The organism is Methanobrevibacter sp. AbM4, from assembly GCF_000404165.1.
GTDB lineage: Archaea > Methanobacteriota > Methanobacteria > Methanobacteriales > Methanobacteriaceae > Methanarmilla > Methanarmilla boviskoreani.
In genome coordinates, this window is the sequence record NC_021355.1 from 713,186 (window position 1) to 765,000 (window position 51,815).

Consider the following 51,815-nt stretch of genomic DNA (forward strand, 5'->3'; position numbering starts at 1 on the left):
CCAGTGATCTTACAGTAGTTTGCACTACATAGTTTTTTTCAAGAAGTTTACGGATTGTCCATCCAGCCAAAAATCCAGTTCCACCTGTAACTAATACATTGTCATAATATTTATCCTCTATTTTTATTATATTTTAATTATTTTCAAAAAATTAGGTAATTTAAAAAATAGTTTTAAAAATTTAATTAATAATTTAAAGTTTATTTTATTTAAAATTTATACTTGAAGGATTTTGACTTTATTGTTGTTTGTATTTGAATAGTAGATTATGAAATTTAAATGCTAATAAAAGATAAAAATATGTAATGATATTGTTATTAGTTTTCGAAATATTAACTCTCTAAATTAAAAATGGTAGATATTTTATCAGTTGGATTTTAATAGATTCATTTTTTTTAAAATTTTTAATTTAATTTCTAATTTTTGAATAATCTGATACTTTTTTTTAATATTTCTGTATATTTTATGTTTTGTTCGTAATCATAAGTATATTTATATTATATAAAAATCATAATATTCTATACTAAAAATTATTTTTTCTTTATATATTGGGGGGTTTATCAGAATTTGGTTCTATAATTGAGCTAATACTTAAATTATAAAAATATATTAATGTCTTTAATGATATTTTATATGGTTTTGGTATATTTCCTTGATTTTTCTGTTGAAAACATGGTTTAATTAAACTTTAATTTTTCAAATCCATTATTTTTTAGATTTTAAAAATTTTTTATATTAAATTTGATTAGTTTCAACATGGTGATTTTTAATGAAATTATATTTTTTAGTAGATTGTTAAAAATTTATAAATTTTTAATTTGTTGATATAAATTAAGTATGATTTTTTTATAATTTTATTTATTTTTTAAATAATTTTAATAAAATAAGTTATTTACTTATATTATATTATATTATATTTTAGTGATAAATATGAAAAGTTCAAAGAAGATATTTATATTCTTTATGATATTTGTTCTGATTTTCATATTTTGTGGAAATGTGTATGGAGCAGAGCTTACAAACGATTCTTCATCTTTATCTAACGGAGATTCAATTGGCATAAATTGTGAAACTAGTGTTACCAGTCATGATGCTAATTTAGTTAATTCAACAAGTAATTCTAGCAATCACTCTAATTATTTGTCTGATGACTCTTCAAAGGATTCAAATGTTAACTCTTCTTTTGTAGGTTCTGCTGGTGAAAATGAAACATTAAGTAGAAATTTTAGTGCTAATCCTTCATTAACTTTTATTAATACAATCAATGGTTGTTATTATCCTTTTGTTAATGAAACTTTAAATTTTGCACTTTTATTTAATAATACCGGTTCTAAAACCGGATTTCAACCTGTTATTCAAATGATATTACCGCAGGGTTGTAGTGAGATTTTAAGTGCAAAATATTTGAATTTTCCTTTAGAAACTGTTAAAGTAGGCGTATTCTCATCCAAGAATAATTATACTTTAAAAGATCCTTATTCACGTTTGGATGTTGTTGGTCCTGAGAATTCAACATTTTATGTATTTAAATTACCTTTTGGTAGTTATACTAATAATCAGCCTCCAATACTATTGAATTTCACCGCTTCATTAAATGGAACTAATGCATTTGATACATTAAAGATTTATGCTACTCCAGAATTTATCTATGGTAATGATCCATTGGATAATCCTGATGTGGATCCGCAGATTATAGGTAATACTGTCAGTGCTGATGTTAAACCTTCAATTGTTAAATTGTATAAGGATTCTTCATTATATGAGGACGAGACTGTTACAGGTCCTAATTTTCCATTTAAATATTATGTTTCTATTGACGTTGCAGATAATGTTACGATTGAGAATCTAACTATTGATGATAGCATTCCATCCGAGTTAATGTTTATTAATAACAGTAGGTATCCTATTATTTTATATTATAATAATGGGACTTTGATGGATCCTAGTTTATATACTATTGAGGTAATTCCTGATGGTATGACTACTGGCGGTAGGATTGTTGTAAAATTATCTAATTTAACCGGTGCAAAATATAGGGATTTGCTATTGTCTTATTGGGTCTATGCTCCAAAATATGATAACTCTACTGGAGATTTAAAAGAGATTCTTACTAAAGATAGAACTTCCCTATTGGTAACTAACAATGTTAACATAACCTATGTTTATGGTAATAATACCTTTAATCAGTCTGATTATGATAATGTCGTTTTGAAGATTATCGCTATTCAGAAACTTTCAAATTCATATGTGGTAAAACCTAATGAAAACATTACCTATACTGTTAACTTCCAAGTTTCAGATTATTTTGCATTAAATGATTTTGATATCTATGATACTGTTGGATTTGAATGGGGTAATGCTCAAGTCATTGATCTTAGCAGTATCAGATTTATGGTGGGAAACCAAACTTATCGTTTAAATAGTTCTTATTATGACTTTATTCCACGTAATGAGACCCATGATATCATTATTATTCATATTTCAAAATTTTTAAAGGATAATAATCTTATCTCAGGATGTGCTGGTGGTTATTACAATGAAAGTTCCAATGGAACTCCTTTAGACGGTTCTATTTCAATGACATTTAAGGTTAATAACCGTTATTCTAATAATGGAACTGTAGTTGCTAATGATTATATGAGAAATTCCGTATTGGTAAATGGTACTCTCTTGGATACTAATATAACCATTAATGATTCAAGTTATAAAGAGGTTAGAATTATTCCTATGGAATTTTCTAAAGGTATTTATGCAGTTGATGGTGTTGTTATAGATAACAATAATACTATTAATGTTCGTCCAGGTCAAAATGTAACATTTGTATTAACCTTGGATGTTCCTTTTGGTAATGTAGATAATTTGACTGTTGTTGATTATTTCCCAATGCCTTTATTTAATCTAGAAAATTTCAATACTACTATGGTTGATATTGGAACTATTCCTGCTGCTAATCATTGGACTTTTACTAATGATAGTTATTTCTGCAGGTATGTCAACGGTTCACTTGCTTATCCAATAGTTTCAATCAATACTGTTGAAAATACTTTTACAGCACGTGCTCCAGGTACTATTTACAATCCTGTATCTTCAAAGAATATAGCAAGAATCTTAATTACAGTTACAGCAACCGATGAACCAATGGCTGATTTACTTAATTTAGTAAACTTTGCCCAATTATCCTATGATAACACTTTAAATATGGTTTATTCAAATGAGGTATTTACTAACCTAATAACCAATGAACCTGATTTAGTTATTAATAAAACTGTTGATAATATAACTGTTGAAAATAACACTGTCTTATGTTATAACATCACTGTAAGGAACATCGGACATTCTACAGCTTATAATATAACCGTGAAAGATGATTTCATTGATTTGTACAAGGATTTAATTAGAAACGGTAATGTTGTTAATATTACTGCATATTGCGGTAATGGAACTGAGTTGGATATAAACGCTGATGATTTATTTGGTGATGGTTTTAAATTATCTAAATTAGGTTATACTAGTTTATATGGTGAATCTAATAATTTTACCATAAAATATTATGTTAAATTTAATGAGAATCCAAATTTAGGACAGGATATTAATAATACTGCAAATATCACTTCATTTTATGCAAGGGATAATGCTACAAACTTTATTAATTCCGGTAATCAGTTCAAATATTCATCTAATGCATCAGTTAAAGCAAAGGATTTAAACTTCTCCAAGGTTTATGTTGGATCTAATATTACAGGTAATAATGGAGTAACAATTGGGGAAAACTGTACCTTTAATTTAACAATTAGTCTACCTGATTTAATTGCTAAGAATTTAACAATTAATGATACTGTCTATGGATTAAAATATTTGGGTTATAATATTGTCAATGATAATGGTATGGACTATGATATGTTTATTAATGGTAGTTATACAGGTGTTCAATCCAATATTATTGTTGATATTCATAGGATAATTCCTACCTCTGGTGGTAATAATATAACTATCCAATTATATTTCACTCCATTTGATAGCGAGTCATCAGTTCCTTTAAATAACGTGAATAAAACTATTGTTAACACTGCAGTCTTGTCATATCGTGTTAATAATAAAACTGTTAACATTTCTAAATCTGATAAAGTTAATGTTTATCAGCCAAAAGATTTAATTAATAAATCTTTCAATATTACTGAGGTTGAAGGTGGGGATGCAGTAGAATGTATCATTACTGTAGTCAATAATGGTACCTCCATATCCTATAATACAACTCTAGTCGACGATTTAGATGAGTTAATAAATAGGTTTATTAAGGATAACTCAAAGGATAACATTGAATTTTACTTAAATGGCATTCCAGTAACCGAGAATATGACTTGGAATGGAAATATTGCTGTATTTAATCTTGGTAATTTAGAGATAGGTCAGAAGGTTAATATAAGCTTTAAATTTAATATTAAAGATGATGTAATCATTAATGATACTAAATATGTCAATTTTGCTAACTTGACTTATTATTCTATGCCAAATAATGATACTAATGAAACCAGGATTTATTCATCTGATAAGGGTTCAAGCTTTTATTCTAATGCAACTATTAGTTTAATTGATCCTACTATTGAAAAAATATTAATGGATTCATTAATCAACGGTACTTCCTATAATAAGTATGATGAAGCTGCTATTGGTGAAAATGTTTTATATAGCATTAACATTCATTTATCCAAGGGTACCTATAATTCTATTGTAATAGTGGACAATCTTCCTGATGGATTTGAGTATGTTGATGGAAGTGCTATTTTTGCTAATGGTACTCCAATAACTGATTATGGTAATATTTCTGTTAATTATGATGAAAATAATTTAAAAAGGTATATAACTTTAAATTTTGATAATGCACTTGCTCAAGAGGTTATTCGTAATAATCATGGTAATTTCACAATTAACATGACCGTTTTAGTATTAAATAGTTCTTCTAATACTATGGGTGTATCTAAAATTAATAATGCAAGTTTAAATTGGAATAATAATGGTTCAGCCTTAGCTAAATCTGGTCCAGTTACTATTGTAGAACCGATATTGAAAGTTAATAAGAAATTTAATGACACTAATATTGAAGGTAATGACAATGTTAGTTTCAATATCACTATTGGAAATAATGGTAATACTCCATTATTTAATGTTACTGCAATAGACAATATAACTAAATTAACTTCCGACATTGCTTCACAAGGTTCTATTGGTTATGATGTTCTTGTTGGAGATTTGGATAATGTTGATGTTTCTATTGATTATAATGCTGGATTGACTACAATTAAAGTTAAACAATTAGATCAAAATCAGAATGTTGTAGTCAGATTCTATTTCAAAGTAAAGGATGATGTTCTAATAGGTAATTCTTATTTAAACATTGTTGATGTAAGCGGTACTTCTGTACCTAGTGGTGAGGAATATAGGATTTATTCTAACTCTGCTAATGATACAATCTATACTAAGAATCCAACTATTAATAAAACAGTAATTAATTCCACAATTTCTAATGGTAAGGATAATATTACAATTGGTGAAAACATAACCTATTGTATTGGTGCCAACTTAGCAGTTGGGGAATACAATACTATCATTATAAATGATACTCTTCCAGATGGTCTTAGATATGTTAATGGTTCTGTAGTTATCTATAAGGGTGAAACTGGTGATGTTTTACTTAATAGTGATGATTATGAGATTATTGTAGAGAACAATAGTGTAATAATCAAATTTACAAATCCTAGTACAACTACTAAAGATTTAATAGATTATTATAATTCAAGGTTTAGAGTTTACCTAAATGCTACATTATTAAATGTAAGTTCAAATAGTGCAAATCAATCTAAAATAAATAAAGCTGAACTTATCTGGAATAATTTAACTGCAAATGCAAATTGCACTGTTAAAGTGGTTGAACCTAATATTACAATCAGTAAGAATTTCAATAAAACTGATAACGTTCAAGGTAATGACAGCATTAAGATTATTAGTGTGGTTAAAAATAACGGATATTCTCCATTGTTCAATGTTACGGTGGTTGATAATTTAACCGAGTTGTTAAATAGATTCATTGAGAACAACAATAGAAGTGCTATTGTTATTAAAATCAATAATCGGGAGATTAGTAATTCTGTGATTTGGAATGATGGTGTGGTTAATGTTCTTATTAATCAATTAGATGTTGGTGAATCTGTAGACATCACTTATGAATTTACACTTAAAGATTCAACATTAATTAACAATACTCCATACATTAATAATATTAATGTAACTGCCTATTCCGTACCTGTTGAAAACCAGGAAGCAAGGGCTTACTTTGCAAATAGTAGTGCTAGTTTTAATCTAGCAAAACCTTCAATTAATAAAACAGTTATTAACTCCTCAATTGATAATGGCATAAATAATGTTACTATCGGTGAAATTATCACCTATGGTTTAAACATTACTTTACCTATTGGTAACTATACAAATATGGTTATTAATGATGTTCTTCCTGAAGGATTTAAATTCATAAATTCTTCAAGTATTGATGGGGTAACTGTTAACGTAAATGATGGTAGGTTTATTAATATAGTTATAGATCCATTTAATTCAAACATTTACGGTAATGGTCTGTTAATTAAAGTCAATGCACTTGTATTGAATAATAGTAACATGGAGAGTATGGTTAAAGTTAATACTGCAAATCTTACTTTAGATGGTGATTTAATAGGTAACAGCAGTGCTAGTGTATGTATTGTAGAGCCAAATATGAGTATTAATAAAACAATATTTAACCATAATGATGATACTAACTATGATGTTAATGAAACTGTGGAATATTCAATTATTATTAAGAATAATGGAAATTCCCCAGGGTTTAATATTAAAATAGATGATGTTCTACCTGATGATTTGGTCTATAAATCTGCTCATGTAAACAATGATTCCTGGTCTGTAAACTATGATACGTCTAAAAAAGAACTTATAATCACTGGTCCTTATTTAGAAAAGAATCAGACCATTCAGGTTATTGTTTCATGTGATGTAAATCAAAACATGAGTGATATATTAGGTAAAAACATTACAAACATTGCTAATCTAACCTATACTTCAGCTAATAATGATGTGAATAGGACTTATATGGACTCAGATAATGTTACAATCTCTGTAATCTTTGTTGATTTAGCTATTAATAAAACTGTTATTTCACAAGGACCTTATGGTGGGGATGTTATATATAATGTTACAATAAAGAATAATGGTCCTTATATTGCACATAACGTTATTGTTATAGATAATCTTCCTAAGGACTTAATATTTAGGTCAATTAATACAGATTATTCTATTGATGGAAACATTATTAAATGGCAAGTCAATTCATTAAATCCAGGTCAATCTTTAAATTTCATTATTACTGCTAAAATTAATGGAACTGGAAACATAACAAATGTTGTTAATGTTTCTGCAGATGAAAACGAAACCAATTTGACAAACAATGTTAATAATGCAACAATAGAGGTTCCTAATGCTGTAGACTTGTCTGTTGTTAAGTTTGCTAATGTAAGTATTGTAAATTATGGGGATTATATTAGTTATGATATAGTTGTATCTAATAATGGTCCTGATCTTGCTACTGGTGTTAATGTAACCGATATTTTACCTAAGGGTTTTGTATTTGTTTCATCTAATGCTAGTGATGGTATCTATGATCCGGTTACTGGCTTATGGTTTGTTGATAATCTATCCTCAGGTAATAGTCTTGCTTTAACCATTGTTGTTAAAGTTAATTGTACTGGTAATGTTACTAATTTTGTTAATGTTACTTCTAACGAGTTTGATTGGAATTTATCTAACAATAAGGATAATGTGACAGTTGAAATTCCAGAATCTGTCGATTTAATTGTTAATAAAACTATTATTGATTCATTTAACAGTACAATTATTTACCAGATAACTGTTAAGAATGATGGACCTATTAATGCTACTGGCGTTAATGTGGCTGATATGGTATTATCTAAAAATCTTATCTACATATCATCTAATGTTACCAAAGGTTATTATGATGATGATACAGGTATCTGGAATATTGGTGACTTGGAATCTGGAGAGACTGAAAATATTATTATTGTTTTCAATATGACTTCAAGCGAAACTGTCATAAACTTTGTCAATGTAAGTGGTAATGAATTTGATAGGAATATTTCCAATAATAGGGATAATGTAAGTTATCTTCCTGTTGCGGATTTAGAGGTTAAAAAATCCTCTAATGTAAAAGTCATTAATATTGGGGATAAAGTGGTTTATAGGATTATTGTTATTAACCATGGTCCTAACACTGCAATAAATGTACGTGCAATTGATAATTTATCTAATAAACTTAAATTTATTAATTTCACATCAACTAAAGGTGTATACGATTCTAATACTGGTTATTGGTATATTGGTAATCTAAGTTCTAATGATACTGTAACTTTAAACATTACATGTATTGCAGAGAAATCTGGAATTATTAATAATATAGTTGTTGTTAGTTCCAGTACTACAGATAATGATACTGGTAATAATATTGCAAGTACTAATATCACCGTTAAGGACAAAGTATATCCTGATGGAAATCATTCTAAAAACATATCACATATTAGCAATTATTCTAAAAACATTTCACAAATTGGTCAGAATTCAAATTTAACCTTTTTACCGAAAACAGGAAATCCTTTAATTGTATTGATTTTATCAATAATTTGTTTATTCGGTTTAAAATTTAATTTTAAACGTAAAAAATAGTCAATATTATTTTATATATTATTTTTTTTATAACAATACAATTAAATTTTCTTTTTCTTTTTTTTTAAATATATAATAGTTTAGAATATGGAATTTTTACATTTGGGAAAACTTTTGTAGGCCTTTTTGATATATTCCATTGTTGTATGAGCAGGGTTCTTGATAATACATAAAAAAATATTGTTTTTTCTACTGATTTTGGTGTAAATTTGTATATTTTTCTCATTCTAATGAATTTTTAAGTATTTTGAAGTAATCTTCTTTTTTTTCATGTGTTGGCTTGTAATATTTCCAGTAGACGAGTTTTATTTAATAATTCTTTTTTCATCTTTTGAATAGTCTTTTAGCTTTTTTTATATCTTCTATTGTTAATATGTCTAATATTGGCTTATTTTGTTGTCGAATTTTTGTTTTGTATAAAATCTTTTGGAAAAAAAAATGAAAGAAAGAATTTTGTTTTTGTTAATTCCAATTCGGTAGTTTTTAAACTGTAATATCATTTATTGATGATTAAAGTATCTTCTTTTCATATTAATCTTTTTAGAATAATGTAAATCTAATAAAATTATTTAAATAATAATAAAGTACTCTAAAGTATAATATAAAAATTTAAAAACTTTTAAAGATAAAAATAGACAAATAGATTAGATTTAATTATTTAAATAATATTTATTAATTAAATAATTTATTATTATACAAATTACAATATATTTATATTTTTTAATATAATTTATAATAAAATTTAATAATTTTATGAAATGACTTTATATCTCAATAATAAAAATATATGAAAGATATATAACTTATTAGGTTAATAATAGAAATTGGGAAATAGAACGACAAATGAAAAGTTTATTAATGGATGATTTAAATAGTATTGGGATATATTGGATTAGCATCTGCAACTAACCACATTTAATGGTTGATTTTAGTATAATTTCACTTGTTTTTATCTACTTTAATGGGATTTGTGCCTGTGTATTGATTCAAATACAAACCTGTTAAAATCTAAATTAGATAAAAGACTACTATTTTTGATAAAAAGATAAAATGATGAAAGAAGAATTTAAAAAGAAAATAAGATTAATAATAATATTAACTGGATTTTTAGGAAGTTTTGGTCTAATATTTGGGGTTAAAAATCTTCCGATATCTTTTGTGATATTATTTGTATCTATATTCACTATTAAATCCAATTTAAGTCTTAAACCGGGGCTTTCTTTTATTAAAATTCTATTTACCTTAGAATTACTTGGGATTATTGCATTTTATACATCTAGTCAAACTACGATGATTACAATAATAATTAATTTCATATTGGTATTTGGAATAAGTTTTACATCATTCCATATATTTAATAATAATTCCTATATTGGATATTTAACTGCATACTTTCTAATGTTTTCAAGACAAATACCTATAAATGAATTGCCTATGAGGTTATTTCTGCTTTTAATAGGTGCTATTTTTATAGTTGGACTTAATCTAATTGTAAATAGAAAGAAACAATACAAAACAATAGAAACAACAATTAATAGTTTAATATGTGAAATTAATGAGATTATTGATTTAAAACTTAAAAATAAGAAAATAAATAAAAATGATATTAAGATAAACAATGATTTCTATTTGAATATATACAACAGTTTAGATTATAATTTTATCTTAAGAAAAAACCAGGAAAATTTTTTAAATATAGCTAAATCATTAGAGTACATAAATATATTAATTGTAAACACTGAATTAAGTAAAAAAGATTTGAATTATATAAAAGATAGTTTAGATAAATTGACTAAAAAAGAGAAGATTAACTATCCAGAAACTAAGACTAAAGAAATGTATTTGATTTTATTAAATATTAAAATTATAGAAAATAGTTTAAAACCTGAAAAGAAAAAGCTTGAAGATAAACAAATAGGAAAAAATAATACACTAAAAATATATAAACAAGTTATAAGATTAGAGTTTTCAAAACACTCCATAAAATTTAGTTTTGCTCTTAAAATGGGATTAATAATGAGTTTATGGCAAACTATAGGATTCTTATTTAATCTTCCATATATTAAATGGTTATATTTTACATCTATCACTGCAATCCTTCCATATACAAATGATTTGTTTAATAGATATAAGACACGTATAAAAGCTACAATTTTAGGGATAATAATTTTTTTAAGTTCAATAATAATCTTTGATTTAATGAAATATAAACCTTCAAATTTGGTATTTGGTATTATAATCATAATAACAATCTACTTAATAATTTTAAATAGTGATAACAGATTTTATAGATCTACATTTACATCAATACTTTCTATAATAATTTCGTTGATGTATATTCCACTTAAATTAGCACTTCCATTAAAACTTATCTGGACTTCTGTAGCTCTTATTACTTGCGGAATTTTTAGCTTTATAATAATGCCATATTCAATAGGAAAAGAATCAATAATTAATATGGGATTATATCAAAAATTAAATAATAAATTAATTAGTTTAATTAAAGAAAAATGTTTGGGAAATAATATAGAAAAATCTAGATTAATTATATTAAGTAATCTCATAAGTGAAAATATTGAAGATAATAAACTACATAAAATCCAAAGAGAAGTAAATGAATTAGCTAACATAATACTAAATTATATGGAGATTAATAATATAAAAAAAGACATTAAAGAAGATATTATTAAAATATTAAATAATAAAGAGGTAGATTTTACTAAAACCAATATTAATAATCAAATACTTTTAAATTCCATTAAATATCTAATAAATTTAAATAAAAAAACTAAAAAAACTTTAAAATCCATTAATTAATAAAATCCAAAAACTAAAAATTTAATAAATGTATAATGAAGGTTTATTGTTATACTTATAATTAATCTCCATATATTTCGCCTATTTGGAAAAAAATTTAGTTATCATTATAAAAAAAGATATTTTTAAGAAATATAATCAAAGATTTTTATAAATATTTTTGTTCTAAATTTATCAGTTTTTAAAAATTTCTAATTTTTAATAATTAAATAAAACTATTGAATCTCATCACCAAATATTAGCTTATCAATATAGTCCATATTAACATTATCTTCTATAAGTTTTGCAAGTTGTTCTATAGATTGATCTAGACTATCTTCATATGGATCAATACCTTTGGTATCTAATTTAAGACCTTTTTTAGAACGTATATAATTTAAGAAATTACGTCTTATAATGTAGTTATGGAAAATTCCGTGGATATAAGTTCCCCATACTAAACCTTTATAGCATGCACCATCATATTTACCACCAAATTCGTTTCCAACACCTTCTTTGACTGTAAATAATGGATGGGTTTCAATATTGTTTATAATCTCTGATGTGCCCTCATGTTGTTCATAGCCTGTAATTTCACATCCTTCTAAATCTTTAAATAAAATTTTGGAAAGCCCTAATAATTTATCATTAGAAGGTATAATGGCCTTTGTTTGGCATGCTGCTTTTTTCTTGCTTTTAAATTCTGTTTTAATATCTAAAAGTCCCAAACCTTTAACATGTTTAAGATGTGATTCTTGCATACTTTCATCGATTAATTCTTGACCTAATATTTGATAGCCACCACAAATTCCAATTACAGGTATTTTTTCTGCAAGTTCTATGATTTTGTCATATAATCCATTATCATATAACGCTTTTGCATCTTCTGTAGATGTACGTGTACCTGGAATAATGATTGCATCTACATTATCAAGTACATCTGGTGAGTCATATACAGATATCATTCTTAAACTAGTATCCTCTTCAACCTCAAAAGGATCTATATCTGTAAAGTTAGCTATTTTTGGAAGCTTTATAACTCCAATAACAATATCTTTTTCACCTTCTTCTTTAAAGTAATCATGGTCTTGTAAGGATTGCGAATCTTCCTCAGGTAATTTAAGACTTTTATCATATGGAACAACTCCTAAAACAGGTGCATTTATGATTTTCTCAATTTTATCAATTCCGGGTTTTAAAATATCTAAGTTACCACTAAATTTATTAATAATTACAGCCTTAAGACGTGAAAGATCCCTATCATCAAGTAATGCAAATGTACCTGCAATAGATGCAAATACACCACCACGATCAATATCTGCAACAAGTATTACATTTGCATCAGCCATATGTGCAACATCCATATTGGCAATATCTTCATTACGCATATTAATCTCTGCAGGGGAACCTGCACCTTCAATAAAGATTATGTCATTTTTGCTTGCAAGTCTCTTGTATGATTCATGGTATGCTTTAATTGCTTCCTCTTTAAATTGATGTTGGTAATCATAGAAATTCATATCTCCAATAACTTTACCTTGTATAATAACCTGTGATGTAAAGTTACCTTTTGGTTTTAAAAGTATTGGGTTCATATCTACTTCTGGTTCAACTTTTGCAGCTATTGACTGTAAATACTGTGCTATAGCCATTTCACCATTTTCGGATGTTGTATAAGAATTAAGTGACATATTCTGTGATTTGAATGGAGCCACTTTATATCCTCTTTTCATATATATTCTACATAGTGCAGTGACAAATAGACTTTTACCTGCATTTGAAGATGTTCCTTGAATCATTAATGCTTTAACCATAAGAATTACCTTAAATTGACAAATATTAAAAATATAAAATCTAGCTAATTTATTTTTTGTATATAAAATAAGTAATTATTTTTATCTACTTAATTAAATTTGAATTTAATACAATTTATATATAGTTTATTTTATTTCTATAATTATTATATATTATTATATTTCAATTTTTAAGGGTTCTATATATTTACTATAGATTTTGTCTCTAAGATTTTCTAAATATACTACCAATGTTATTGATGTTTTAAATTTTTTGGTTATGTTGGAGTCTTTAATAGATTCCCTTATATAATATATATTATATATAATATTGAGTTACAATATTGGATTTTTCTATATTAAAAAATATTTTATTAAAATTTTTATTTTAATTTAATGGATTAAAGTGGGATCTAATCATTAAAATAGCTTATTTTTCTTTCTTTTTATGTAAATTATATAAAAATTTAATTTCACATGATTTTTAATGATAGAAATGAAAGAAAACTTTATATTGTACAAAATCTTGAATATAATAACTAGAATTTTAATTACAAAAACTTATTAAAACAATAATCTTTTTATATAGAAATTACAAAACTATAAAATGTATGTTTATATAGGTAGACTAAAAAAATTTTTTGAAATTATTTTAGTTGATGTATAAATAAATATTAAATTTAATATTTACTTAAAATGTCTATTGAAATTATTTTGATTAATTAGAAGTTATAAAACACCATAAAATTCTAGTTTAGAATTAATTTTATACAATATTAATCAATTATTTAACTTAATAATTATATGAGGTTTATTATGGAATTAGAAAATAATTCATCTAATAAAGATGATAAAAATGATGAATATAAAGGCAATGATGAAAGTCTTTCTAATGTTCAAGATAAAACCGTTAATTCAGATAACACATCTATAAATAATGAAAACCAAGACACAATTCTTGAACCTCAAAACAAAGAAGAGGCAACTGTTACTGTTGAGTCTCCTAATGAAGAGGAAGAAAAGAAAAGTTATGCGGGACAAATGGTTGATTATGAATCAATTACCAGTTCTAATGATGTAGATATCCCACCACTTTTAATCGACCAAGTTATTGGTCATGAGGAAGCTGTCGAAACAATTAAAAAAGCAGCTAAACAAAGAAGAAATGTTCTTCTAATTGGAGATCCTGGTGTAGGTAAATCAATGCTTGCAAAAGGTATGGCAGAGCTTTTACCACCAGAGGTATTACAAGATGTACTTGTATATCCAAATCTAGAAGATCAGAACAATCCACTAATTAGGACAGTTCCTGCTGGAGAAGGTATTAAAATTGTTAAAAGCAATAAATCCTCCTCAAAAATCTATGAAGAGAAAAAATCATTAATTACAATGTTTGCAGTAGCAGCTGTTTTAGCATTAGGATTCTATTATCATGCGCTTCTTGAAGCTATTATTGCAGCTGCATTTATATTCCTAATAGCTCTTCAAATAAGACCAAGGTCTCATTCATCAGGTCCTAAATTACTTGTAAATAATGGTAATAGGAGATTTGCACCATTTATGGATGCAACTGGTGCTCATGCAGGTGCACTTCTTGGGGATGTAAGACACGATCCATATCAATCCGGTGGTCTTGGAACTCCTGCACATGAACGTGTGGAAGCAGGTATGATTCATAAGGCAAATAAAGGAGTTTTATACATTGATGAGATTGGTACCATGAGTATGAAAACTCAACAAGAGTTATTATCTGCAATGCAGGAAAAACGTTACGCTATCACTGGTCAAAGTGAAAACAGTAGTGGTGCGATGGTTCGTTCACAAGCTGTACCATGTGACTTTGTTCTTGTAGCATCTGGTAACATTAAAGTACTTGAAGGAATGCACATTGCAATGCGTTCAAGAATTAGAGGTTATGGTTATGAAATCTATATGAAAGACAATATGGATGATACACCAGAAAACCGTAAGAAACTTGTAAGATTTGTAGCTCAGGAGGTTAAGAATGATGGAAGAATTCCGCCATTCAGTACTGGAGCTATGGATGAAATTATTCTTGAGGCTAAACGTAGGGCAGGTAAAAAAGATTCCTTAACCCTTAAACTAAGAGATTTAGGTGGTTTAGTAAGATCTGCTGGAGATGTTGCAAAAGAAGATGGTGCCGATTTAGTAACAGCTGATCATGTTCTTCAAGCAAAAAGATATTCAAGAACACTTGAACAACAAATGGCTGACATGTCCATTCAAATGAGAAAAGATTACAGCGTATTTAATAGTGAAGGTGGAAAAATTGGTATGGTTAATGGTTTAGCTATTATCGGTGATAGAAGTGGAATCGTTATGCCAATTGCTGCTGAAATGGCTCCTGCAAGTAGTAAGAATGAAGGTAAAATCATTGTTTCAGGAAAACTTGGGGATATTGCAGAGGCATCTGTACAGAACATCTCAGCTATTATTAAGAAATACACTCAGAAGGATATCTCAAATTATGATATTCATGTTCAATTCCTTCAGGCGTATGATGGGGTTGAAGGAGATTCAGCTAGTGTGTCAATGACTGCAGCAGTAATTTCTGCAGTTGAAGGTATTCCAATAGATCAAACTGTGGCACTTACTGGTTCCTTAAGTGTTCGTGGTGATGTAATGCCTATTGGTGGAGCTACCGGTAAAATAGAAGCTGCGGCAGAAGCAGGTATTAAGAAAGTACTTATCCCTAAGGCAAATATGGGGGATGTTATGATTGAGGATAAATACAAAGATATGGTTGAAATTATCCCAATTGAAACTATTGATGATGTACTTGAGAATATCTTAATTAACGGAAGTAGAAAAGATAAGTTAATGTCTAAAATTAAAGATATTAGGGCATCTGTATCAGATACTATTTCTGATATTTCAGTAAACACTCCTAATGCACACTAATCTTTAATTTTACTCTTTTTTTTAAATTTTATATTTATTGCAATTATCTTTATATTTATTTTAAGGAAAATATTTACCTTTGCTCTTTGATTCATTTTTTTGAATTAGACTTTTTCAAATTTTAATTTTTTATTCGGAAATAATTTTTTAATATAGAATTTTTATAATTATCTTTATAATTTTTCTTAATTTTTAAGTTTTTATTTTTCTATCTTACTCCTATTTTATTTAAATTTCTTTTCCCTTTATTAATTCATTTTTATTTAAGTTTTAATTAATTATTACTTTTTTTATTACTTTTTACATAATTTTTATCTTTATTTATTATTTTAAATAAATTTATATACATTAAAATTAAATTTATATTAATAATTTTTTATAAAAAAGTATTATTATTTTTTAGTTATCATATCTATTTTAATACTTTTAAAAAATTATTAATTTTTAAATAAGGAGGTAAAAAATTAAATGAATAACTCTATTAAAAAATCATCAATTTTTGTTATGGTTTTGTTTAGTTTATTTATAATCATATCTGGTATTTCAGCTACTGATAATAGTAGTTATAATACTGATTTTGATTCTAATGATTTATATCTGTCTTCTAATAATACTATAAATCAAGTTGATTCTAATAGTGATATATTAAAAGATGAAGATACTAATCAAGGATCATTTTCTGATTTAAATACTTTAATCTCAAATAGTAGTGTAATAAATTTAGATAAATCTTATAAATACAATCCGGATAGTGATAGTAATTATAAGAATGGTCTGATAATTAATAAAACTGTACGAATAAATGGTAATAATTACACTATAAATACTAATGGTGGAGCAAAATTATTTGATATTAAAGGAAATGGAACTTTAATTTTAATAAATGTAAATTTAATTAATAATTATTCGTCTACAAAGATTATTAATAATAATGGAAATTTATTTTTAACAAATTGTAATTTTACAAATCGAATCAATTCAGCTCCTAATATGCTTACTCCAATCTATAGTACTGGAAATTTAACTATTGAAAATTCAATTTTTAAGGATTCTGTTATAAATTCAAGTAGAATGATAACTATTGCAGGTGGACTGATTGAAAATTATAAGGGAAACCTAACTATTAGAAATACTCAATTTTTAAATAATGGATTAATAGTTCGTCAAAATACTACTGCTATAGTTACTGTTAATGGATTGTTAATTTATAATTCTGGAGGTAATGCAGTTTTCAATAATTTAACTGTTTCTAATAATTTTGCTAATTTAAATGCAACTTCTATTAGATTTTTTGGCTTTATTCTTAATTCTGGAAATAATGCTAATATGACTGTAAGAAATTGTAATCTCAATCAGAATATCCCATTACTTATTGGTAAAAGTTCAGTAGGTACAGGTGTTTTACGTAGTGCTGGAGGAAATTTATATGTTTCCAATTCTAACTTCTCTAATAATATAGGATATAATGCAGGATCCATATATAATGGTGGAAATTCAACTATTGTAAATTCTGTTTTTTATAAAAATTCAGTTTCTAATTGTGGAGGGGCGATATTTAATGAGGGTAATCTAAGCTCTATTAATAACAGTTTCATTGCAAATGCTGCTAAAAATGATGGTGGAGCAATACACAATTATGGATATTATGATACTGGTAATTATGATAAAGGTAATGTATATATAGAAAATAATATCTTTGATTTAAATAATGTTGAAACTGTGTCTAATGCTGATAAGTTAGTACTTGCACAAGGTGGAGCTATTTATTCCTATTCAGGTAATCTTACAATAATTAATAGTAATTTCACTAATAATAAAGCTATAGGGGCTAATGGTGGTGTAATTTCAAATAGGGCTAATAATTTTTTAAATATTAGTAAATCAATTTTTGTTAATAATACTGCTACTCAGTTAGATATTTGGCCTAATTCTACTGGTTTAGGTGGAGTGATTTTTATTGCTGAGACAGAAATGGTAAATGAAACCAATCCTGCAACATTTGATGTAAGTTATTCAATCTTTGATAATAACAGGGCAGAAATTGGTGATGTAATATCCTCTGTAAATGTTCCTGAATATCCAGATTATGAAGTTGGTGTAAAGGCAAATAATAATTTCTGGGGAACAAATAATCCTGATTTTAATAAATTGATTCATAACTATCAAAATACTGAGACTTTGGTTCCTAATAATTATGTAGTAATGGATATTAATTCTAATGAGCTTAATGATACTAAAATTAAGGTAAATAAACCATATATTTTTAATATAAACCTTAATAAATTAAATGATAGTTCAGATTGTTCTGATAATTTACCTGATTATTTAGTTACACTTAATAATCTTATTTCTAGTAATGTGGTAAATACTAGTGAAATATTATTAAATAAGGGTAGTGGTTCATTTGGATATGCTTCAAATGTTTATGGTAATGATACTATATTTATTTATTTAGCAAACGACATTATGGAAGATAATCCTATAGTTAATATTACATTATTGACTGTATCTCCTATGAAAGATCTTTATGTTAATTTATCTTATGTTGGTGAATCTGATGGAACTAGCGATAAACCTTACACCAATCTAAAAGATGCTCTAGATTCAATTTATTTAGATAATGATTCTGTAATACATATTGCATCTGGTGTATATACTGGAGTAAACAATATTAATCAAACTATTACTAATAATAACTTAACTATTAGAAATTGGGATGATGAGGCAAATGTTATCTTCAATGGTGAAAAAAATACTAATCTTAATGGTGGAATTTTAACTTTTACTGGTGATGGATTATTAACTTTAATCAATTTAACCTTTGTAAATGGTTCTGCTAATACTTTTGCTGGTGCTATTTATTCTAATGGCTCTGGTTCTCTAAATATTATTGATTGTAATTTCACATCTAATAATGCATATTATGGTGGGGCAATTTTATCCTATGGGGCTGTTTACATAAATAACACTGTATTTGATAGTAATAAAGCCAATAATAATGCTGGAGCTATACAGGCTAATACTGTTTATGCATTTAATTCTAATTTTACAAATAATAATGGTAGTTATAGATATGGTCGTGGTGGATCTGTTTACTCTACTTTAGGTGGAAACTTTACTTCATGTAATTTTATTGGTGGTCGAGCTAGTTTAGGTGGTGCTATTGCTTGTGCTGAAGATGGTACTGTTAATGTAAGTGGTTCTACTTTCATTGGTAATGGGGCTAATGTTGGTGGAGGAGCTATATACTCCCAAAAAGGTTTAAATATTGATAATTCCACTTTCATTAAAAATTATGCTAATATAAGTAATAGATATGCCTCTGGTGGTGCTGTCAGCACTAATTATGCTAATATTAGTAATTCTACTTTTATTGATAATTATGCAAGATATACTGGTGGTGCTATTAGTATTCAAAATGATGTAAATGTAACTAAGTCTATATTTGTAAATAATACTGCTAGTTCAGAAGGTGGCGCTATTTGGTCTTATGGTGATGTTTCTGTAGATTATTCTATCTTTGAGAGAAACAATGCTTCATATGGTAAAGCGGTTTATTATACAGATGTTTATTCTTTATCTAATAATTGGTGGGGAAATAATACTCCTAGTTTCACTAATTTAATTTATTCAAGAGGTAATGCTGCAAATATTAGTAATTGGGTAGTTATTAAAATTAATGGTCCTAATACAGTTTATGTAGGGGAGCTAACACCATTTAATATTACATTTAATACTTTAAATACTGGTGAAAAATTAGTTGAGAATTTACCTGAGTATAAGTTTAAATTATATAATAATGTTTCTGAGAATATTATTTTGGATAATATTAGTTCCATTGATGGAAATCTAACATTTAATTACCTATCTAATAGGTTAGGTAATGATACTCTCATTATCGCAAATGATTATGAAAGATTAGTATTTAAAGATCTTAATATTACTAAAAAGGATACCATGATTGACATTAATGTTGATGAAGATAATCATATTGTTATAATTGGTTTAAAGGATATTGATGGTAATGTTTTACCAGGTGCTAGTTTACATTATTCTATTAATGGGTCTGGTGAAAATAGTGTCTTAACTAACGAGGATGGTAGTGTATTAATTTCTGGTGTCTATGGTGATTATGTTTTATTTGTAAATTTTGCAGGTAATGATTCATATAATCCGTCTAGTAATTCTGCAATTATATCTTTGAAGGCTCCTATTAAAAATACTGTTATTGTATTTAGTAATATGACTCAGAAAGCTGTCGATTTTTATAAGGGTGAAAGAGGAAGATACTTTAGTATTATTCTTAAAGATACTGAAGGTAATGCTTTAGTTAATAAAACAGTACAATTAACTGTAAGTGGAGTGGTATATAACAAAACCACTGATTCAAATGGAATTGCTAAGCTTCAAATCAACCTTAATACAGCTAAAAATCATAAAATTTTAATATATTTCTCAGGAGATGACCAATATAATTCTAGTATGGCTATAGGAAATATACATGTAATTAAAAAAGATGTTAAGATAACTGAAAATAGTAATAATAAAAAATCAGTTAAAATTAATAAATATAAAACTTTACATTTCTATGTTAAGGGTCAAAATGCTATAAAGGGGACTTATATTCAAAATCCAGTAGGTAGAAAAGTTAAAGTTACTATTAAAGGTAGGACTTATAATTTGAAAGTTAACTCTAAAGGTATTGTTACTTTAAAAGTTAAAATTAATAAAGCAGGTACCTATAAAATTGTAACTAAATTTTTAGGTGATAACACTTATGGTTCAAAGACCTATACATCAAAATTAGTTGTAAAAAGATAAAAATATTTTTTTTGATATATTTTAATTAAATATATCCTTTTTTTATTTTTCTTAAAATTTCTATTAAATTTTATTTTTAATTTATTTTAAATTCAATTTTTATATAAATTTTAACTCAATAAGACTTTAAAATATCATCAACAACACTCTAGATTTAAAATTCAATTTTTATATAAATTCTGACTATGATAAATAAAATTTTATCATATATTTAAAATGTTTTGTATATTTGTATAAGTTGACTTTTTTAATATTATTAAATCTGTTTTTTATTCTAGTATTCCAATTTAAAACAAAATTTAATCAGAAAATAGTTAATAAATTCGTATTTTATAATTTAAAAATATTTAAATTTAAAATAATATTAAATGAATAAAAATTAAATATTTAGTTATATTAGTTGTAATTTATTAGAAAAAAGTATTAGCTTACCTTTTTTCTTCCCATACACTTTGTATAATAACATTCTCATCTTTATCAATAGCAATAACAATAATTAATTCCTTGTTTGAATGGGTTTCAGATGGATAAAACAGTTTAAATTCATTATTTCCTTTATCCTGATTAATATCTAAGGGATCTTCATTAAATATCATGTCTTTGATATATTTCTCATTAATTTCTCTTAATGTTTCACGTTGGAAACAATGTCTTGTGAATATTAATCTATTTTTTGTTAATCCTTGTAAGATAACATCAACATCTCCACAAGAATACTTTTTATAATTATTTGGGTAAGTCATTGATATTACTTCCATAAAGCCATATGTTATTTTCTTTGTTTTTGAATATTTTAAATTTAATTGTAAAATTATAGAACAATAATATTTTTACATTCTTATTATAAAATAATAATATTTTTACTCCTTTAAGATTTATTAAAATCTTATAAATTTAACAGTAAATTTCCTAAAAAATGAAGTATCTAAAAGATTAATCATAATCTCAAATTAAAAAGAAGCTTAAATTATAAAGTATTTATTAAAATCAAATATTTATCAAAAAAGTAAAAACAGAATAAATTAATTAATTTATTCTTTTAAAACATCTGTTTTGTATAAATTACCAAGACTTGCACTTACAAATATTGTAACAAATGGGGTTATTATTAATGCTGTAATTAATGCACCTACATATGGGATTAATGCAATTAATGATCCGATTAGAACTATAATAAAATATATTATTCCAACTAATATAATCCATCCAAGTAATGGTCCAAATCCAATAGATTTTGCATCAGCATAAGATTGTTTGAAGCTTAACCCCTCAGATAAACTGCCTGTTTTTGCAAGTCTACTTGCTCCCATGAATTCGAAGAATGCAAATATTATAAATAAGATTATTCCAATTATAATAGCTATTGCAAATCCAGTTAAAAAAGTACCTAAAAATGCAGGATTTAATAATGCAGTTTCATTTGCAGTTGAATTTAATGCTTCACCACCTAAACTAGCAATAGAAGCTCCTACTGTAATTACTGCAATGATTATGGTAATTATTGTAGGAATCAAATAGTATACAATTTCTAAAACTATAAGTTTAACTCCATCAATAAAATTATCTTTAATGTTTAAATCCGGAAGGTCACTTGCTCCTTCAACATTCTTTTTTAATACAGATAATCTGTATCCTCCAACAATTATGGAAAATATTAAAGCAATTATTCCAGTTACAGCAAATAAAGATTCATTGTTTTTTATACCAAAACCGCTTACTACTGTGGATAATGATGCTAAAACACATATAATCCCTAATATTAACAGTTTTTGATAGTCGGATGTTGCATATGAAAAACCATATTTGATAGATTCGGTTATTCCCATTTTATCATACCTCTATTTTTTTAATTCCTTTAATCTAAGATAAAAAGTTTTTGAGTTCATTAAAATATTTTTTTTACGAATTTTTATCTTAATAATTTTTTTTAAGTAATAAATATTTATATACTTTACTAATTTTTTTATTATTTTTTAATATTTCCATGGTTTTTCTAAAAATTATATATTAATTTTTAATATTGTTATAAATATTTTAATTTTTTAATTGAGGTACTTTTGAAGATTATTACAAAAATAAATTAATTTTGGATACTTTTTTCAACTTGGTTAGTCAAAATTGAACTTTTGACGTAAATGTAAAGTATTTTTTATATTTTGTACAATTATTCTTATTCTTTCTTTAAAAGCTATTTTATTCATAAAATTCTAATCAATAGATTTATTAAGGGGAATTAAATTATATTTTATTAAAAAACTTTCTATGATTAAATTTTTTATTATAGTTGTTATTTATAAATAGTTATTTATATTTTTATAACTTAATTCACATTTATTTTATTAATAAATGTTTTAATTAAAATAATTCCTTTTATTAATAGCTTACTTATTTTTTCCACTTGATTTCTATTTTTTTTAAAAAAAGTTTTATATTTTGAAAAACTAAAATAATAAATGATTATATTTTAATATTTATTTTAATAATTTAATGGTGATATTTTGATTGTAAGCGGTTCAGCATCTCAAAAATTGGCTGCTAATGTGGCTAAAGAATTAGGGGATGTTTTTCTTAGAATAGAAACTAAAAAGTTCCCTGACGGCGAAAGATATTTACGTGTACACGGAGATTTAGACGAAGAGGTGACTATTGTTCAATCTACTGGTTATCCTCAGGATGAGCACCTTGTAGAATTGCTCTTTTTAATTAAAAATCTTAAAGATTTAGGTGTTAAGAAAATTAATGTGGTAGTTCCATATATGGGTTATGCAAGACAAGAACGTAGGTTCAATGATGGGGAAGCAATATCTGCTAAAATCGTTGCTGAGTTAATTGAACTTGCAGGTGCTGATGAATTCATATCAATCAATCTTCATGAAGATTGTGTAAGGGAATTCTTTAATATACCTGCTTATAATTTATCTGCAATGCCAGCTATTGCAGAGTATGTTAAAACTATTGTGGATGATCCTATTATTATTGCTCCAGATAAAGGTGCATTAGGTTTTGCAGAGGAAATTGCAGGTATTATTGATTGTGATTGTACTTATCTTAAAAAGGTAAGATTAGGTCCAGATAAGGTTGAAACTACTATTGCTGAAATTAAAGATGGAGATAAACAAGTAGATATATCATCTGTTAAAGGGAAAGAAGCAGTCATTGTAGATGACATTATTGCAACTGGGGGTACAATTGTAAATGCAATTAATATTTTAAAAGATCATGGTGCAAAAAGTGTTAATGTTTGTTGTGTGCATCCAACACTTGTAAATGATGCAGTATCCAAGATTTTTGCTGCAGGTGCAAGGGATCTTGCCGGAACGGATACTTTAAAATCAGATGTAAGCTGTATATCTGTTGCAAAGATTATTGCAAATCAATTAAAAGAATAATTTTTATTTTATCTATTTTTAAAAATTTTTCTTTATTAAAGTTTAAAAAATTATTTAGTTTTAATTTAACTATTATAAATTGTATTATTTCATTTTTTTTAAGAAATTTTTTAGGTTATTAAAATGCATGAATTATCAATGGCTCAAGGAATACTAGATTCAGTTATAGAAAATGCTGAGAAAAACAATGCTACAGAAGTTACAAAGGTTGTAATAGAAATTGGACGTTTAGCTATGCTTAATCCAGAACAAGTAAGTTTTATGTTAGATGTTTTAAAAGAAGACACAATTGCAAAAAATGCTGAATTTGAAATCAATGAAATTCCTGCTAATATTGTCTGTAAGGACTGTGGTTTTGAAGGGGTTGCAGATTTAGATAATCTTGATCATTATGCACCAATAGTAAATTGCCCTAAATGTGAATCTTATCGTGTTGATGTAAAAAGTGGTAAGGATGTTATTGTAAAAAACATTGTTATAGAAACACCTGATGACTAATCTAATAATCCTTAATTGGGTTATTATTAGATTAATTTATATTTTTTCTATTTATTTTTAAATCTTTTAATAATAAAATTCTAATTTTAATTCATATTATATTATTAATGTTAATTGAAATTTTTTAAATATTATTTTTTTTATAAATTTCTAGTTTTTTATTACTTCTAGATGCTTTTTTTAATAAAAAATCGATTTTTATAGGTTTTTTTATTACTTTTCACCTTAATAAATAATAATTTTTCAATTTAAATTAATAACTTTAAATATTAGATTGTAAATATATTTTATATGATAAGGACATTTTTTTTATATAAATTTGTTTTTTATAATTGAACATGATTTATATAATAATTTTTTAAGGATATATTCTAAATTAATGAGGGGATATGATGCATAAAATAGCAGATGTTAAAGTTGCAGAAAATATAATGAAAGCAAATATTAGGATTGCTGATGATATTAATAAGAATTTAAATGATCATGATGTTTTTTGTGTTGATTTTGTAGGAGCTATAGGTTCTGGAAAAACTTCACTTATTGAGGAATTTATTGATGCTACTGATGATAAAGTAGGTGTACTTGCAGGAGACATTATTAGTAAATTTGATGCTGAAAGAATTGAAAAACACAATGTTCCTGTAGAGGGTTTAAACACCGGTACTGAATGCCACTTAGATGCTCACCTTGTAGAACATGGTTTAGAACATTTACCGCTAGATGATCTTGATTATGTACTTATTGAAAATGTAGGTAATTTAATCTGTCCTGTTGACTTTGTTTTAGGTTCACATATGAGGGTCTGTGTTGTAAGTGTTACTGAGGGTGATGATACTATTGAAAAACAACCTGCAATCTTCCATGATTCTGATTTAATTATTATTAATAAGGTTGATATTGCTGATGCTGTAAATGCCGATGTTGATAAAATGGTTGCAGATGCTAAAAAAATCAATCCTGATGTGCCTGTTATTACAATGAGTTTAAAGGAAGGTAAAGGATTAGATGAATTTATATCTGAAGTTGAAAAGGCTAAAGCTGCAGCTGAAGAGTAAATTATCTAATTCTTTTATTTTTCTCTATTTATTAAATGATTGGGGTTATGGTCTATTTTTATAATTTTTAATAATTTCCAAAATCTTTATTATAATTTTTTTATTAAACTCTAAAGTGATTATTAATAATTCATTGATATATTTTCTGTTTTTGTGTTTCTTTTATAATATCAATTTTTCTTCTCTTTTTTAAATATTCCATTTTCAATGAATTTTTTTTAATTTTATTTCATATCTGATCTTCTAATAATAAATTAAACTTATATTATTATTATTATTATTATTATTATTTGATTTAATAATTTATTTCATGATTTTTTATTAAAAAAATTTAGGTATACCTAAACCTTTATATACTAGTTCGGTCTAAGTATTATGTAAGAAATTTAGGTACACCTAAAAATTATATTTTTATAATTTTTCCAGATTGATTATTCTTTGTTACTTGGGATATTTATCATAGGTATCCTCCTTAGTATTATAACTTAATATATAATAATTAATGTCATATTATCTCTTAAATACAACCTAAATTTCTTATAAACACAAAAAAGGATTAAAAGTTTAAATGTTAGCCCCTTAATACCTATTTTTTCTCCATCTTTTAATCCTTTTTCTCAACCACAATGTCATTTTTTTTATATTTTAAAAATTAATATTAGCCTTTAGATTTAAATGATGGTTTTCAATATTTCCCATTTTTTCTTTAGAACTTATTTTTATGGTTAATTTAATAAAGTGTGAAAATATTGAAAATAGGTTTTAAAACTTTTCTATTTGAGCTTATTTTTAGATTATGTCTTTTGGTTTTTATTTATTTTCAAAAATTTTTTACAAAAAAAATTTAGGTATACCTAAACATTTATATACTAGTTTAATCTAAGTATTATACAAAAAGTTTAGGCATACCTAAAAATCACATTGCCTTAAAAAATTTCTCTCTTGAGATTAAAAAGAGGTTTAAGTTTTCATTACACGAAATGTTATCTGCCAAAAAATGGTATTATGCTTAAAATTTCTTATAAACACCTGGATCAAAAGTCGAAAAAAATATAGCCTTAAATCACACTCTTAAAAAAATTAGAAACTAGACTTTTGATTCAAAGGAGTTTAACTTTTTTTTACATTTTGGTTTTTTTTTAAGATAAATTAAATAAGGTTTGGATATTATTGTTTTTAGTGTATATGATTTTTTAAAAGATAATATTGTCTAATGGGCTATTTTAATAGATTTATGGTTCAGATTCAATATCAGTTTTTTCCAGTTTAAATATTACAGGTCTTAGACCATCATTACAACAGACAATAGCAACACCTGGTTCTCTTATCCAATCATTATAATAGAATTATTCCTCACCTGCACCATGTGAAAGTGCAAATACATGTTGGTATATTGTTTCCAAGCTTCATCACAGAAACCTTCTGGCTTAGCATAATCTCCGTGGAAAACATCACCCTCATTTAACATAGGGCACGTTGTAAAATTTTCAACACCATACTCATCAGCTAAATCTTTTTGTAATGTGGTTTATAGTTCACTGTTATTTTAACTTTTTTCATAATTTTCCCCTCATGATAATTAAATTATTCATTTTACTTTTTTGTTAATAAATTTTTAAAAATTTATACATTTTATTAATTAAATTTAAATCATAAATTGTTTTAATATGTTACTACAAATTATAACTCAATAATATAAGGTTGATTTTATGAAATTTTGGATTGATATTACAAATGCACCTCATGTAAGGTTCTTTAAAGATGTAATTAACTATCTTAAAAGTGAGGGTGAGGATGTAATTGTAACTACAAGGGATTTTGGAGATATCCATAAACTAATGGATATGTATAATTTGGATTATATCTCAATTGGTCATCATGGTGTTTCATTATATGAAAAACTTAAGACATCAACTGACAGGATTGATGAGATGATAGATGTTGTTGCAGGCGAAAATATTGATGTTGCAATTAGCAAGCATTCAATTGAACTTCCAAGAATTGCCTATGGTCTTGGAATTCCAAGTTTATATGTGTTAGATAATGAACATGCTACAGCAGCAAATAAATTGACACTTCCATTATGTAACAAGATTATATCACCTAAAGTTATTGACATGTGGAAATTAATGGAATATGGTGCAGATCCAAATACCATTATTCGTTACAATGGTACAAGTGAATTAATGCATTTTAAAAATTTCAAATATAACGAGAATATCTTTGAAGATTTAAACCTTGATTTGCCATTTGATAAAACCATTTTTATGCGTCCGGAACCTTCACTTGCATCTTATCTCGACGCTGATTGCAATAAGTCTGTTTTGACACCTATTGTAGAAGAACTTAATGAATATGCAAATATTCTAATTCTTCCAAGATTTGCAAAACAGGCAGATATATTTGAGGATATGGAGAATGTTACTATACTTGAACCACCTGTAGATACATCAAGTATAATCAAAAGAAGCGATCTTGTAATTGGGGCTGGTGGAACTATGAACAGGGAAGCAGCTATTCTACAAACTCCGGTAATTTCATGTTATCCGGGTAAAACTTTATCTGTAGATCAATATTATATTGATAACGGTTTAATGTATAGATCTATTGAAACAAGGGATGTAATATCTCATGCATTGAACTTCCTTAATAATCCTCATGAAAAGATACAGATCAATCATGATGATTTATTTAAAATTATCATTGACAATATCTATGAACTTGCAAAATCTAATTAATATTTTAATTAGATTTATTCAATCTAATTTTACTTGATACTTATATATTTTTTCTAATTTGAGAATTCTTATTAAATTTTTTATTAAGCAATACTTAAAATGATTTTTTAGATATTGAATTTCTTTTTTTTGAAAAATCTATAATTTCTATTAATTTTAATTGTTTCTGTGTTTCAATTTTAATATTTTATTTTTAATAGAATTTTTTAGATATTTTTATTAAAATGTTTATAATCTTTATTATAGATTTTAAAAATACTTTTCTTTTTATATTTTTTCGATTTAAAATATTTATTTTGCTCATTTTTAAGTTTTTAACTCTTATTTTTTAATTTGAAAAAATATATTAATGATTAGCTAAAAAATAATTATAATTATTAATTTTATAATAAATTTTTTTATTACATATGTTGGGGGTTTTTTTTGAATATTGTCAACAATTCTAAAAAGAGAATTTTGTATTTGGATTCGCTAAGGGCTTTTGCAATTATTTGTGTTGTTCTTATGCATGTAACCACACATTTTAATGTAAATTATTCAAGTTTCTTTTTATCTTCATCAATTAAAGCATTTATACGAGTAGGTATTCCTATTTTTTTCATGATAAGTGGTACACTTCTTATAGGTAAATCTAATGAGAATTTTTTAAGTAAACGATTTAGCCGTATTTTAAAGCCATTTATCTTTTGGGTGTTTATTTATTTTATCTGTGAAATATTATTTTTTAATGGTGACTTTACATTAGATTATTTTTTAAGTATATTATTTGTTAGACCGTTATCTACTTCACATTTTTGGTTTATTTATTGTTTATTAGGTGGATATTTATTAATTCCTATTGTTAATGGATTTTTAAATTCTGAAAAAGAAAAAGGTTTTAATTATTTATTTATTTTACTTATAATATTTACAATTATATCTTCTTTAGATCAATTTCTTAAATTAAATTTTAGTAGAATTAGTGTATTTATAACTTATTTACCTTTTGGTTTAACTCCTATGTTCTATTTCTTAGTAGGATATTATTTGGATAATAAAGATTTTAATATTTCTAGGGGTAAATTGATTTTAATAAGTTTAATTTTAATATTAATTGGATATGTTTTAGAATTACAATATATAACATCTAATAATAATGGTTTTGGTTTTCCACAGGCAAAATTCTTATTAAATTATCATTTAATAATAGAATCTATTGGAGTATTCATTTTCTTCAAATACTTTGATTTGACTTTAATAAGTAGTAAACTTAATTCATTAAGTAATAGTAGATTAATTCCAATTGTTAGAAATATAAGTGGATGTAGTTTTGGTATTTATTTTGTTCATTATGTGATAATCAAATATTTATTTGAAAAAGGACATTTGTTCTACCAATTTACTGTTGGTAAGGCATATCTTTGGATACCAATTACTTTCTTAGTAATATTCCTGATTAGTTGGTTTATTATTTATCTTATGAGTAAGATTCCAATTTTAAAAATAGGAAGTGGTTTTAAATAGAATTATTTTTTAATTTTATTTTAACTAATCTCTTTTCAATCTTAATTTTTCAAAAAATAATTATTCTTTTAAAAATAACTTTTTTTTATTGAAAAATCAATACTTTTAATAATTATTAAAACATAGATTTATTGTATAAAAATTTTATAATACTATGATAATATTTTATAAATAATTATTAAAATCAATTCTTTAATTATCTTATAAAATATTATTTTAATAAATCTTTAAAATAAAAGGATTATTGATTATTTATTCGTTTCGGGACTTTTTAATAATCTATATTTATTTAATTGATTTTATTTTTGAGTTATTAATTTTTTTATTAATAACTATATATTTAAAAAATTATTCTACTGTGATAAAATATGATGTTATTAATTGCGCAAAATCATTTACAACTTATTGTTGAGGTAGCATTGATTTTAATTGCCTCAATGATATTTATTATTAATTTAGTTCCTTTATCACTTAGTGTAGTTACATTTTTATCTTTATTCTTATCTGGAGCATTTATGTTACTTTTTGCTGCAGATTTATTTATGCTGTTTCTATCATTTGGGCAGAATGAGTTTACTCACCCATTTGGTCCAATTGCTCTTGCATGTGTAATTACAGCATTAGCATCGATGAAGGTAATGGAAGAGTCGGGCGTAAATGTTAAAGGTCTTAAAAAACTAGTCTATGCAATAATTGTTGGAATAACCTTATTTGGGGGAATGATGCACAGATCTTTCCTTATACTTTGGATTGTAGGTTTATTTATAGGTTATACTATTATATCAAAATCTTTCAGGCAAAAATCAGTATTCACCTTAAAAAGAATTCTATTGGTTATAGGTGTTATCATTGTCGCATTCGGATCACTTCAATTATTATCCATGGTTTTAAATATGCCTATTTTCTCACCTTTACTAAGGATTGCAAGGATTGAAACTTATTCTGGTAGTAGTTTACAAACTGTACTCAGTAGTACAGAATTAATAGGACATAATACTAATGCCTCATATTGGAGTAATTCAACTGCAACAGGATTTGCAGAGGGTTATATATCTTTACCAATGCAATTTATCCTCTTCTTTGGTTTACCATTCCCAATGTTCTTTGGAACACTTGTAAATCAGAAAGATACTATTGATTACATGTTAAGTGGTATTTTTGGATATGCATTTGATTTCGGATATTTAGGTTTAATTGGCCTTATAGCATTTGTATTAATAGTTACAATTTTAGGACTTAAAATATTAACAATCTATAGAGAAAAAAGGGAGAAAAGTAATAAGAAATATTTAGGAAGAGAAGTACTTTTAATTGGTTGTCTTTCCGCATTTATCTCTCAAGCTTTAGTTGGTTGTTTCATATTTAACAGGTCTATTAATGGATTAGCATTGCTGGCATTTTTAGTATTGGCGGCATTGGTTTTAGGACATACTGTAACTGTTAAAAGACATTAATCATTTAATGTCTTAATTTCAATTTTTTTATATTTTTTTAGTTTTTATCTTGTTTTGGCTTTTTTTAGGGTTTTTTGATTATTTTTAAGTTTTTAATAGATTAGTATCTGTTTTATTATAAATTTTTCATGCTTTTTTAGTTTCTGGCTTTTTTTGGGTTTTGTTTTAGGGTTTTTGATTATTTTTTAAGTTTTTAATAAATTAGTATCTGTTTTATAAAAATCTTTATACTTAATAAAAATCAAAATTTAAATAGTATAAATATATTATTAATAATAATATAATCAAATTTTAAGGGATGTTTAAATATGAAAGCATTATTATTATTAGGTTGTCCTGAGGTTCCTTCACAAACACCTATGGCAATCTATGCAATTAGCCAGTTAAATGATATGGGATATGAGGTAACTGTTTCTTCAAACCCTGCAGCTGCAAAACTTTTAAAGGTATCTGATCCTAAAAACTGTTATCCTCACAAGAATGTAAACATTGATAGGTTTTTAGAGGATGCAGGTGCTAAGGATTTTGATTTAGTATTAGGTTTTGTACATAAGGACTCTGCTGCAACTTACTTTATTACATATTGTTCTGTTATGAATTATAAAAAAGCAATTGCTCTTGTATTTCAAAGGGATGCTTCTTTGGTGGAGGATTACTCTAAAATGGTATCAGAGAATACCGATGCCGAGGTTGTATCATGTATAGCATATCATAATCCAAATCCTATTAAGGTTAACTTAAATAAAGCATTAAAAAATTTAAAACAAGATAATTAGAAAGGGGTGTTGTTAAATGTCATTCTGTCTAGATACATATCTTCAACAATCTGAAGATTATAAAATATTACTTTCACAATCCGGATTTAAGGATTGTGCTAAAGCTGTAGAAGATAACTCAAAAGAAATTGTCCATATAAATCCTGGAGATAAAGTTTTAGGTATTAGAATTATTGGAGTTCCACCAATACCAGTTGGAATTAATCCAGATAAAAAAACAGTTTGTATAACATATACAAAACCATGTAATGGAACTTCAGCTATTGAACTTCCTGTTTCAGATGAGGAAATTAACGATATTTTAATGAAGAATATTGATTACAAACATTAATTAGAATTCTATTTCCAATTAGTTTGGATAATCGTATTTTATAAAAGATTTAAAGTATAAAAGATATCAATTCATTAAGTAATAACTGTAAAACTTTATAAATGAGGTGAATTATGCTAACTACTGTTGTTGGAAGTTTTCCACATAAATTATACAGTCCATCAACATTTTCCGAGAAGATAAAAAATACTCTTGGTCAATTTGATCCTTATAAAAAAACTATTAGGGATATAGTATTTGATGAACTTAAGGCAGGGGTGGATATTGTTGCAGATGGTGGTGTAAGAGAGATGAATATGATTAACTATTTCTCTAGATATATGCCTGGAATGAAGATTGATGGTAAGACAACTGTAATTAAATCTAAAATCTTGTCTCCTCATACAGATATTACAATCAATGATATTAACACAGCCTGCGATGCGATTTGGGAGTATAAGAGATTACATAACATTCCTGATGAGGAATTTAAAAATAAGGCTGTTAAAGGAGTTGTAACTGGTCCGTCAACAATGATCTATTCATCAATGATTGAGTCCTTTTATAAGAATAAAGATGATGCAGTTTTAGATTATGCTAAGGCTTTTAATAGGGAGTTACTTGCTATTGAAAAGAAAACCCCTGCGGTTTATATCCAGATTGATGAACCAATCTTGTCCACAGGTATTGCGGATTTGGATGTTGCCAAAGAGGCTATCGATATAATGACAGAGGGAGTTAAGATTCCTATTGCAGTCCATTCCTGTGGTAGTGTTAAGGATACCTATAGATATTTGGCGAAGTTTAACGTTGATATGCTTGATTTTGAGTTTGCGGGAAATCATGATAATTTTGTAACAATAAAACATAATAAATCTAAATTTAAAGATAAGATTATTGGTTTTGGCTGTGTAGACTCTGCAATAGATCAGGTTGATGATAAATATAGGACCCGTGAATTAATGCACAAGGCTGTAGATGTTTTTGGAGAGGATAATTTAATCTTTGATCCTGATTGTGGACTTGGTAAGTTATCCCATGATAATGCATTTAGAAAATTAGAACTTATGTGTAATTTAAATAATGAATTTGATGATTAATTCATTATATTAATTTTAATTTTTAGTTTGTAATTTAATGATTTTAATTTAAATCCATTTTTGTATTGATATTAATTTTCAGGTTGTCTATTTTTTAATAATTTTAATCGTCGTCTTTTTTTTAAATTTTTCTCTATTCTATGGTTATTTTTATATTGTTTTATTTAATTTTAATTGTATTTGTTTTTTAAAGTTTATATGCTATTGTTTTTTAGTTTTTTATTTATTTTGTGGTTGTCTTTGTTTTATTTTATTTAATTTTCTTTATCTTTTCTTTTCAATATTTCCTGACCTTTTAAATATTATTTAATTAGGGAAAGTTCTTTTAAATTTTTTCTCTTTCTAACATTTATCTAATTAAATAAAAACTCTTATGAACTTTATTATTTTTTTAGATTACTACAAAAATATTATAATATCTGTTAAATATAATATTATTAGGTGTTTAAATGAGTGAGAAAAATAGTAGGGTTAATAAAAATATTGTACTGATTACAGCAACATTTGCTTCATTTTTAGTACCTTTCATGACCTCATCTGTAAATATAGCTCTTCCAACTATTGCCCAGGATTTATCAGTTGATGCAATTAATCTAAGTTGGATTACAACTAGTTTTTTATTAACTTCTGCTATGTTTGCAGTTCCATTTGCAAAGGTAGCTGATATTTATGGTATGAAAAGAATTTTTAAATATGGTATTATTATATTTGTTTTATCATCATTAGCAGCTGCATTTTCAAATTCTGTAAATTTGATATTGTTATTTAGATGTATTCAAGGATTTGGAGCATCTATGTTATTTGTCACTTCCCTTGCCATGATTGTTTCAATATTTCCTAAAAATGAAAGAGGTAAAGCAATTGGAATCAATGTTTCTGCGGTTTATTTGGGGCTTATATGTGGTCCTGTTATAGGCGGATTCTTAAACCATTTTCTTGGTTGGAGAAGTATTTTTATATTTGCGGTAATTGTAGGGTTAATCTCTCTACTATTGGTTATAACCGAACTTAGGGATTATGAATGGGCCGAGACAACAGAGGACTCTATTGATTATAAAGGCTCAATCTTATATATGTTGATGCTTGCTTTGGTCCTTTTAGGATTTTCAAATATCTCAGAGCTAATTGGAATAATACTATTGGTTTTAGGTATAGTCTTACTTTTAGTATTCATTTATCTTGAGTTAAGGGTTGATAGTCCTATTTTGGAGATGAAACTATTCTTTAATAACAGGTGTTTTGCATTTTCAAATCTAGCAACATTAATTAGTTTTGCAAGTATGTATTCCGTTACATTTCTATTAAGCTTGTATCTACAATATATTAAAGGTTATACATCATCTAATGCAGGTTTGATAATGTGTGTTCAAACGGTTTTGATGTTGATAATCTCACCAATATCCGGTAGGTTATCTGATAGATATGATCCCGGTAAAATATCCTCTTTAGGTATGTGTATTATTTCACTTTCAACTATAATGCTTGCTTTAATTGACGCTAATTCAAGTCTTATTTATATCATTGTAACCTTGGCTATCTTGGGTATTGGTATAGGTATATTTTCAGCACCAAATACAACGGCTATCATGTCTTCCGTTGAAAGAAAATTTTATGGTGTTGCCTCTGCGTCAGTTAGTACAATGAGGCTTGTCGGTCAAACATCTGGAATGGCAATATGTTTACTTGCCTTTTCATTGTTTATAGGTTCCAATCAGATATTGCCTAACAAGTATCCTGCATTGATAACAAGTCTTAGATTTGTATTTGCAATATCCTTTATATTAAGCATCTTTGCTATTTTCGCATCACTTGCAAGATCTGATGTTAAAGAATAATTTTATTTTTTTTTAAAATTTTTTTATGGCTGGAAAAATTGTTTTTTGAGAACTTTTATAAGTTGAGGTTTTTATAGCTGAAAATTTGTTTTTCAAGAACTTTTATAAATAACTATTATAATAATTTTTAGATAAGTTTAATAAATCTGTGATAATATGGATGATTATTTTAATATAGATGAATGGCAAAATTGGGTAGATAAATCATTTCACATGTTTAATGGAATTATAGAAGGTGGAAGAATCGGATTTCTATTGGAAGGGTTTGATGATTCCATGATTCTTTTAACGAAAGGTGTAAATAATGTTGATGTTTCTTTAGTTAATGGATTGACTGACGTTTCTTTAGATAAATCGCATGCAGATATTATTTTTAAAGTTTATCCCTCAGATGTTGAAGATTTACTTGAGGATTATGACTTTGAAATATTTAATGAGTTACTTGAAAAGGAGTATATCCGTTTGTATAATCTTTTAGATGTTGAAGAACTTGATTATAATGGTTATGAACATTTCCTATCAAGACTTGGATTTTATATAAATGGAGGTCCCTATTGTGGAATATAATTCATTTTAAACTATTTTTTTATAAATTTTTAAATAACAACTTATTTTTAAAAGATTTAATAAATACTATAATAATTAAGACATTTTTTTAAAATTACTATTAAAATTGGGATTAGGATATTATGGTTTATAAAGTTGACAATAAAGAGATAGCAGACTGCTGGGAAGATTTAGTTAATCTGGTTTATACTAATGGTCATTTTGTTAATGATGAACGTGGAAGTAAAACCAAAGAATTGTTAAATGTTGTAACACGTATTAGAAATCCTTTAGGTATTCAAAGTGGAGGATTTTTTGGTTTAGGTAAAGAATATACTTCAATTGAAAATATCCGGTTTCCTGAAGGTTATTTCTGGGCAGGAGATAGGATTAAAACCTATGCAAATCAATTTTTAAGTCGTGAAAATCCTGGTTTTGTATATACTTATGGTAACCGTCTTAGAAATCATGAGGAGTATCTATCTGATGAGGAGGATGATGAGGGTTTTACAGGTATAGATCAGATTCAGGTTGCCATAGACAGATTAAAAAACTGCAGGGAATCACGTAGAGCTACATCTGTTACTTGGGATCCTCATTTAGATACTGTTCATGATGAGGTGCCATGTTTAATTCTAGTGGATTTTAAAATTAGGGATGATAAATTATATACTACTGGTGTTTGGAGATCCCATGATATTTATGGTGCATGGTTTGCAAATGCTGTAGGTCTTAGCTATCTTACACAGTATGTTGCAGATGAGGTAGGAGCAGATATTGGTTCTGTTACAATTCACAGTATCAGTGCTCATATTTATGAAACTGATTTTGATGATGCGGAAAGACGTTCCAACATTAACTAAACTATTTAAAGAGGCAGTAATATGAAAATTAAATACAGTACTATAATTGTAGATGATATGGATAAATCTGTGGAATTCTATAAACTTCTTGGATTTAATGTTCATCAGGTTTTTAATCTTCCAAATGATAATAAAATAACATTAATGGAATCCAAGGGAGAAACCATGATTGAGCTTATAGATAATGGTGATGAGGCAGGACTATTTTCTGTAGGCATGGAAGTTGAGGACATCAATAAAGAAATTGAAGACTTAAAATCTAAAGGTGTTGAATTTTTCCTAGGCCCTACTAAAATTAGTGTAGGATATTTGGCTATGTGTAAAGATCCTAATGGTGCTACAATCGTTTTAATTCAACATACAGATTAAACTTATTCTTATCTTTAAAAATTAAAATTATTATTTTCTTAAATCTTAACGAATTTTAAAGATAATTTTTAAATTAATATAAACAAATATATGATTAATTAAATTAAATACTCAAAATTTAATGTGATAATTATGGATGGTAAAGTTGTTTTTATAGGAGCAGGTCCTGGTGATGTGGAACTTTTAACACTCAAGGGATATAAAATTATAAAAAAGGCAGATGTAATCATTTATGCAGGTTCACTTGTTAATCCTAAAATCTTGGACTATAATGAAAATGATGCCAAAATTTATAATAGTGCATCTATGGATTTAAATGAAACTACCGAAGCTATTAAAAATGCATGTGGTGAAGGTAAATTAGTTGCAAGAGTTCACACTGGTGATCCGTCAATTTATGGTGCTATTGCAGAGCAAATTCGTGAACTTAAAAAATTGGATATTGACTATGAGATTATTCCAGGTGTAAGTTCTGTATTTGGTAGTGCAGCGGCACTTGAGGCAGAGTTAACATTGCCTGAAATCTCTCAAACCGTTATTATTACCCGTCCTGAAGGCAGAACACCTAAACCAAAAGGTGAAAGTTTGGCTAGCCTATCAAAACATCATGCTACGATGTGTATTTTTTTAGGAGTGGGAATGATTGATAAAGTGGTTGAGGAATTGTTAGTTGGTTATGAGGAGGATACTCCAATTGCAGTTGTTAAAAAAGCAACCTGGCCAGATCAAGAAATTATTAGAGGCACTCTCAAGGATATAGTATCTAAAGTTAAGGATGCAAATATTACAAAAACTGCCATGATAATTGTTGGTGATGCTTTAGGAGATACTGATTTTAATCCTTCTAAACTATATGATAAAAACTTCAAACATGAATTCAGACATTAATCTTTTTTATTATAGGATAATAATTTAATTTTATATTTTTTAAATAATAAAATAAGGGGGAATTATATTAAGTTAAGTAAAATTGAATTCTTTGATGATATGTCAAAAATTAAATGGTTTATATTTATTTATGCTCTGTTTTTGATTGTTTATATTTCAACAAGTAAGTTTACTTTTAAAGAGTCATTTCTTGAATTGATTCTTTTAATTATTATTGGAAGTTTTTTATTATTTATATTTAGTAAAAGGGATTTACCGATACATAAAATGGCATTGATTACTATAATTTTCTTTGGTCTTTTATGTGTATTTTTCACACCAATTATAAGTGCCCCTGATGAATATGAACATTTTACACGTGCTGAATTAACTTCAAAAGGAGAATTTTTTCCTAAATATGTTGATCATCCAGCTAATATAATAACACATAAAGATTTTGTAACTATTAAATCTGTAGGGGTTTTGGCTAATAAAAATCAGGAAAAAATGAAATTTAAAAGTAAGTTTGTGATGAAATATGTAAATGATACAAGATGGGATGATTTAAAGATAGATTATACTCCTTATTATGTTAATGCTGCTTTTAATCAAAATCCTTTTTATGGGTATATACCTCAGGCAATTGGAATAGATATTGCTAAGGGGTTAAATTTAACTAATATTTGGATGATATGGATTGGAAGAATATGTAATTTAATATTTTATGGATTATTATGTGCATATGCTATTAAAAAAGCACCAATATATAAAAATGCGTTATTTGTAGCTGCATGTCTACCATTAAGTATATTTTTGGCTGCATCTTTAAGTATAGATCCTATAATAAATGCATTATCTTTTTTAACAATAGCATATTTCTTATATATGTATAAACAGGCGGATAATAGTTTAACGTGGAAAAATATTTTAATATTTGCTGTTATTTCATTGTTATGTGCTTTTACTAAGGTATCATTACTTGCTTTATCATTATTAATATTTTTGATACCTAAATCTAAATTTAAAAATCAGAAGACAAATATTGGAAGAATTTTTGGTTTTTTAATTACATTTTCATGTACGGCTATTTGGTTAAAATTATATGCTTTAAATGGTTTAATTCAATCACCTAGATATAATTTTAATTTAAACACACATTATCAATTGTTATTTATTAAAAGTCATTTTACAAGTTATCTAATTACAATTACTAAACCAAGTTTATATTATTCATTAATCTTTATTAAAGTTGGATTCTTTAGATATGTTCCGAGGGTTTTTGTAATATTATTTATAATTTTCTTTGTATTGTACTGTTTAAATTATCCTCAAAAAGAAAAATTAAAAAATTTTTCAAGAATTGGATTATTTATTATAAGTGTAATTTTGGTATTAGGTACTGTAACAATTTTATACTTAACAAATAATAAAATTGGAGCTAATAATGTTTCTGGTGTACAATTTAGATATTTTATACCTATTATTCCATTAATGCCAATGATATTTAATATAACTAAAAATAATATAACTACAAATAAAACTAAATTATTGTTTTATACTATAAACCTTGCATTTATTGCAGAAGTAATAATGGCAATAATTCTTAGATTTTTTTATCATTAAAGGATAAATTAATTATATTTATCTTTTTTGTTGTAAATTGCTTAAATGAGAATAAATAAAAATAAGTTGATTTATTTTGTTAATTTCATAGATTTAATAATCATTTAAAAATTTACTATAATATTTAAAAATTATTATTTTTTGATATATTTCAATGTGTATTACTTTTATTATTTTCTAATTATTTTTTTATTTTATTTTTTTTCATTTTTATCTTTAATTTTTTCTTTTACTTTATAATTCTGATTTATTTTTAAATTATCTAATTTATGTTTTGATTTTTATTAATTAAACTGTTCATATTATTTTTTCAATATTTTATCAATTTAACTTTAATAATTTTCATCATAATTCAAATAAACTTTATATATTATATTAAACTATTATTATATGATTTAATTAAATTTATTGAGTTAATTGTTATTGATTTAAATTAAAAACAATTTAATTTTAATAGTTTTTAATTTAATAATATTTTAAAATTTTATATCTAATTTGGGCCAATATATTAAGTTTAATTTATTTTAATTAAATTTTACTTTAATAAATTCATGTTTTTATAAACTTTATTTGAATCTAAATATGCTGGTTAATTTTGGATATATTAATGTTTGCAGTGATTAAAATGGAACTTAAAGAATTAATAATAGATGAATATAATAGAAATGGGTTATTCATTGTTATTTCAATTTTATCATTAATATTAGGTTATTTTGAATTCAATTTTTATTTTATAAATCTATCTTGGATTGCAATATTACTGTGCGGATTGCCTATAATAAAAGATGCAATCTTGGGGTTAATTGTAGATCATGATATTAAAGCAGATGTTCTTGTATCAATGGGTATAATCTCTTCAATACTTATTGGTGAAGTATTTGCTGCAGGAGTAATTTCTGTAATCATGGCTATCGGCGGATTTTTAGAAGAGTATACTGTCAATAAAACAGAAAAGGGAATTGAAGAGATATATGATTTGAATCCCTTGAATGCCAGAATTATATTGGATTATTCTAAAACCACTGAGAAGGAAGTACTTACGGATACCGAAGTGGTTAAAGTCAAAGATATAATTAAGGTGTTACCCGGTGAACAGATACCTGTAGACGGAAGGATCATTGAAGGTCACAGTTCTGTAGATGAATCTGCATTAACTGGTGAAAGTATTGCAAAGGATAAAAAGGTTAATTCTCCGGTTTATAGTGGAACAATAAATACCTATGGTAGTTTTTATATGGAGGCTACCAAGGAAGGAAAGGACAGTTCTATTCAAAAACTTATTAATCTTATTGAAGAGGCTAAACCTGAAAATGCCCATGTTGTAAGACAGGCCGATAAATGGGCTACTTGGATCGTGGTAATTGCATTTGTATTGGCTATTTCCACCTGGTTTATAACAGGTGAGGTTATTCGTGCTGTAACAATACTTGTTGTATTCTGTCCATGTGGTCTGGTTCTTGCAACCCCAACTGCAATTGTAGGTGCAAGCGGAAATCTTACGAAGTTTGGTATTCTTGTAAGAAATGGTGAGACAATTGAAAAATTATCAAAGGTTAAAGATATTGCATTTGATAAAACAGGAACCCTAACCTATGGAAAGCCTAAGGTTGTTAATATTATACCTGAGGATAACATCTCACAGGAGGAATTTATTCAGTTGGTGGCATCTGTTGAGAAAAACTCAGAGCATCCACTTGCAAAAGCAATAATCAATAAATTCGAAGAGGATTTTAACGGAGATTATTTAAAAACTAAGGACTTTAAAATGGTTTTAAGTGAAGGTGTTGAAGCCAGAATTGATAAGGACAATGAGGATATGGAAATATTTGTTGGTAAAAAAGAATTTATTTCAAATCATGTTTCTGTTTCTGAAAACAGTCAAATAAGTAAGTTTGAGGAAAATGGCTCAACTATCATATATGCATCAAGTGAAAATCGGTTTTTGGGTTCCATTGTTTTATTGGATGTTTTAAGGGAGGATTCCAAGATTGTTATATCCCAGTTAAATGGAGAAAACATTAACTCATTAATGCTTACAGGAGACAATGAAAAGACAGCAAATTATATTGCATCCCAACTTGACCTTAATGATTTTAAGGCAAACTGCATGCCTGAGGATAAGATCAACACAATTACTTCCTATCAAAAGTCTAATAAAATGATTGCAATGGTAGGTGACGGTATTAATGATGGACCTGCACTTAAAAAGGCAGATGTTGGTATTGCAATGGGTGGTGTTGGTAGTGATATAACCATTGAGGCATCTGATATTACTTTTGTAAGTGATGATATCAGATATATTCCACATCTTTTCGATGTTTCTAAAAAAACAATGGAGAAGATCAATGTTAACATCTTTTTATCATTAGCCATTAACTTCACGGCTATGTTTTTAGCAATGTTCGGATTAATAGGTCCTGTTGCAGGTGCTTTAATTCACAATATCGGTTCTGTAATTGTTGTTATTAACTCATCTTTATTATTAAATTATAAGATTACAGATAAAGATTTCTCATTAATTAATAATAATGGAATATCTAAAGAGTTTAGTAAATCAAAATAGTTATCTATTTATTAAATTCCTTCTCTTTATCTTTATTTTCCAAATTTCCATATTTTTTAATATTCTAGGAATTTTATTATTTTAATTTAGTTTATAATCTATTTATAATAATCATTATTTTTATTATTTTTTAATTTTGTTCATTTAATAATACTTGTTATTGGTTTTAATTTGTTTGTCTTTTATTATTCTATTTTGACTGTTTAATATTTTGTTTTTGTGGTTTTAATTTGTATTGTCTTTTATTATTCTATTTTGACTGTTTAATATTTTGTTTTTGTGGTTTTAATTTGTATTGTCTTTTATTCTAATTTGGAGCAATATTACTTTTTAACAGGTTTTAATATTTTTTCACTTTACATATTCTTTATTTAAATTAAATTTAATTAAGGAAAAATTTAATAAAGATTAAAGAATAATATAAACTTATTAAAATTCAATTGATTAAATAATTAATAAATTTTTTATTTAGTTTATCTGATTTTGATAATATTAGTTAACTATATAGAAATAATAAATTCATAAGTGATATAATGTGTGATAATAAAACTGGAATCTTACTTCTTTCTCATGGAAGTAGATTAGATGATGGGGAAAGAGTTATAAACAACTATAAAGATTTTTATTTAAAAAATAATCCTGATGCTAATGTTGAAGTTGGATTTATGGAAATTAGAAAACCAAGTATTCCTGAAGCATTTGAAAGTTTAAAAGCAAAGGGAGATTTAGATAAGATAATTGTTGTTCCTGTTTTTGTTGCAAATGGAGTACATACTAAGAAGGATATTCCAAAAATATTGGGTTTAAATGATTCTGATGAGGGGGATGATGAACATCACCATCACCATCATTCTGGTGAGGATGAGCATCACCACCATCACCATGATGTAGAAAAGGTAGATTTTGATGGTGAAATTATTTTAACAGATCCATTAGGATTTGATGAGAGAATTTCGGATATTATCAATGATAGAATTGAAGATGCTTTATAATTTTTAAGCATTATCCTTTAATATTCTATTTTATCTCTATTTTTTTTAAATATTCATTTATTCTTTTTATTTTAAGTTAGTAATTTTTAAATGACTATAATTTTATCTTTTACTTATTTTTTGATTTTTTTATGATTTTATGTTTTAAGTTTACCTTTTCATTTTTACTTAAATTCCTTATAATCATTTTTTTATATTCATTTTTTTAATTTTTATAAAGCTTTTTTGATTAAAATTCTTTTTAATTTTCATTTTTTTATTATTTTTTCCCTTATTTTTTTAGTTTTAGTAATACTTTTAGGTTTCTATATCTAAAATAATATAATAAACTTTATTAACTATTATAATCTAATTTAATAGTATAATTATATTATTTAATAATTTTTATTATAATTTTATTACTTTTCATTTCATATTAATTTTTTTTTCAATTGCTCTGGAATAGATAAGATGTTCTATTATTCCTTGGATGTTTAAGAATTAACCTCGGTTTTTTTTAATTGGAATAAAGTGTAATATGGATGATTAAAGATTTTTTGTGGTATTATGAGTGATGAAAGTAATGTTGCTGTTTTATTAATAAGTCATGGAAGTAGTCTCCCTTATGGGGAAGAAGTTTTTAATGAAATTTGTGAGAAATTCAAATCTCTATCTAAATTAGATGCAGAGGTAGGGTATATGAAGGTTTCACATCCTACATTAAAAGAGGCAGTAAGTAATTTAAAAGAATGTAATCCTGGTCTTAAACGTATAATAGCTATTCCTGTATTTTTAGCTAATGGAATTCATACTAATATTGATATTCCAACAATTTTAGGTTTAAATCCTAAAGAGGTAGATCCTAGACAACCTGATGGTAATTATCCTAAAGGACATTATCTTTATGGACTTGAAGATATTGACTTTGATGGAGATTTGGAATTGCTTGATGCAATTGGACCTAATCCTAAGTTATTGAAGATTATAAACAATCGTATTTCTAGTGGACTTAAAGAGTCAAAGTTAGATGATGATTCAAAAACAGGTGTTTTACTTGTCTCTCATGGTAGTAGATTAAATTATAATTATGAATTTATATCAAATTTATTTAATCAATTTAAAGAACAAACTGAGTATCCTTGTGATTTTGGTTTTATGGAGCTTGTAGAGCCAAACATTCCTAGTTCCATTAATAATTTAACTAAAAATAATGATATTGACAGGCTTATAGTTGTTCCAATTTTTATTGCTCCAGGTGTTCACACAACAAGGGATATTCCTACAATATTGTCCTTAATTGATAGTGACGAATCAGAACATCACCACCATCACCATCATGATGGTGAAGGTCATAGCCATTCACATTCTCACAGTCATGGTCATGGTGATGAGAAGGTCGAATTTGATGGGGAAATATTATATCCAGACCCAATTGGTTCCGATGATATATTAATTGAAATTTTATGGGATAAAGTTAAAGAAGTCTTATAAAATTCTTTTAAATATCTTATCTTTTTTTTATTGTAGGTATATTCTAGTTTAAATTCTTATTTAAGTTAAAAATTTATTTCTTTTTTTTAATTAATTATTTATTTTAGTAAAATATTTTAAATCCAGTAAAATTTTTAGATTAAATTTTAAAAAAGATTTATATTATATTTAATTACTAATATTTATGAAATTTAGATTGTTTTCAGATAATATTGGAGTAATATCCATCGATTTTTTATTTTCATATGCAGTTTTAATAATTATTATTGTAGTTTTATTGTCATTTGTTTATTCGAATTTGGGAAATATTAATTCTGAAGAGCAGAATCTTGAGGAACGTTTGATATTGGATTCTTTATCGGATTCTATTAATTCTGTAAGTTTAAATAAGGTAGGTTATTCAAGGAAAATAAGTTTAAAGGGGGATGTTCAGGGATATCCTTACACTGTGCAGGTATATAACAATCATTTAATATTATATGATAAATTCAATTCTTTGGAATCAATAATAATCCCGGTGAATATTAAAACTTTCACTGGAACAACCGCATATAGTTTTAGACTAGACTCTGGATCTACTTATCTTTTAACTAATGTTGAAGAGGGAAACAGTACCTATGTTAGATTTAGAAAACTTAAATCCTAGATTCTCAGAGTCATATGGACAATTATCTGTGGAATATGTTTTTATTTTAGTTATTTCTATGATTGTCATATTCTCTACTTATTCCATTATAATAAATGAGAATGAAATTAATGTAGCTATGGAAGCAGCAAAAAGTGGAGCTAATGAAGGGGCATTAGTTGATGGTATGGCTGTCTATACTAATAATGAGTATTATACGGTTTACTTGGATAAAAAATTAACTCATACAAAATACATTCAAATAGTAGATATCAGCTATTCGTATAATGGTTTCAATCCTCAGTTACAAAGACCTGAAATAGATATTCAGGTAACTGCATTGTCAAATGCTGATTTAACTAATGAGGAGAAATCAAGATTATCCCAAAAAATCAATACACGTATAAGGCGCTCTATAATATATACATTCAATACCTTGAATTATACTAGCGCTCCTAGTTATGATACCTGTTACTCTGATAATTATTGTTTTCTAACTAAGGATGTAATATGGGTTTAATTTCGAGCTTTTTTATAATATGGTAAATTGATTGTTAAAAATAAGTATTTTTTCATATTCTTTTTATTTAGGTTTTTTTAATAAATGGATTGGATTATTATATTTAATTCATTTAGATTAAATAGGGTTTTTTTTAATCTTTTTATGTTTTTTATAGAAGAATAGATTGAATTATTTTATATTTAATTTATTAAAAAATAAAATTAATCTTTTTATTTTAAAAATAGGGTTTATATTTGATTCATTTAAAAAAAATAAATCATTAAATTTTAGTAAATAAAAATCAAGATAATTTATATATAATATAAATGATCTTTTAATATTAATATATGTTCTAATGATTCGTTTCCTGTCATTATAGGCATATATATCGCTACTAAAATTCCGATTATACCAAATATTATACCAATACCCCATATCATTTTAACAGCAGTTTCCTCTTTAATAGGACGTTTTAAAACTAATCTAATCAATGATTTGAATCCTTTTTTAGGTCTTACCAATTCCTCATTTTCATTTATCTGGGTTGGTTTTTGTTCGGATCTATTCATGAATCCTGCACTGTAAAATTTAAGACATGCGTCAATAATATTTGGTAACATAATAATGAATGCTACAAGTTTTATTCTTCCAATTAATGCAATGGCAGCTATTGTTGCACCAATAATGAGGGTTCCAGTATCTCCTGGAAATACTTTTGCAGGTGGTTTATTGAAGTGTAAGAATGCTATAAGAGCTCCAAGTAAACTCATACTTAAGATAGTTACGTCGTATTTTCCAAGAATTATACATGCTATTGTAAGTGAGGTCATGGATATAATACCAAGACCAGACTCCATTCCATTTAATCCGGCAAGCATATTTGTAAGGTTACTTGCTATAGATACAATAATAGGTATTGCAATGAGATATAAAATTCCAACTCCTGGAGGTGCAATCCAAATAAGTGGTAGGCCTGCTAAAAATAACAGTACTAATTTTTCCATAGATTTTAATGCTAGAATATCGTCCACCATTCCGATCATACCAACGAGAAGTATAACAACTAGAACAACAGATAATTCAAATGTTAAATCCGGATGTAATAAAATTCCTACAAAAATACCTAAAATAAAACCAAATAATATTCCAAGTCCACCCATCTCTGCAACTAAAGGTTTCGTACTTTTATGTATGTCTTTACCTACAATATTAGCTTTTTTAAGTCTTTTAATTAAATGCGGCATCATCCATCTGGTTAATATTAAAGAAACTAAACCACAAATAATCGCAACAGCAGTTAGTGGAATTCTTGCCGTTATAATATTCATTTATTTTTTCACCTTTAATGATTATAAGATAACTCCTTTTTTTAATATATATTATTATATGATAATTAATATTTTTATTGATTAAGTATTCGATTTCCTATTTGACTTTATTATTTTTTTTAAACATTATAAGATTTTAAAAAGTAAAAATAGGGTATTTCTCTTAAATTTTTGATTTAATATGAAAATTCTCTCTATTTATATATTAAATGGTTTTAAAATTGATTTTAAAATTAATTGTCCAAAAACTGTATTATTATTAAATTTTAATGGTTTCAATTTCAATAATCTATTGAATTAAGAAAATTATTTGTTTTAAACTTATGTATTTTTTAACATTCGATAATTTGAATATGTATTAATTTCTATTATATTTTATTCTACTAATGATTTAATTTTATTTTTTCGGGTTTTTTTAGGTATTTAATCTTTTTTAATAGATTCTAACTATAATTAACTAGTTTTTTTAAATTATTAAATTTTTAATTTCTTTCTCGTAAAATAAAATCGATATGTATTTATATAATGTTTTTTTAATTTATTTATATAGAAATTAATATTTTAAGAATTTAATTTGTATAATTTTTTAATTAGTTTTTATATTCTGTATAAAGATTTTTATCAAAGTTATTCAGTTAATTAAAATATTATTTTTTATTATATACAATTAAAAGTTGATTTTATATGAAAATTCAAAGAAATAAGATTTATCTTTTATTATTGTTTTTTTCAATAATGATTATATCTGTTTCAGCAGTTTCTGCAGGGGATATTAATGATAATTCTACTGTAGATTCTCAAATTAGTGATAATTCTGAGACTAATCTTTCTGTTTCTGGTTCTACTAATAATTCGGAGGATATTCTTGATCAATCTCGAAATATTTCAGATGATTTGGGAGTAACTGATAACGATTCAGATAGTCAATATTCAAAAACAGTATACTTTGATTCAAATGTTTTGGAGGATACTGGTGATGGAACTATTAACAGTCCATATAAAACAATAACCAGTACTAGAATTAATGGAAACTTAGCTATTATTACAAATGGTAATTATGTTATTTCAGGTAATTTTTACTTAACATCTCCTACAAAAATAGTTGGTTCAGCTACTTTGGATACAATCTTAAAGTTTTCAGGTAATACTGTTAGATCAGATAATTATTTAAAACTTGTAAATTTAACTGTATCTAATGTAAATTTCTATAATCGTGGTGAATTCTTTGCATATAATGTTCTTTTTGCAAATACTACAGATTATAGTGATAACAATTTTGGTGGGGTAATCTATTCCATTGGTGATGTAGGTATATACAATTCTACTTTCCTTTCATTAGGCTCAGAATATGGTGGAGCTATTTACCAAACATTAGGAAATCTTGAGATTGTAAATTCAACATTTATTAATATCTCCTCTTCCAACTTTGGAGGAGCAATTGCAATAAATGCCTCAAATTTAAAAATTTCCAATTCTCAATTTAATAATGTAGTAAGTACCGGTGATGCTGGTGCTGCTATTTACTCCACATGTTCTAATATTGTCATTGATCAAACTAGTTTTACAAATTGTAGCTCAACTTTTGGTACAATTTGTCAACTTGAAGGTAATCTTAATATTTCTAATTCAAACTTCACAAATAACTCTGCTAAATATTATGGTGGAGCTATTTACGATATGTATGGTCCTATAGATGTTACAAATTGTAGATTCTTTTATAATACTGCATTAAATGGTGGTGCTATATCTATAGATAATACTACTGCATCAATTAAAAATTCAAAATTCAAGAATAATAATGCGACTTACTATGGTGGCGCAATATATGCATGTATAGTCAAGGAATTTATTAGTTCTAATAATGAATTTGAAGATAATTATGCATTAGTAAACAATACTATCTATAATATTACTGAAGTTCCTATGTATTATGGTAATCAGAATTATACTATAATTGTAATGGATAATACTACAATAAATGGTTCATTACCATCAAAATTTGATTTAAGGGATTATGGTTATGTAACTCCTATTAAAGATCAGGCTTATGGTGGAAATTGTTGGGCATTTGCAATATTATCTGCTTTAGAATCAAATATTCTTAAAGCTAATGGTCAAACTTATGATTTTTCTGAGGAAAATATGAAAAATCTTATGGCTTATTATTCTGATTATGGATGGATATATTATGGAATTAAAGTTACACCAAATGATGGTGGAATAGATAATATGGCTATCGGATACCTTGTAAGTTGGTTAGGTCCAATATCTGAGGATTTAGATCCTTATGATGATTACAGTGGTATTTCTGCAGCATTAAATTCAAGTTTAGTCCATGTTCAAAATGTATACTTTATTCCTGCAAGAGAAAACTATTTGGATAATGATAAGATTAAAAGTGCTATTGTAAATTATGGTGTAGTTTCAACTTCAATGTATTATAGTTCCTATTATTTAACTGGTAATTCATATTATTACTCAGGTACTCCAGGCTCTAACCATGCAGTTTCTATTGTTGGTTGGGATGACAATTATTCTGCAAGTAATTTCGGATATTATTCCCATCCTGCTGGTAATGGTGCATGGATAGTTAAAAATAGTTGGGGTGAATCCTGGGGAGATGACGGTTACTTCTATGTTTCATATTATGATACTGCATTTGCCAGAGTAGGAACTCAGGATACCTATGTATTTATCTTAAATGATACAGCTAGATATAATAAGATCTATCAATATGATATGAGTGGTTATACAGACTGGTTTGTAACTTCAAGATCTTCAATCTGGTATGAGAATATATTCAAGGCTGTAGGTAATGATACATTAGCAGCATTTTCCACATACTTTGAAAATGCAGACACTAACTATGAAGTTTATGTGTTAGTTAATAATCAAACAGTTTCCAGTCAATCAGGTACTGTTTCTGTTCCAGGATATTCAACTATTCACTTAGATAATCCTGTAATGCTTCATGAAGGGGACAATTTTACAATAAGAATTAAACTATCTGGAAGTGGAAATGTTAACTTTCCTATTATTGAAAATTCTACTGTAAGAGTAAACCTTAGGGAAAATGTTTCATACTTTAGTTTTGATGGCTCTAATTGGGTTGATTTATCAACTTATGTCAATAGTGGTGATAGTTCTACAGACGGCCATTATTATTCAGGTCAAACAGCATGTATTAAAGCATTTACAGTTGGAAATCTTAAATCCACTGTCATTGCCAATGATGTTCTAATGAACTATAATGATGGTACAAAATTAGCCATTCAAGTTTTAGATGAGAATAATCGGCCACTTGCAAATAATTATGTTGATATTTCCATGGATGATATAAATTATTACAGGTTAACTGATTCCAATGGTTATGTTTATTTTGATTTAAATCAAAATCCTGGAATTTATTCTGTAAATATTAGATTTAACGGTAATCTTGATTACAGTCCCAGTATTAAGAATGTTACTGTATCTATTAGGCCTAAAATTAATATAAATGCTAGTTCAGTTGTTAAATATTATGGAGATGATAGTAATCTTATAATTAGTTTAACTTATGAGAATGGCACTCCTGTTACTAGTCAGGAAGTATTAGTTAATATTAGTTCTAATCATTATACTCTTATAACTAATGAATATGGAATTGCTGTTTTAAATATTACAGATAAAATCGGTAGTTATAATGCATTAATATACTTGGATAATCAGTCAATTTATTACTATTATGATAATCCCGTAAATGTTACAATTGAAGTATTAGTAAATCCAGTTAATCTTGAGGTTTCTGATTTAGTTAAATACTATAAGGACTCTTCTAGTTTAATCATTACTTTAACAGATAAGGATGGAAAACCTGTATCTGGTGAAAATATATATCTTACTATTAATGGTACAAATTATATTGTTGTAAGTAATGAAAATGGCACTGCTTTATTAAATCTTAATAATACTCCAGGTAATTATGTTGGAACTGTATATATTAATAATAGTAATTACTATGCAAATCCAGTTAATTTTAGTCTAATGGTTTTAAAAGGTAAAGTTGCAATTAATGAATCTGATCTTGTAATGTCATATAAAGATGGTTCCAGATTTGGAGCTACTTTCTTAGATAATGAAGGTAATCCCTTATCTAATTTAGGTGTTGTCTTTGAGGTCTGTGGTAAAAATTATACTAGAACTACAGATGATGACGGTTATGCAAGTTTGGCTATTAATTTAAATGTAGGTAATTATACTGTGAATACATTTGTTAATGATGGTTATTTTGAATTTATCTCAGCATCAAATAATGTTGTT

Annotated in this window: 31 protein-coding genes (2 of these 31 running past the window's edge); 25 read left to right on the forward strand and 6 right to left on the reverse strand. The window is 26.1% G+C overall.

The window, feature by feature from the left end:
- Positions 1 to 70: the 5' portion of a hypothetical protein gene (locus ABM4_RS08970; RefSeq protein WP_156815323.1), read on the reverse strand. The gene continues 68 nt to the left of window position 1, outside the view; only the first 70 of its 138 coding nucleotides appear in the window; the start codon lies at positions 68 to 70; its stop codon lies off the left edge, out of view.
- Between the two features lie 860 nt (positions 71 to 930).
- Between ABM4_RS08970 and ABM4_RS02950 the strand changes: the two genes are divergently transcribed.
- Both ABM4_RS02950 and ABM4_RS02955 read left to right on the forward strand, forming a co-directional pair.
- Positions 931 to 8,778, forward strand: a complete 7,848-nt coding sequence (locus tag ABM4_RS02950; RefSeq protein ID WP_016358191.1) for an isopeptide-forming domain-containing fimbrial protein — start codon at positions 931 to 933, stop codon at positions 8,776 to 8,778.
- A 1,050-nt stretch (positions 8,779 to 9,828) separates the two neighbouring features.
- The gene (locus ABM4_RS02955) at positions 9,829 to 11,595 is read left to right on the forward strand and encodes an FUSC family protein (RefSeq protein ID WP_016358192.1); all 1,767 of its coding nucleotides are present in this window, start codon (positions 9,829 to 9,831) and stop codon (positions 11,593 to 11,595) included.
- A gap of 215 nt (positions 11,596 to 11,810) precedes the next feature.
- On the opposite strand, the gene cobQ is transcribed toward ABM4_RS02955, so the two are convergent.
- Positions 11,811 to 13,388 (reverse strand): cobyric acid synthase CobQ, encoded by a 1,578-nt coding sequence (cobQ, locus tag ABM4_RS02960; RefSeq protein ID WP_016358193.1) that lies wholly within the window; start codon positions 13,386 to 13,388, stop codon positions 11,811 to 11,813.
- 1,020 nt (positions 13,389 to 14,408) lie between these two features.
- Between cobQ and lonB the strand changes: the two genes are divergently transcribed.
- Both lonB and ABM4_RS02970 read left to right on the forward strand, forming a co-directional pair.
- Complete coding sequence (lonB, locus tag ABM4_RS02965; RefSeq protein WP_232216540.1) at positions 14,409 to 16,289, forward strand: ATP-dependent protease LonB; 1,881 nt, start codon at positions 14,409 to 14,411, stop codon at positions 16,287 to 16,289.
- A gap of 468 nt (positions 16,290 to 16,757) precedes the next feature.
- On the forward strand, positions 16,758 to 21,110 hold the full coding sequence (locus ABM4_RS02970; protein WP_016358195.1) for an Ig-like domain-containing protein: 4,353 nt from the start codon (positions 16,758 to 16,760) through the stop codon (positions 21,108 to 21,110).
- Positions 21,111 to 21,538: 428 nt separating this feature from the next.
- On the opposite strand, the gene ABM4_RS02975 is transcribed toward ABM4_RS02970, so the two are convergent.
- On the reverse strand, positions 21,539 to 21,868 hold the full coding sequence (locus ABM4_RS02975) for a DUF4258 domain-containing protein (protein ID WP_048200808.1): 330 nt from the start codon (positions 21,866 to 21,868) through the stop codon (positions 21,539 to 21,541).
- A 273-nt stretch (positions 21,869 to 22,141) separates the two neighbouring features.
- Positions 22,142 to 22,936 carry a DUF4013 domain-containing protein gene (locus ABM4_RS02980; RefSeq protein ID WP_016358197.1) on the reverse strand — a complete coding sequence of 265 codons (795 nt, stop codon included), beginning with the start codon at positions 22,934 to 22,936 and terminating at the stop codon, positions 22,142 to 22,144.
- A 672-nt stretch (positions 22,937 to 23,608) separates the two neighbouring features.
- Here ABM4_RS02980 and ABM4_RS02985 point away from each other — a divergent pair.
- The 3 genes from ABM4_RS02985 (at position 23,609) to hypB (ending at position 26,052) form a co-directional block, all read left to right on the forward strand.
- Positions 23,609 to 24,499 carry a ribose-phosphate diphosphokinase gene (locus ABM4_RS02985; protein ID WP_016358198.1) on the forward strand — a complete coding sequence of 297 codons (891 nt, stop codon included), beginning with the start codon at positions 23,609 to 23,611 and terminating at the stop codon, positions 24,497 to 24,499.
- Positions 24,500 to 24,622: 123 nt separating this feature from the next.
- Entirely contained in the window at positions 24,623 to 24,997 is a 375-nt protein-coding gene (gene hypA / locus ABM4_RS02990) for a hydrogenase maturation nickel metallochaperone HypA (RefSeq protein WP_016358199.1), read from the forward strand.
- Between the two features lie 392 nt (positions 24,998 to 25,389).
- The gene (gene hypB / locus ABM4_RS02995; RefSeq protein ID WP_016358200.1) at positions 25,390 to 26,052 is read left to right on the forward strand and encodes a hydrogenase nickel incorporation protein HypB; all 663 of its coding nucleotides are present in this window, start codon (positions 25,390 to 25,392) and stop codon (positions 26,050 to 26,052) included.
- Positions 26,053 to 27,284: 1,232 nt separating this feature from the next.
- Here the strand turns inward: hypB and ABM4_RS09105 are convergent.
- Positions 27,285 to 27,380, reverse strand: a complete 96-nt coding sequence (locus tag ABM4_RS09105; protein WP_369751284.1) for a hypothetical protein — start codon at positions 27,378 to 27,380, stop codon at positions 27,285 to 27,287.
- A gap of 381 nt (positions 27,381 to 27,761) precedes the next feature.
- On the opposite strand from ABM4_RS09105, the gene ABM4_RS03005 reads away from it, so the two are divergent.
- The 17 genes from ABM4_RS03005 (at position 27,762) to ABM4_RS03085 (ending at position 46,206) form a co-directional block, all read left to right on the forward strand.
- Complete coding sequence (locus ABM4_RS03005; protein ID WP_016358201.1) at positions 27,762 to 28,790, forward strand: DUF354 domain-containing protein; 1,029 nt, start codon at positions 27,762 to 27,764, stop codon at positions 28,788 to 28,790.
- Positions 28,791 to 29,213: 423 nt separating this feature from the next.
- Positions 29,214 to 30,293: an acyltransferase gene (locus tag ABM4_RS03010; RefSeq protein ID WP_016358202.1), complete on the forward strand. Its 1,080-nt coding sequence runs from the start codon at positions 29,214 to 29,216 to the stop codon at positions 30,291 to 30,293.
- A gap of 371 nt (positions 30,294 to 30,664) precedes the next feature.
- Positions 30,665 to 31,747, forward strand: coding sequence for a hypothetical protein (locus ABM4_RS03015; protein ID WP_048201011.1), 1,083 nt, complete (start codon positions 30,665 to 30,667; stop codon positions 31,745 to 31,747).
- Positions 31,748 to 32,055: 308 nt separating this feature from the next.
- Positions 32,056 to 32,523 (forward strand): DUF1890 domain-containing protein, encoded by a 468-nt coding sequence (locus ABM4_RS03020; protein ID WP_016358204.1) that lies wholly within the window; start codon positions 32,056 to 32,058, stop codon positions 32,521 to 32,523.
- Positions 32,524 to 32,539: 16 nt separating this feature from the next.
- Positions 32,540 to 32,854 (forward strand): DUF1894 domain-containing protein, encoded by a 315-nt coding sequence (locus tag ABM4_RS03025; protein ID WP_016358205.1) that lies wholly within the window; start codon positions 32,540 to 32,542, stop codon positions 32,852 to 32,854.
- A gap of 113 nt (positions 32,855 to 32,967) precedes the next feature.
- The gene (locus tag ABM4_RS03030; RefSeq protein WP_016358206.1) at positions 32,968 to 33,933 is read left to right on the forward strand and encodes a methionine synthase; all 966 of its coding nucleotides are present in this window, start codon (positions 32,968 to 32,970) and stop codon (positions 33,931 to 33,933) included.
- A gap of 449 nt (positions 33,934 to 34,382) precedes the next feature.
- The gene (locus ABM4_RS03035; RefSeq protein ID WP_016358207.1) at positions 34,383 to 35,768 is read left to right on the forward strand and encodes an MFS transporter; all 1,386 of its coding nucleotides are present in this window, start codon (positions 34,383 to 34,385) and stop codon (positions 35,766 to 35,768) included.
- A gap of 156 nt (positions 35,769 to 35,924) precedes the next feature.
- Complete coding sequence (locus ABM4_RS03040) at positions 35,925 to 36,335, forward strand: hypothetical protein (protein WP_016358208.1); 411 nt, start codon at positions 35,925 to 35,927, stop codon at positions 36,333 to 36,335.
- Between the two features lie 122 nt (positions 36,336 to 36,457).
- Positions 36,458 to 37,177 carry a thymidylate synthase gene (locus ABM4_RS03045; RefSeq protein ID WP_016358209.1) on the forward strand — a complete coding sequence of 240 codons (720 nt, stop codon included), beginning with the start codon at positions 36,458 to 36,460 and terminating at the stop codon, positions 37,175 to 37,177.
- Between the two features lie 21 nt (positions 37,178 to 37,198).
- A complete protein-coding gene (locus ABM4_RS03050) occupies positions 37,199 to 37,546 on the forward strand; it encodes a VOC family protein (RefSeq protein ID WP_016358210.1) in 348 nt (115 codons plus the stop codon).
- Between the two features lie 132 nt (positions 37,547 to 37,678).
- A complete protein-coding gene (cobM, locus tag ABM4_RS03055) occupies positions 37,679 to 38,434 on the forward strand; it encodes a precorrin-4 C(11)-methyltransferase (RefSeq protein ID WP_016358211.1) in 756 nt (251 codons plus the stop codon).
- A 267-nt stretch (positions 38,435 to 38,701) separates the two neighbouring features.
- Complete coding sequence (locus ABM4_RS08740; protein ID WP_052312812.1) at positions 38,702 to 40,036, forward strand: DUF2142 domain-containing protein; 1,335 nt, start codon at positions 38,702 to 38,704, stop codon at positions 40,034 to 40,036.
- Between the two features lie 595 nt (positions 40,037 to 40,631).
- Entirely contained in the window at positions 40,632 to 42,599 is a 1,968-nt protein-coding gene (locus tag ABM4_RS03065) for a cation-translocating P-type ATPase (protein ID WP_232216528.1), read from the forward strand.
- Between the two features lie 533 nt (positions 42,600 to 43,132).
- Complete coding sequence (gene cfbA, locus ABM4_RS03070) at positions 43,133 to 43,591, forward strand: sirohydrochlorin nickelochelatase (protein WP_016358214.1); 459 nt, start codon at positions 43,133 to 43,135, stop codon at positions 43,589 to 43,591.
- A 546-nt stretch (positions 43,592 to 44,137) separates the two neighbouring features.
- Positions 44,138 to 45,061 (forward strand): sirohydrochlorin nickelochelatase, encoded by a 924-nt coding sequence (gene cfbA / locus ABM4_RS03075; RefSeq protein WP_016358215.1) that lies wholly within the window; start codon positions 44,138 to 44,140, stop codon positions 45,059 to 45,061.
- A 184-nt stretch (positions 45,062 to 45,245) separates the two neighbouring features.
- Positions 45,246 to 45,707, forward strand: a complete 462-nt coding sequence (locus ABM4_RS03080; RefSeq protein ID WP_016358216.1) for a hypothetical protein — start codon at positions 45,246 to 45,248, stop codon at positions 45,705 to 45,707.
- Positions 45,679 to 46,206, forward strand: coding sequence for a hypothetical protein (locus ABM4_RS03085; RefSeq protein WP_016358217.1), 528 nt, complete (start codon positions 45,679 to 45,681; stop codon positions 46,204 to 46,206). Before ABM4_RS03080 ends, ABM4_RS03085 begins: the two co-directional genes overlap by 29 nt.
- A gap of 293 nt (positions 46,207 to 46,499) precedes the next feature.
- Here ABM4_RS03085 and ABM4_RS03090 read toward each other — a convergent pair whose 3' ends face one another.
- Positions 46,500 to 47,516: a cell wall biosynthesis protein phospho-N-acetylmuramoyl-pentapeptide-transferase family gene (locus ABM4_RS03090; protein ID WP_016358218.1), complete on the reverse strand. Its 1,017-nt coding sequence runs from the start codon at positions 47,514 to 47,516 to the stop codon at positions 46,500 to 46,502.
- 684 nt (positions 47,517 to 48,200) lie between these two features.
- On the opposite strand from ABM4_RS03090, the gene ABM4_RS08745 reads away from it, so the two are divergent.
- Positions 48,201 to 51,815 carry the 5' portion of a C1 family peptidase gene (locus ABM4_RS08745; protein ID WP_016358219.1) on the forward strand. It continues 561 nt past the right edge of the window, so the window shows 3,615 of its 4,176 coding nt (coding positions 1-3,615); it begins with the start codon at positions 48,201 to 48,203; the stop codon falls past the right edge of the window.

Bases quoted from the DNA above. Each gene is read 5' to 3' on its own strand.
- cobQ (WP_016358193.1), bottom strand. From the start codon at position 13,388: ATGGTTAAAGCATTAATGATTCAAGGAACATCTTCAAATGCAGGTAAA.
- ABM4_RS02955 (WP_016358192.1), top strand. From the start codon at position 9,829: ATGATGAAAGAAGAATTTAAAAAGAAAATAAGATTAATAATAATATTA.
- ABM4_RS03050 (WP_016358210.1), top strand. From the start codon at position 37,199: ATGAAAATTAAATACAGTACTATAATTGTAGATGATATGGATAAATCT.
- ABM4_RS08740 (WP_052312812.1), top strand. From the start codon at position 38,702: ATGGCATTGATTACTATAATTTTCTTTGGTCTTTTATGTGTATTTTTC.
- ABM4_RS03045 (WP_016358209.1), top strand. From the start codon at position 36,458: ATGGTTTATAAAGTTGACAATAAAGAGATAGCAGACTGCTGGGAAGAT.
- ABM4_RS03025 (WP_016358205.1), top strand. From the start codon at position 32,540: ATGTCATTCTGTCTAGATACATATCTTCAACAATCTGAAGATTATAAA.
- ABM4_RS03080 (WP_016358216.1), top strand. From the start codon at position 45,246: ATGAAATTTAGATTGTTTTCAGATAATATTGGAGTAATATCCATCGAT.
- hypA (WP_016358199.1), top strand. From the start codon at position 24,623: ATGCATGAATTATCAATGGCTCAAGGAATACTAGATTCAGTTATAGAA.
- ABM4_RS03020 (WP_016358204.1), top strand. From the start codon at position 32,056: ATGAAAGCATTATTATTATTAGGTTGTCCTGAGGTTCCTTCACAAACA.
- ABM4_RS02975 (WP_048200808.1), bottom strand. From the start codon at position 21,868: ATGGAAGTAATATCAATGACTTACCCAAATAATTATAAAAAGTATTCT.
- ABM4_RS03015 (WP_048201011.1), top strand. From the start codon at position 30,665: ATGTTATTAATTGCGCAAAATCATTTACAACTTATTGTTGAGGTAGCA.
- ABM4_RS03035 (WP_016358207.1), top strand. From the start codon at position 34,383: ATGAGTGAGAAAAATAGTAGGGTTAATAAAAATATTGTACTGATTACA.
- ABM4_RS03090 (WP_016358218.1), bottom strand. From the start codon at position 47,516: ATGAATATTATAACGGCAAGAATTCCACTAACTGCTGTTGCGATTATT.
- ABM4_RS03040 (WP_016358208.1), top strand. From the start codon at position 35,925: ATGGATGATTATTTTAATATAGATGAATGGCAAAATTGGGTAGATAAA.
- hypB (WP_016358200.1), top strand. From the start codon at position 25,390: ATGCATAAAATAGCAGATGTTAAAGTTGCAGAAAATATAATGAAAGCA.
- cobM (WP_016358211.1), top strand. From the start codon at position 37,679: ATGGATGGTAAAGTTGTTTTTATAGGAGCAGGTCCTGGTGATGTGGAA.
- ABM4_RS03085 (WP_016358217.1), top strand. From the start codon at position 45,679: ATGTTAGATTTAGAAAACTTAAATCCTAGATTCTCAGAGTCATATGGA.
- ABM4_RS02970 (WP_016358195.1), top strand. From the start codon at position 16,758: ATGAATAACTCTATTAAAAAATCATCAATTTTTGTTATGGTTTTGTTT.
- ABM4_RS03030 (WP_016358206.1), top strand. From the start codon at position 32,968: ATGCTAACTACTGTTGTTGGAAGTTTTCCACATAAATTATACAGTCCA.
- ABM4_RS02980 (WP_016358197.1), bottom strand. From the start codon at position 22,936: ATGGGAATAACCGAATCTATCAAATATGGTTTTTCATATGCAACATCC.
- ABM4_RS03005 (WP_016358201.1), top strand. From the start codon at position 27,762: ATGAAATTTTGGATTGATATTACAAATGCACCTCATGTAAGGTTCTTT.
- cfbA (WP_016358215.1), top strand. From the start codon at position 44,138: ATGAGTGATGAAAGTAATGTTGCTGTTTTATTAATAAGTCATGGAAGT.
- ABM4_RS02950 (WP_016358191.1), top strand. From the start codon at position 931: ATGAAAAGTTCAAAGAAGATATTTATATTCTTTATGATATTTGTTCTG.
- lonB (WP_232216540.1), top strand. From the start codon at position 14,409: ATGGTTGATTATGAATCAATTACCAGTTCTAATGATGTAGATATCCCA.
- cfbA (WP_016358214.1), top strand. From the start codon at position 43,133: ATGTGTGATAATAAAACTGGAATCTTACTTCTTTCTCATGGAAGTAGA.